Here is a 57671-nt window from a genome sequence, read left to right on the forward strand (position 1 = left end):
CTTTGCTGACGACAATAGCACGATGGAACCACCTGATCCCTTCCCGAACTCAGAAGTGAAACATCGTCGCGCCAATGGTAGTGTGGTTCGCCCATGTGAGAGTAGGTCATCGTCAGCTCTCTATTCTGAAATATCCCCCGACTAGTTATCTAGGCGGGGGATTTTCTTTTGGCTGACGTTTGGAATATGCTGGATTTATTTGTAGCTGAAAGGCTCAAATAAGCTTTTTCTGTTATGAAAATCGCTATACCTTATATTCAATATATTACTTGTTATTCATTTAAAATGATTTGACTTATATCGTTATAGCTGCTAATTTTAAAGAGTATTTCAACTTTAGTTAATTAAAAGCATTTATAGAGTCTATACGGAAATTGACCTTATAATTAACTTATTAGTAAATACTCATACCCTATCCATGGTTATCAAAAGGAATTGATAATGAAGTTAGCTCCTCTTTTTTCAATAGGTGCATTAGCAGCTATTAGCCTTCTAGGTTGTTCTAATCAAGCTTCTGATAGTACTGATGCTTCTGCAGCAACTTCTCAAGAAACAACCACATTGCGCTTTTCTCATTTTTGGCCAGCAACCTCATCTATTAGTACAGAGGTCTTTGAACCTTGGGCTAAGCAAATAGAAGCAGATTCTAATGGTCGTTTAAAAGTAGAGTTATATCCTTCAGCTGGTCTTGCTAAAGCAGACGTTACTTATGAATCTGCTGCCAAAGGCACGATAGATATTGGCTCACAAGCACACGGCTATACCAATGGTCGCTTTCCTTTAACTCAGATTACTGAGCTTCCTGGTTTATCAAACTCAGCGACTCAGATGGGTTGTATGCTCCAAACTCTATACGAAGATGGTACTTTAGCTGGTGAATATGAAGATACGCATATGTTGTTTATGTATGGTGCTGGACCGGGTGCGTTGCATACAACGAACAAATTAATTCGCACACCTGAAGATATGAAGGGTATGCGTATTCGCCGTCCTTCTGCCGTCGCTGGCGACATTATTGAAAGTGCGGGTGCCTCACCAGTAGGTTTGCCTGCCAATGACATGTATACCTCTTTACAACGTGGCGTCGTTGATGGTTTGAGTTTTCCATGGGAAGCTGTGACCGCCTTTAAAATTGACGAAATTACCAAATACCATACCAATATTCCTTTTTATAGTTCAGCGCTTATGGTGACTATGAATAAAGATAAATATGAGAGTTTACCGGATGATTTGAAAAAGGTACTGGATAAAAATTCAGGTATGGCGCTTGCCAATAAGGTTGGTGAAGTATTTGATAAACATGATGATATGGCAATAGAAGCAGCTAGGAAAAAAGGTGATGAAATCGTTGAAATCCCTGATCCATTGAATGATCCTAACTGGAAAGGACCGCTTGAGAAAGGTACCAATAAATATCTTGCTGATGTTAAAGCGCTAGGTCTAGATGCAGATGGCGTTTATGCTAAAGCAAAAGCCGCCAGTGCAGCCTGTAAGGTCTAACCTAAAGGAGTTTCGCATGGTATTTTTAGTTAAACTGAGCATCCTCATTTCAAGGTTATGTCAATTCATTGGTGGTATCAGTCTCATTATCATTGTACTGACCACCATGCTAGATGTTATTGCCCGCTATGTATTTAAGCTCACCGGTGGTGAGTTTGGATTTACGGTCAAAGGCAGTGTTGAGATTGTCTCTTACTTCATGCTCTTTGCTTTACTTGGTGCTTTTGCTGCTTTTGTTGAACGCTCACAAATTATTGTCGATGTATTCACACAAAAGATGTCAAAAGCTTTGAAAGGTTACATGATGGGCACCTTTATGATGGGGTTCTTTATCATTGGTATCGTGTTCGCATGGGGTCTCTATGAAAGCGCTTTTGATGCAATAGAGTACGGCAAAGTCACCCAAGACCTTCGAATATCTATGATGCCCATTTACGCTATTAGTGCCTTCTTAAGCATTTTACTTGCCATTCGCTCATTGATCGAATCAATCAACATCTTTAAAACAGGCGAGTTCTTTGACGCTGAGGAGACAGGCGCATGAGTCCAGAAATTATTGGTGCCATTGGTTTGTTATGTATGATTGCGATGGTCATGCTGCGTGTTCCTGTTGCACTTGCGATGCTTGGTGTTGGTTTGGTTGGCTTTGGTGCGGTGACAGCACCGATTGGTGCTGTGCAGATGCTCAAAGACTTACCTGTTGATGTTTTAGCGAAATATGATTTTAGTGCTATTCCATTGTTCATACTTATGGGTGTCTTTGCTTCTCATTCTGGTATGGCGGGGAAGTTATTTGATGCTACTCGAACTATCTTTGGTGGCGTTAGGGGTAGTCTAGGTATTGCTGGTATTGGTTCATCCGGTATCTTTGCATCCATTTCAGGGTCATCATTGGCGACTGCGTCTACCATGACCAAAGTAGCATTGCCACAAATGGAGAAGTACGGTTATCAGCCAGGCTTTGCCTGCGGTATTTTAGCCGCTGGTGGTACTTTGGGAATCATGATTCCGCCCAGTATTGCACTGCTGGTTTATGCCATCCTAACCCAGCAGTCAGTTGGTGATATGTTTATCGCTGGTTTCTTACCGGGTATGCTTGGCATGGTGATGTACTCAATCACTGTCATGATCATGGTGCGCTGGAAGCCACATTTAGCACAACGTGGGGAGCCTACTTCTTGGAAACAAAAGCTCATCTCTTTGACAGGTCTTATTCCCTTTAGCTTTATCTTCATCGTAATTATCGCGGGTATTTTCTTTGGGCTATTTACCCCAACAGAAGGCGCTGCAGTTGGGGCGTTTGTATCGTGGGCTTATGCTTTTGCCAAAGGCATGCGAATGACGGGGCTTAAGCAATCATTAATTGAGACGCTTGCCCTCTCTGCGGTGGTCTTCTTTATGTTACTTGGTGCTGAAGCACTCGGCTACTTTATCTCAGTATCGCGTTTGTCTTATAGTTTGGCGACGTGGATTGGTACATTGGCAGTTAGCCCAATGATAGTATTGATCTGCATTTTGATTATGTACTTTCTGTTAGGCTTGTTCATGGATGCCCTAGCGATGCTGGTGATTACGATTCCGGTGGTGTTCCCAATCATTGTCGCGTTAGGTTATGACCCAGTATGGTTTGGTATCATTGCAGTATTGACCGTAGAGCTTGGATTAATCACGCCGCCAATGGGTATGAATATCTTTGTGATTAAGGCAATGGCACCACATATTAAGCTGTCCGATATGTTCAAGGGGGTGATGCCCTTTATTGTCTCTGACTTGATTCGCTTAGTCATTTTGGTAGCGTTCCCAGCGATATCTTTGGTGCTACTAAGTTAATTCCTACATAAAATAACACTGGAGCATTGTTGCGTACTATGTATAACGCTAGAATAATTGAGAGACATCGCTTTGAAGTAGCATCTCTGCGATAAGCTTGTCTTAAAACACTCATTTTAGAATCACATGGATGCGAGAAATACTATGACTATTGCTAAGAATATCGAGATCAGTAGTACCTCTGAAAGCAGTTTTGAAGATGCTATTCAACAAGGTATTGCGCGGATTTCTAAGACCGTCAACAATGTTGAAGGCGCTTGGATAAAAGAGCAAAAAGTAGGGGTTACTGATGGAAAAATCAGTAAATATCATGTCATTATGATTGTAAGCTTTGTTATTAATGATGGTACTGATATTAGCTAAGTGTTGATTGAAACCTAAAAAAGACTGCGATTGCAGTCTTTTTTTTGTCATAAAAAAATATATTGAGGATTGTTGTGATTAGCAGGAGTAGCCACACGGCTTGCCTATATATGTAGTAAAATAAAACGCTACCATTTCGAATATTTAGAATAGAAGTAAACATTTATGGCTGTCGATTTTAGTAACACGCTCATAGTCGCGATTTCTGCAACCGCGCTGTTTGATTTAGCAGAATCAGAAAATTATCTATTACAGCTATTAGAAAACCGGCCTGAAAGCGCTATAAAAGAGTTTCGTGACTATATGGCAGCACGTGAAAACGAGCCGTTAAATATTGGCGCAGGTTATCCGCTGATTAAAGCACTATTGAATTTAAATCATTATTGTCATGATTGTGATAATAAGAATGACGGTGTCGATGCACCCTTGGTAGAAGTGGTCATTGTCTCAAAGAGTAGTCCTGATACAGGTATTCAAGTCCTTAATGCGATACGTGAACATGGGTTAACCATTTCGCGTTCAGCGTTTATATCTGGCAGCCCTATTGCACCTTATATCAAAGATTTTAATGTGGATTTGTTTTTAACGACCAATCTCGAAGATGCGCAGCAGGTTGCAGATGCTGATATCTGCGCCTGTGCGATATTAGATGCCACGCCAGTCAATACTTATGAGCTGGATACCAAGCAGTTGCGTATTGCTTTCGATGGGGATGCAGTACTATTTGATGATTCAGGCGAGCTGCTTTATAAGCAAAAAGGGTTACAAGCTTTTCATGACCGTGAAGCCAAAATGCACGATTTACCGATAGAAAAAGGTCCTTATGCAGAGTTATTAATTAAGCTATCCAAAATGCAAGAGCGTCTACCAGCAAGCCTGCATTCTTGTCCGATGAAAATAGCCTTGGTGACGGCTCGCAATGCCCCAGCTGACTTACGAGCGATAAAAACATTGCGTAATTGGGGCGTAGATATTGATATGGCGTTTTTTTTGGGAGGGCTTGAAAAGACTTCGGTACTTAAAACATTTGCGCCGCATATTTTCTTTGATGATTCAGTTAAGCATATCGATGCGGCTCGTAGCTTTGTACCAACGGCGCTAGTGCCTTATCATTCAACCTCACTATTACACGCCAGTAGTATATTAACTGCCAATAAAGATGCGTCATCGCTATCTTTTAAACCCGTAGAAACGACGATTTTATCTACCAGTCATTAACCTGCGTTTAACAAGATAAAAAGGATAAAACAGTAGATGAAGTGGCAGCAATTGGTAACGCTTGTAATCGTACGCATTAAGCAAGTATTTGGTCTATATGCTTTTGTACTGATACCAATGTGGGTGATGTTTTTTCTTAATGACACTGTATTTTTTGGTCTATGGAATATTTTTGGTATCGTACCAAGAACATTGGATATTGGCAGTATGATAGGGGTATTTGCCTCATGGACGATGCATGGTAATTTCTCACATCTAGTGGGAAATTCGCTGACACTGATGCAGATTTTGTTCTTATTTGGTTTATTTGAAAATAACGCTTATCGTACCGTTATTAAGCTGATAGTTGCTGCAGGACTTGTGACATGGGTAACTGGTTCACCATTATCGATACATATAGGTGCATCAGGGCTTTGTTTTGCGATGCTTGGGTTCATGATAGGTGGGGCAGTGTTCGCTAGGCGTTGGGGCTATTTACTGGCTTGTATTGTGATGGGTACAGGTTATTGGCTGACTATCAAACAAGGTTTGATACCGCAGCAAGGTATCTCATTTGCGGCGCATTTTGGTGGTCTATGCGCCGGATTGTTGTTGGGTGCCAATTCTAAACATGCTTATACGAAAGTGAATAATCGTTATTAGCCTCATTTTTCGGCAAATATATTTCGACAGACTTTTTAATAATTCATAAAGATAACGATAAGTCAGCTAACAGTGGCTTCAATGATTGAGTTATTTTTTACTAATACAAACATTGATATATAGCGGATCATTTTTTTCTAATGGACGCCAAGCAGTCGTTTGTTTCACATGCTCATCAATACTTAACTTACTGTTTTTTTCTTGTAGTACATAGTCTGCACGAGCAGGGGCGGCACAGTCGATCACTTGCGGTACTTGCTGTACACTTCTACGTCTCTCAAACAAATACAAATTGACCAAATACACCTCTGGGTTATCAGCGTTAGCACGAGCGTGTCCGCTATCAGCGGCTATAAAGCGTAACGTCTGTGGTTTAACGTACGACCACGGACGAAACCACGTACCTTCTTCAACTTTCTTGACGACATGAACGCCTTCAGGAAGCTGTGCAAGCTGTTGACCAAACCAGCTATATTCTTGGCTTATTTGGAAGCCAAAGATACCAATGGCACCAAATAATGGAATAAGCCATCTTGGCGCTTTCTTACCTGCAAGTTTGCTGAGGTGAGTGATGACCAGTGCTATCCCAGCTAGACCAAACCCAGCCGCTATGGTTGCGATAAACTCAAAAAGCATAAGACTTTTCCTTAACGCAATCAGCGCATTTCATATCAATTATTAAAAATAAAATCATGTGTACAGCCTTTTTAAGCACATTTATCATGACACTCATGCTTAACTTTCTCATTATTTTTACTTTTAAGAGGGGTGAGTAAAATTATCATGATTGGACGAATAGTATGTAAAAAATATCCCATGATCAGATTGGGATAAAAAAATCACTCACGAGCAGCTGCTGCCTGTGAGTGATATATTATCGTAAAAAACCATACGTCATTTGCTAGCTTATATCGAAGCTTAGTGGTCGATTGCGCCGCCAGCGCCACGTGGAGAACGTACACTTTCAACCAATTCTTGAATGTGTGCTGGTGGTGGCGCAGTCGCATAAGACACTGCGAATGCTACGATAAAGTTAAGCAAGGCACCAATCACACCAAATGATAATGGTGAGATACCAAACAACCAGTACTCTTCAGTATCAGGGAAGTTTGCTGTACCTGTAACGAAGAACCAGCCTTTAAAGATGAAGATATAAACTAAGATACTAATTAGACCTGTGAGCATACCAGCGATGGCGCCCAAGTTGTTAATACGTTTAGAGAAAATACCCATCATCAATGCAGGGAACAGTGAGGCACCAGCAATACCAAAGGCCAATGCAACGACCTGTGCAGCAAATCCTGGTGGATTAATACCTAAGTAGGTAGCAACCACAAGCGCAACAGCCATCGTGATACGTGCGACTTTTAGCTCGCCTGCATCAGTGATATTTGGATTAAGGTTACGTTTAATCAAATCATGACTGATCGCTGATGAGATGGCGAGAAGTAGACCAGCTGCTGTAGATAGCGCTGCTGCCAAACCACCTGCGGCGATAAGACCAATAACCCAACCTGGTAGCTGTGCGATTTCTGGGTTAGCCAATACTAAGATGTCAGCGTTGACATCAAGCTCGTTACCTGCCCAACCTCTATCAACAAATACACCATCACGCTCTAAAGCATGTTCAGCTTTTGCTTTTTCAACGGTAGTCGTTGCAGCAGCAACATCGCCGCCGTCAGTGGTTGCTGCAGCCAATGCTAGCTCTGCTGCACCAAGTCCACTATCACTATACAACTGGATACGACCGTCGTTATTTAAATCGTTATACTTAATAAGACCGGTTTCTTCCCATGTTCTCATCCAATCTGGACGTTGATCATATTCGATAGCAGGAGCGTCAACACCTTGTGGATAAACAGTATTAATTAGATTTAGACGCGCCATTGCACCTACTGCTGGGGCAGTGAAGTATAGGAGCGCGATAAATACCAACGTCCAACCAGCTGTCCAACGCGCATCTGCAACTTTAGGAACCGTGAAAAAGCGAATAATAACGTGAGGTAGACCCGCGGTACCAATCATCAGTGATAAAGTAAATAGCACCATATTCAGCTTGTTCGGTACGTCAGCGGTATAAGCGGTAAAGCCTAAGTCGACGACGATTTGGTCAAGCTTGGTTAGGATAGGAATGCCTGATTCAACATGGTTTGAGAACAAACCAAGACCTGGAATTGGGTTACCCGTCAACTCAAGTGAGATAAAGACGGCAGGAATCGTATAGGCAATCATAAGAACCACATACTGCGCAACCTGCGTGTAGGTAATCCCTTTCATACCACCAAGTACGGCGTAGAAGAATACAACAACAGCCGCAATAATCAGACCAGTGGTACTGTCAACTTCTAAGAAGCGTGAGAATGCCACACCAGCACCGGTCATCTGACCGATAACATAAGTGGTTGATGCAATAATCAAACAGACGACTGCGATCATAGCAGCGGTTTTAGAGTAAAAGCGGTCACCGATAAAATCAGGAACTGTGAATTTACCGAATTTACGTAGGTAAGGTGCTAAGAGCATGGCGAGTAGAACATAACCACCCGTCCAACCCATTAAATAAGTTGATGCTGCATAACCGCCAGTGGCGATAATACCAGCCATTGAGATAAATGACGCCGCACTCATCCAGTCAGCGGCGGTTGCCATACCGTTAACAACAGGATGTACACCGCCGCCAGCAACATAGAACTCACTGGTCGAACCTGCACGTGCCCACCAAGCGATACCGAAGTATAAAGCGAAGGACAGACCTACAAAAATGATATTAATCGTAAATTGACTCATAGGGCTATTCCTCGTCTACGCCATATTGTTTATCTAGTTTATTCATGCGCCATGCATAGAAAAAGATGAGGGCGATAAATACGATAAGAGCACCTTGTTGTGCAAACCAAAAGCTTATATCAGTACCACCTATTCTAATACCTGACAATAATGGACGTAGCAAGATGCCAAAACCATAAGAGACTAAAGCCCAAATGACGAGGCTGACTTTAATGAGACGGAGATTGGCGCGCCAATAACCTGATGAATCGTTGTGGTTCTCCATAGGACAACTCCTTTTGCCTAACATAAAAACAAGGTCACTGATCTGAGTCTGACAAGTCCCTGTGCTTTAGTGTTTATCTTATTGTGAAAACAGTGTCTTACAACCATAAAAACGGTAGATGAAAGACTAAAGCAGAGCGATCAATCAAGATAAGTAACCCAACATTATTAAAATATGAACCAACTTTTCCAGTGTAAACGATACAGACACCGAGGATAAATTACTCGATATGACTGTTATAAAAGTTAAAGGATAAGAGTCGAGGTTAGTTGCTCAAAATCTAATCATTCAACAATAGATATTGAGACAGTCGATTAAATTTATTATATGGAAATAATGATGTGTAAAGAGGGAGGGGTCGGTATTCGCTGACAATCCTCTGTCTTATTATTATCATCTTCCCGATGACATTATTTTAATAATTAGGAATACATTCATGCCGATAAGTATTGCAAGCAGCTTTTATAAACTTATTAGGAATATATACAATATTGACTTATTTAACAATAAATAAATTTTATTTACTTTATGTAACTAAATATGTGTCTTGTAGAAACTATAACTAACTTATGTTAGTAGAAGCCAATAGATATCATAACTCTGAGACAATAGTATACTAAGACCTTAGTTGTATTAAGGATTTGTTATATTCATTAGATTAATTGATAAAACCAAAAAATGGCATTTATTTTAAAAATAACGGTTATATAAATAACTGTTTTTATTATGAATAAGTATGACATCAATATAATTTCAATATCATAACTATTGATTAGGTATAAAATTTTTTCATAAACTATAAATAATAATTATTATTTTATTCCTATTAGCTTATTACTAAGCAAAAGTTTATAAATAATCAATAATTAAAAAAAAGCATAAAAACAGCTAAATTGTCTATAGTCAGTTAAAATACCTGCCATATGATATACGTGATTTCCTTGTCATTTTATTGCTCAAATAGGTAATGATGATCAATAAGCAAAGAGAGAACGAAACATCATAAAAAGCCATTAGTTACATCAATTTATAACATATGCTAAAAGTATAGAATGTTAGTGAAGGGGATATAGTATGAACGAAGGCGTAGCAGGTTGGTTTAATAGCATCGTAAACTATGGTGTGAGTATCATTTGGGGTAATAATGATTGGTTGATTGCCAGCAATCCATGGTATGGACTGCTGATGTTCGTCTTAATTGGTGCAGGTCTATATTTTACCGTGGCGACCCGCTTTATCCAGTTTCGTCATTTCGGTCATATGTGGCAGTTATTACGAGTATCAAATCAAGGGCGTAAAGATGGTGGTATTAGCTCATTTGAAGCACTGATGACATCACTTGCTGCGCGAGTAGGGACGGGGAATCTAGCAGGGGTGGCAATTGCCATCTATTTGGGTGGACCGGGTGCTGTATTTTGGATGTGGATGACAGCGATTGTGGGTATGTCGACCAGCTTTATCGAGTCAACCCTTGCGCAAGCATACAAAGTACCGCATAACGATAATGTTTATCGCGGTGGACCGGCTTACTATATCGAAAAGGGTTTGGGTAAACGCTGGCTTGCCGTATTTTTCTCGCTATGTTTGCTGGTCGCTTTTGGCTTGGCGTTCAATGGTGTGCAATCCAATACCATTGCACAAGCGACTAATGAGGCGTTTGGTATTCCAACTTGGATGACCGGCTTGATATTAGTAGTGCTAGTCGCACCAGTAGTATTTGGTGGATTACGCTCTGTTGCGCGTATTGCTGGCAAAGTTGTACCAGTGATGGCGATTCTTTATATTCTGTTGGCACTCTATGTCATCTTGACCAATTTTAGCGAATTTCCAGCGGCGATTGCTTTGATTGTAAAGTCAGCATTTGGCTTTGAACAAGCAGCAGGTGGTGTGATTGGTTATGGTATTGCGCAAGCGATGATTAATGGTATTAAGCGTGGTCTATTTTCGAACGAAGCAGGTATGGGTTCAGCACCTAATGCCGCAGCGACTGCAAAAAGCCATCCTGATCATCCGGCAGTGCAAGGTTTTATGCAAATGTTGGGTGTGTTTTTGGACACATTAGTTATCTGTACAGCGACAGCTTCAATTATTATTCTCTCTGGCGTGGTTGATCCTAATGTCGAGCAAGAAGGTATTCAATTAACACAGCTAGCATTGTCGCAATATGTAGGTGATATGGGTGTAATTTTTGTCGCGATTGCCATCTTCTTTTTCTCATTCACCTCTATCATTGCAAACTATAGCTATGGTGAATCGAATCTTGAATTTATCTCTGGCGAGAAAAATGCCAAAGTGATGATTATGATATTCCGCTTTATGGTCTTGGGCATGGTATTTATCGGTGCTGTCGCCAGCCTGCCAGCTATTTGGAACTTTGCCGATTTATCCATGGGTCTGATGGCATTGGTCAACTTAGTGGCTATTATCATCCTGTCGCCAGTAGCACTTAGAATATTACGTGACTATGAGCGTCAGATTAAAGAGGGCAAAACTGCTGATCAAATCAAGTTTAATCCTGATGATTTTGTGAAATTAAAAGATGAAGCCAATCGTGATGCGTGGACAGATTAAGCTGAAATCCTAGATATACAGCGATTAAATATACCTATAACAAAAAATCGCCCTTTTGAGGGCGATTTTTTTGCAGCTTATTTTAAATAATAACCATCTAAACAATATATAAATAACAATTTACATGTTTGGATAGTTAGGACCGCCGCCGCCTTCTGGCGTTACCCACGTGATGTTCTGTGAAGGGTCTTTGATATCACAAGTTTTGCAATGGACACAGTTTTGTGCATTGATGACAAATTTAGCACCTTCCGCGTCTTTTACAATCTCATAAACACCAGCTGGGCAGTATAAACGCGCTGGCTCAGCATAAAGTGGTAAGTTGATAGTGACAGGCACTGTTGGATCAGTTAATTTTAAATGTACTGGTTGATCTTCAGTATGGTTGGTATTTGAGATAAATACTGACGATAATTTATCAAATACCAATTTGCCGTCCGGTTTGGCATAGGTTGGCTGATAGGCATGAGCCGCACGCTCAAGTTGATCATAATCTTTTTTATTGTCATGAATGGTCAAAGGCATTTTGCCGCCCATCAGATTTTGCTCTAAAAAGGTAAACGCGCCGCCCATCCATTGACCCATACGGTGCATAGCAGGAGCAAAGTTACGTGCTTCATAGTTGTCTTTATACAACCAAGACTCTTCAAACATCGTAGTATAAGCCAGCACTTCATCATGTTGACGATCTTCTTGCAAGGCTGCGAAAATCGCCTCAGCCGCTAGCATTCCTGACTTCATTGAAGTATGGGTACCTTTGATTTTGGCAGGATTTAAGAAACCTGCGTCATCACCAGCTAATACACCACCTGGGAAGGTGAATTTTGGCAAGGAGTTTAAACCGCCTTTAGTTAACGAGCGTGCGCCGTAAGATATACGTTTACCGCCTTCTAGAACATTACGAATAAGCGGATGTAGTTTTAGACGCTGCATCTCATCAAATGGCGACATATATGGATTAGAATAGGAGAGGTCAATAACAAGACCAAAGCTTACTTGATTGTTTTCAGCGAAATACAACCACCAGCCTCCAGTTGAACCAGTGTCAGTCAAAGGCCAACCTGAACCATGCATGACCACACCTTCTTCATGCTTAGCAGGATCAATATCCCATAGCTCTTTTAGACCAATACCATAGTGTTGTGGGTCACAGTCTTTATCAAGATTAAAACGACTGATCAAGCGCTTGCCTAAGTGACCACGGCTACCTTCGGTAAATATAGTATATTTAGCAAGCAGCTCATAACCTGGCTCAAAGCTATGTTTCGCTTCTCCACTGGCAGCCACACCCATGTCGCCTGTCAATACGCCTTTAACTGAACCATCATCATTATATAAAATTTCATCAGCGGGGAAGCCTGGGAACATCATGACTTCTAGCTCTTCAGCTTGTTGAGCCAACCAACGAACGACGTTGCCTAATGAGACAATATAGTTGCCTTGGTTATGCATGCTGGCAGGAATGACCGAATCCATTAATTTGATGGATTTGGTCGCTGAACCCAGCATATAGACGCGATCTTCAATTGCAGGAACGTTTAGCGGTGCGCCTTTTTCTTTCCAATCTGGAATCAACTCATCCAAAGCGCGTGTTTCCATGACCGCACCAGAGAGAGTATGAGCGCCAAACTCTGAGCCTTTTTCGACCACACAAACCATGAACTCATCGTTACCTGCTGCGATGGCAAGCTGGCGTAGACGGATGGCAGCTGAAAGTCCGGCAGGTCCACCACCAACGATAATGACATCAAATTCCATTGACTCACGTTCTACTTCAGGCTCTGCTGCAACAGGTTCTGGCGTTTTATCGACAACGACCGTTTCAGCAACTGGCTCAACGGCTTTCGTATCTACAATAACGGGCGTTTCTTCAGCGAGCACTTCTGGTGTCACCACTGCTGGCTCTGAATTTGCTGTGTCTGTCACGATTGGCGTGTCGATATTTACAGTATCACCATCAATAACTGGCGATTGATTGTCTTGCTCTTGCATACCTACTCCTAAACTTGTAGTGGCTTATCTCAGGGCATCATTAGCTTAACAATTGAATAATAAGGCTTGTGGCGCTAACTTTACTCAGACATATGGCTGCCCGATAAAAAGGGTCTTTACGGTATCAGTTGACGACGTTACGATTAAAGTATTTTTAAAAACCTTCAAAACATAACGTGAAATGTGTCGTTAGTACAACGCCCACCAGACTATTTCAAATAAAAAATCGTTACTTATTATAAAAGAAAAGTCCCACAAACACGATACGCATTTAACAACATCAGTGTTAAAGTAAGATTAAGACGGTGGGGGGTACAATGACGATATTGTCTTATCATACCCGAAACTAAAATTTATAGTAATAACAGATTTGCCAAACTTTGATTACTACGTGAAGGATTGTACGATGACAGATAATAATAAAGATACCGATGCCACGACTTTAAAAGATGTTAAAACCTCTAATGACAAGCTGTCTGAGCTAAATACTATAGACAATTTGAGCCAATATTTAAAGTCTGCGGCAGGGACACGTGAAGGACGTGCCATACCGCCACTAGAAAATTGGCATCCTGAACAAATCGATGATATGGACTTGGTCATCAAAGCCAATGGCGAGTGGTGGCATGAAGGCGGACACATGACCCGAGAGTCATTAGTCAGTCTGTTTGCCACTATCTTATGGAAAGAAGAAAAAGAAGGCGTGATTGAGTATTTTCTAAAGACGCCCGTACAGAAATTGCGTATCCAAGTGGAAGATGCGCCACTATTAATCAATGATGTCGGTATCGTCAACGAAGACACTAATAGTTGGCTTGAATTTACCACGACAACGGGTGATGTCGTACGCTTAGATGATGAGCATCCTATTTTTTTACGTCCTTATGACTTTGTTAATGTAGAGGGTAATGAAAATAGAAATGATCACTCTAATGATATGGATGCTGTTCATAATAGCCACGGAGAGGAAAACCAACAATTAACATCTGAGGTGCAAATGCGTCCTTATATGCTGGTTCGAAATGGATTGACGGCACTTATTGGTCGCAACGTATTTTATCATTTAACCGAGATTGGCGAATTGACAGAGCAAGATGGTAAAACCACGCTAACCCTGCAAAGTGGCGGTCATGCTTATACATTGACGATGACATCTATTTAACGGTCAATAATGAGCTATAATTAGCCAGTGATTGCTATTTATCTTGAGCAAATCTTGTTATCTATCTTATAGCCCTTTTTATTTATGGGACTATTATTGAAAGTAATATTGGTTAAATTTACTAGTAGGGTCGGTATGACAGTATTTTTATCAAAATGGCGGTGAAATAATATGAAAGTTGCCGCAAGTGCTGTTACTAACACAGTTAATACTTACTCAATAATTTCTGATAATAACACTGCTGAAGAAGCGATGGTCGATAGTGTGATATACAATCATAATAAAGGGATAAAGGCAGATCCAGACCGTAGCGCGCCCATTGGCTTATTTGATTCCGGTATTGGTGGCTTGTCTATTTATTTACATTTAGCCCAGCAACTGCCCAATGAACGTTATATTTACTATGCTGATACCCTGAATGTGCCCTATGGCAATCGAGATAGTGATGATATTAAAACATTAACATTGACGGCAGTAGAGTGGCTATATCAGCAAGGCTGCAAGCTTATTGTCATTGCGTGTAATAGTGCTTCAGCCTATGCGTTGCAGACAGCAAGGTGCCATTATCCGCAGCTACCCATTGTGGGTTTGGTACCAGCGTTGAAACCTGCGGTATTGGCCAGCAAAAGTGGTCATGTGGCGGTACTAGCAACCAAAGCGACTCTAAACGGTAAACTCCTGAACGATGTCATTGCTACGATAGCCAGTCCAAGTGCAACCAGAGTGACCAAATATTTTGACCCGCAACTGGTGCCTTGGGTAGAATCAGGTATGCCGGAAAACAGTGAAACGGCGCAAAATCTTCGTGGACAGTTGCAAGTGTTTGCAAAGGATGGGGTAGACCAGCTGGTATTAGGCTGTACTCATTATCCATTCTTTAAAGATTTTGTGATGCAAGCAATTGAAGCGCAAAAACTATCAATGCAAGTGGTTGATTCAGGTCAAGCAATTGCGGAGCGCGTTAAGCAACTGTTGATCGCCAATAATTTGTCAGCATTGCCTATAGATGGATTAGATAGAAATGGTGTTTTAGATGCCAGTTTGAGTGACAATCAGATTAAGCCACCGTTGATATTTTATGCGACCAAATACGATAAACAGATGGATTTGCTGCTATCACGCTTACTTGGCGAGCAAACGCATTTACAATACCATCCTCATTTTGAGTATTAGGCTTAGGGGCTCCTAGGATTAATCTCGATACAGCTGTTATAATTCCGTAGTATATTAATGGAATTGGAAATAAAGTAAACGCATTCTAGCAATACTATGCTAGGCTTGTATTTACCAAACAGAATATTTTAATTGCTTATTATTATAATTTTTCTGAGAACTCTGAGAACGTATCTTTTTCGACCAGCTAATAGAGATTAGAGGTGATCGTGCCAAACCGTCGCTACCATATTCATATTGTATGCGCTGATAACGACCAGTTATTGGTATTGGATAGTATTGCGATATTTTTTCAAGGCCGTGCCTTTTTAACCTATGATGCTTCCAGTAGATTACCCAAAGCTTCGTTATATGGGCGTCAGTGTATTGATGCTTGTGATTATGCTTTGATGGTCATTGGCGATAGCTACGGTACGACGCAAAATAATGGTGTTAGTCAAATGCATTTGAGCTATCTCAATGCTAAAGCGAAGCTCAAACCTTTACTGATACTAATAAAGAAACATCATAACGGCGCCAATATCAGTAGACAGTTGCAAGAATTTACCAGTGCAGTAACGTCAAAAATGGATAAGATTTATTATTACGAGACAGAAAACGACATCGAGCAATTGCTTATCCAAGCCTATTACAAAATGGTTGCTAGCCATAATATAGCTGCGGGATGGATCAGGGTTGATGAAGAGGCGATGAAGACTAATAAACCTTCAGCATCTGAGACTCTAGCGGCTACTTTGACAAATAATAGAGTGACAGGGCAAGAAACTACTGTCGTCCCTAGTCAGAGTATGGACGATAATGTCAGTAAGCCAATCGTATTGACAGAGACCTTTGAGATTCACTATAAAGCCCAAGCTTATGAGGGTGGCAATTTAACCGATGTGACAAGACCAATGGTATTAGCATGGCAAGACGTATTAATCACTCTGATAAAAATGCCAGCTACTTTTTCAAGCTATGGTTTACAAAGTGGTATCAACCGCTTAATCGCTGTGCGAGCTGAGATCGATATCAAGCGCGAGATGCCAAATGTCCATGCTGTGGCACGTTGTCAAATCTCTCAAGACGATCTCAATCATCTACAGCGGCAATTGGTTGCTGCTAATTGGATACAGCTAACTACCTATGGAACACGGGTCACACAGGAGCTTTGGAAGCTGACTTTTTATGCAAAAAGTTTACTTGATGCAAAAAAGCCATCGATAGAAAATCCTGCTATATCAACTGCCACTAGCTAAATTATCGCCTTCGCTATTATCAGTCATTATCGTTGCTACCAATCTTAGAACCTCATACAAATCATGATTGACTAACACGTTTCTTGCTAATGGCTACGTTTTGTAATACAAAGTATACGTGGTACTCGTTGTGAATCCCTTTGATACTCGTAATAATGAGCAAGATGAACACATAATAATACTGAGCAATTAAGGAGAACAAATAATGAGTAATGCTAAAAATGACGCGTTAAAAAGTGAGTTGGATAGCTTAGAGCAAACCATGCATGAGGCAAGTCAGTTTCATACGTTAGAAGAGCAAGTAGCAGATATGAAGCGCCGCGGTATCGATCCGACCAAAGTCTATAAGGAATTGGATAGAAAGGAAGAGGATGCAGATTGGGGTGATGCCACGTGGAAAGAAAATGGCAAATGGGAGCCTAAGACGCCAGCAGATTTAGATGATAAAGCTCGTGAAAACTGGGATGGTGACAATGGTAAACCGAATCCACCACCTATCGTTTAATGTCTAAGAATTAGATATATCATGTAAACTGTGACAAATCATAAAGAGTGTCAGAACTGACATGATCAAAAAGCCACGCTAATTAGCGTGGCTTTTTATTTTTATTAATACTTAAAAGACATTACGTAATCAAGAGCCTTCATCAATACGTACCAGTTTTATAGTACCATCAGCACCCGTTACACGGCGATATCGCGTTGTGCTTGAGTTTGATGGGCTGATCGCTGTAGGCTGCGAGTAGCTATTAGGTGTGGTATTTTGCTGTTGAATCAATTGTCCCATACGATCAGCAGACGCGGGGTTTAAAGGACGACTGTTTGTTGGCTGGTTATATGGATTGCCGTATTGCGAAGTATTAGGCGCCGTATTACCAACGATGGCACGATAGAATTTCTGCCCTGCACGTCCATCAGCTGGAAAAATGCCACGACTAGACTGGTACTGCTGGATAGCAGTACGAGTATTATCACCGATAATGCCATCGACGGCGCCGATATCATATCCTGCATTTAATAATGCTTGCTGAATCGCTCTGGATTCTTGGCGACCTATACCAGGATCGTCAGTTGGCCATGCTGTGATAAAGTCAGTTTTACTACTACTCTCGCGAGTAATCAAATCTGATAAATGGGCAATCGCCAGTGCATAGCTTTCTGATGCGTTATAAGAATAAAAAGTATCGAAGTTTTTACCAACTAAGAATGCAGGGCCGTCAGGACCTGCTGGTAATAATAATCCAGCACTACTCAAGTCAGAAGGGAGTGGGCTACCATTAGCAAGGGTTAAGCCTTGATTGCGCCAGTGGCTCATCGATTTTTTATCTTTACGGTTGGACGCTGCCCAAAATCCACTTGGCAGTTTTACCTCATAACCCCATGCTTCGCCTGAACGGTAGCCACGTTTATCTAAGAAGTTTGCCGTAGAGGCAAGGGCATCGGGGACGCTATTGACCAAGTCGCGGCGACCATCGCCATCGAAGTCGACTGCCAACTCTAAAAATGTACTTGGCATAAACTGCGTCTGACCAAACGCGCCTGCCCATGAACCTGTCATATCGCTTGGCGCAATATCACCGTTTTGGACGATTTTTAGTGCATTGGCATATTCGCCTTGGAAATAGCTTTGGCGGCGATCAAAGCAAGATAGGGTCGCTAAAGATTCAAACAAAGGTTTTTTTCCCAATGTCTGCCCAAAGTTAGACTCCACACCCCAAACGCCTAATACGTGCTCGGCTTTAACGCCATAGCGCGATTCAATTTTACGTAACGTATCCGCCCATTGACGCTTGGCACGGATACCATCTTCTACGCGTTCGGTATCAACAAGTGATGACAAATAATCCCAAACGTCTTTTTGGAATTCAGGTTGATAGTTTAGCGATTGAATAACACTAGGGTCAGGCTCACCGGGACGATAGTTATTAAAAGTATAGCTATCAACATCACGAAATTTGCTAGAGTTTTTTAGACCATCTAGACACTGCTGAAATTGAGCATTAGACAAATTTGGTGCGTCTGGCTTGGCAGCTTGAGCGGGGCTGGCAAGACTTAAGCCAATCGCTGCCGTCAATAAAGATAAGGTGGATAAGTGATTCAAGCGCATAAAAATATCCTATAAGCGTCGAAGTAGCTGTTAAAAAAACAGTTACTAGAAATTAGTTATTAGAAAGTAAAACAAAGCGATTAAAAGTCGATTTTACTTAGAGTAACCAATCTCAATAGTAAAGAAAAGGTATCGTAGTACTCGGTTACTATAAGCTGACGTTGGCGTGAGGTTAGGATAGGGTTTTAGAAAAATATAGCATTACATAATTTTAGGAAAGTCTTTGGTTTTAATGTGGATGATTAATTCTACAGGTGTTTTACAAAGCTATTTCACTAAAATGATATCCAACTCCTCAATAAAATTATGAATACGTGCTGCATTTTTACCCAAATCGCTACCGCCAACCCGCGATTTACTACGGATATCAACCAGACGCTCGCTACCATTATCGTTGATACGTACAACGATATCATCTTTAAAACCAAACCACGCCGTAGTATCTGTTGCTTCAACAATACCTTTATTAGCATCGATATTGACTAGCTCCCAACCTAAATTTTTGGCAACTTGTTCGGCAGCGTTCACCAATTCAGCTTTTGATTGTGAATAGACTAGCGTTTTTAGTTCCGGATAGCCTTGACGTTGTTGCTCGGCAGTTGCTTCACCAGCATAAGCGACTGGATTGGGTGCGTCAGCGCGTAGCGGAGCAATAGCGACAAACTCAGGTGGGTTGATTAAGTCAGTTGAAATATCATGAATAGGCGCTACGCTTTTGCCCTTACTCCGCATACTAAGTGGTAATCCGAGAGCAACGGAGGATAACGCAATGGTGACTACCACATTGGCAAGCGTTAGTGTATTTCGCTTAAATATAACTTGTAATACGAGCAATACAAGCGCTGCAACAGCAGTCAATATGCCATATTTAAATCCTGTAAACACCGTACCTAATTCAATGATGTCATACTTATAAAGAGGGCCTGTCAATACGACTAATAAGAAAGCAATGAGACTTAGGAAACTCACTAAAATTTTCATTAGATTTCTCGCTTATGGTTTATTCAACAACCAAACATGCTCTGTCACCGCCATCTCAGGTGCGGCGTTCAAAGTCGATGATTCGCCCTCAAGCTCTTGAATTTGATAGCGAGCGCTATAATACTGCTGGATTTGCTCATGACTGATTGAAAAGGGCGGTCCTGCTCGCTCATTTTGGTCGTAATTGAGTGTCAGTAATAATTGAGGAGCGTTTTGACTGAGGTCGATAACTTGCTGACTATATTGCGGGCGCAACTCTTCTGGCATCGCAATTAATGCTGCTCGATCGTAGACCGCATTAACGCGACCAACATCATTAGTACTTAGCATAAATATATCTGCAACCCATAACGCTATTGTTTGTCCTGATAACTGCCCTTGATAGCATTTAATATTTGAATTTTCACCATGCGCTTTTATCGTGTAAGAGATATTATTTTCAGCAAAAAATTCCTGTACCGCTGACTCAACCAATTCCACGCCGACGATATCAAAACCTTGATTGGCTAGCCAAATCATATCAATAGATTTGCCACATAAAGGGATGAATATACGGCTTCCGGTGGCCATCTTTAAATCTGAAAAGTATTTAATCAATAAAGGATTCACCTTAGGCTGATTAAAGCCGATGCGTTTTTCCTTCCAGCGAGCCTGCCAAAATTCTGGATTCATTGCTTTAGCCTTCAGTTATAAGAATTTCTATTATCAGTTATTTTTTACAGTCGATGCATTATCATAACTTGTCGCATAATATTGTCAAAGTCATTAACTCCAATAAAATTATCAAGAATTAAAAAAGCCAAATACTTATATTATAAGCATTTGGCTTTTATTAAATAATAAATTAAGACATGTCTGAAACGAATAAATCGTTAGGCAATGTGATGCTTAGCTCACCATATATTGACTGAATTCTTTACGCAGTTTGGCAAGTTTTGGTGGTATGGCGAAGTTGCAATAAGCTTGTCCTGGGTTGCGATTAAAAAAGTCTTGATGTGTGTCTTCTGCTTGATAAAATTCGACCGCAGGATGTACTTCGGTCACCACATTTATACCCATGTCACGCAGCTTGTTAATGGTACGATTGATGGTCGGTTTTTGCGTTTCATCAGTGTAGAACACGACGCTACGATATTGGCTACCTACATCATTACCCTGACGATCCATCGTGGTAGGATCATGAGTGGCAAAGAAGACATCAAGTATCACTTCTAATGGGACAATCGATTCGTCAAATTCGACTTTAATCACTTCAACGTGACCAGTATTCCCACCGCAGACTGCTTCATAATTGGCTGATACCGCATCGCCGCCCATATAACCTGATATTACAGACTGTACGCCTTTTACGGATAAAAATACTGATTCGGTGCACCAAAAACAGCCACCGCCTAATATAATGGTTTGCATAATTTTTCCTATTCTTATCATTATAAGATATGAGCCAAGCATGTTTTACAAATCTATTTTGCTTGGCGATATACATTTAGCTTAACAGCGCAGTTGCCTGCGATAAGTAACAAATAGTAATGTTATAATGGGCTTTTGCTACGCTAAAAATCTCGTTATTATCAGCTGCTTATTATTGATAGCGTCAGTCAAGATGATTACACACGTTAAAGTTTAGTTTAATTACCAAAGAATGAGTCACACTATGAGCCAATCTCAGCCTACCACTGTTAAACATGACACCTTATTCACCACGCCACTAGATAAAGCAGCTCGCTTTTCATTTGATGAGCAAGTGGTGGCTTGTTTTCCGGATATGATTCGTCGCAGTGTTCCCGGTTATGGTCAGGTATTGGCGATGTTACCCATATTTGCTCGTCGTCATTGTAAATATCGCCAACAGAGTGATAGTGGGCAGCGTGTGAGCCGTATTTATGATTTGGGTTGTTCACTGGGTGCTGCAAGTATGACCTTGGCTGGCGAGTTTGAGCCGCAAGATTTGCAAATTAAAGCGATTGATATTTCACCTGCGATGACCACTGAAGCGACTACTTTATTGAATGATAATTATCCTGAGCATGACATAGAGGTCATCACTGTGGATATTCGCGATATTGAGCTTGAGCCATGTGATATGGTGATTTTGAATTTAACCTTACAGTTTTTACCGGCTGCCGATAGAGTGGCGGTGTTAGAAAAGATTTATGCGGTACTCAGCGAAGGCGGTATATTGGTATTGACCGAAAAGACTCATGCTTTTGATGAGCAGTATGATGCGTGGTTGGTTGAACGTTATTACGATTTTAAACGCGCCAATGGCTATACCGAGATGGAAATCAGCGGCAAACGAAATGCACTAGAAAACGTCCTTATTACGGATACTTTAGATGAGCATCACGCACGATTGAGTGATGTTGGCTTTCAGCGTCATCTCACGTGGTTTCAGTTTTTAAACTTCGTCTCTATTGTGGCGTTTAAATAACGGCTACATTGTTAGAACCCTTTTTATCCTATCTTTTGATCAACAGAGTAATCCGCTTTTATGCTTAACGACACTATCATCCACGCTGAACGCGAACTGTATTTAACCCTGCTAGAACTAGCGCAACAGCAGCCGAACGCTTATGAGTGGCTTAAGCAATTACCAACATGGTTAAGTGATATCAAAGACAAGGCCAACTATGCGCACGCGCCTGCCTACCAGGCATCAGTCGCTCGTTTGCCAGAATTAACCGTCAATAACGTCGATCTAAGCAGTGATACATTGACGATTGAGGCAAATCTTAGTGAGTCTCAGCGCAAACAAATAATAGCATTATTAAAGCAACTGATGCCGTGGCGCAAAGGGCCTTTTCAAATTGGTGGTCAGCTCGAAAATCAAATTGATAGTGGTCAGAATGAAGATGAACAAGCCACGCCAATATTGATTGATACCGAATGGCACAGTGATTGGAAATGGCAACGAGTCGCACCGCATTTGAGTCCTTTAAAAGGTCGTCGCATCTTAGATGTTGGTGGTGGTTCTGGTTATCATGGTTGGCGTATGTCAGGAGCAGGTGCCGATACGGTCATCATCATTGATCCGTCGTGCTTGTTTTATCATCAGTTTATGGCGATTAGGCATTTTGTAGGTAGCGCAGATGCTCATACTCATGGTACAGAGCGTTATCGAACTCATTATATTCCAGTGCCGCTTGAAGCATTGCCGGATAATAGCCAGCTGTTTGATACCGTGTTTAGCATGGGTGTGCTCTATCATCGCCAATCGCCGTTTGAGCACTTGCAACAGCTCAAAGGGCAGTTGGTCAAAGGCGGTGAGCTGGTACTTGAAACTTTGGTAATAGAAGGCGATTCCAATACGGTACTGGTACCGCATGACCGCTATGCCCAGATGAATAATGTGTATTTTTTACCTTCGGTTGCCGCATTGAAAGGCTGGTTAGAGAAAGTTGGTTTTACTGAGGTGCGCTGCGTCGATGTGGCAGTCACCTCGACGGAAGAACAGCGTAAAACGGAATGGATGACCTATCATTCGTTAGCAGATTTTTTAGATCCTAATGATTCTAGCAAAACTCTTGAAGGCTATCCTGCACCGATGCGTGCTACTCTAATTGCCAAAAAATAATTGGCAAAGCAGTAAATCTTCAATGCTTTTAGATAAACCACCGTGTAAATGCCATTTCTAACAATATTTTTAAGATAAAACCGATGAAACCGGCACCAAGTGCCAAAAACATCCAAAATGTACCAGCGCGACCAGCACCAGACTGTTTTGATAAGTCCCAAATGATAAAGAATAAAAAGGCAATAAAAATGGGCAATAAGATGTAAAGCCCCCAACTGGTAACGGTACTGGCAGCAATGGCAAACATAATTTTATCCTATATATAAAGTCATAAAGTACCACGTTCTCTGTTCGTTATTTTATTGCTTTTTAATGAAATACTTATAAATAGTTGAATAAGTATTTAAGCATCACGATATCAAGAGAAAGTAGCCAATAAATGGCGTTATTATAACGTGGAATAGGCTAGGTATGAATGTTTCATCAACCTTGGGAAACAGGAACGCTACAATAACTCTGACCTATAAGCTATCTGCCAATTATAATAACCCCTAAACGTCAAATAAACCCTAGCACCTTGCTATAAATAGCATTTTATCGCTATTTTTGGTTCAAATAGTGCAATAGCAGGTAAAGGTTGTTATATTTGCAGGTTATTTATCTTTTTATCGTATTTGATATACCACCACTTTTATTGTTTATTTATCCGAGTTTATAGTCCTATGTCACAAGCCCAAATCGATACGCTTACCTCACTGTTTGACAGTGCGATTGCAGTCCTAAAAAATGACGGCGAATTACCAGCTGATTGGCAAAATAATAGCCAAATTACGCGTACTAAAGATACCAGCCATGGTGATTTTGCCAGCAATATTGCCCTAACTGCGGCCAAAGCTGCCAAAGCCAATCCGCGCCAAGTGGCTGAAAAAATCGTCAATGCATTGCCTGAGAATCAAGATATCCGCCAAATAGAAATCGCGGGTCCAGGGTTTATCAATGTATTTTTGAATACTGAAGCTAAGTTTGCCGTGTTAGATGATATCTTTAATTTGCAAAATGGCTTTGGCTTAAGCAAGCAGTTTGACGGACAAAAAATACAGGTCGAATTTGTCTCTGCTAACCCAACTTCTAGCTTACACGTTGGTCACGGTCGCGGCGCTGCATTTGGTATGAGCGTATCAAACTTGCTTGAGGCGATTGGCTATGATGTCACGCGTGAGTACTATGTCAATGATGCCGGTCGCCAGATGGATATCTTAGCGACCAGTACTTATTTGCGCTATCTAGAAACCAATGGTGAGACGGTCACCTTCCCCGTCAACGGCTATCAAGGCGACTATGTCAGTGATATTGCTCAGACATTAAAGACGCAGCATGCTGATACTTACGTACATCGTTTCGCCGATATTGCCGAGAACGTGCCAGAAGATGCGCAGTTCGAAACAAATGCCGATGGTGAAAAAGTACTGCTATCAGGTGATAAAGAAGCCCATATCGATGGTCTAATTGCCAACAGTAAAGCTTTACTTGGTAATGGTTATGAGCTGTTTCTAAATGCAGCATTAAGCAGTATTTTGGCTGATATCAAAGACGATCTGAATGACTTCGGTGTAAGCTATGAATGCTGGTTTAGCGAAAGATCGATTGATAGTGAGATTGAGCCAGTCTTACAGATTTTAGAAGACAAAGGCTATCTCTACGAAAAAGACGGCAATATCTGGTTTAAGTCGACGGATTTTGGCGATGAAAAAGACCGTGTCGTACGCCGCGCTAATGGGCAAAGCACCTATTTTGCCTCTGATATCGCCTATCATAAAAATAAATTCGATCGCGGTTTTGACAAAGTAGTGAACGTTTGGGGTGCAGACCATCATGGTTATGTACCGCGCGTAAAAGCGGCTTTATTGGCGCTTGGTATCGATGCCGACCGTTTAGATGTAGTGTTGGTGCAGTTTGTCGCATTATGGCGCGGTAATGAAAAAGTACAAATGTCATCACGCTCTGGTAAATTTGTGACCTTACGTGAGCTACGTCACGAAGTTGGCAACGATGCAGCGCGTTTTTATTACGTCGCGCGTAAGCCTGAAGTACATGTTGATTTTGACTTGGAGCTTGCGAAATCGCAAAGTAAAGACAACTTGGTTTATTACATTCAATATGCACATGCCCGTGTTTGCCGTGTGTTAGAAAAACTACAAGCCAGCGGTTTAAGTGTGGATGATGCGATAGGTGCGGCGCAGCAAGAATTACTTGTTGCACCAAGTGAAGAGGAGTTGATTAAGCTGCTTGCTGCTTATCCTGCTACCTTGATGCGCTCAGCGACAGGTTATGAGCCGCACATCTTGACTAATTACCTTAAAGAGTTGGCAGCGTTATTCCATGGTTGGTACGACAGCAATCGTATCTTGCCTGTGAGCCTGACTTCAGGTGAGACACCAAGCGCCGATGAGATGGCGATGATGCAAGCTCGTTTACGTTTATCTAAAGCAGTACGCCAAGTTATCAGTAACGGGCTTGGTCTATTAGGGCTGTCTGCACCGTCTAGCATGTAATAAAGCTGGCAACTGATAGTAATAATTCAATAATGACAGATAGATTCAGTAGGGAGAATGCGATCCATGTTAGCCAAAAAACCAAGAGGTGCCACTGAAAAGCGCAAAACAAGTAGTGCGTCAGGCTTATTATGGATGTTTGTTGGTGCAGTGTTGACGCTGATGATCGGGGTATTCTTATATCTGTCACCATGGTTTAATTTTAGTCCCGCTGATACGGCTGGAGATCCTAATAAGCAAATACAGCAACGAGTGGATCCTGATGCTGACAATGGTGATTATGAATTCTATGATATTTTACCCAATCAAGAAATGGCAACCGTCCCTGATGAAGAATTTGACAAGACCGACAATGACCAGCTGGGTGAAATCATAGATTTTGAACCGGATGTGATAGTCAATCAAACTGACAGTAATGTGCCTAGTGCTAATGATGGTACGGGTAGTATTTCTGAAGGTACAACCAGTGCGCCAAATGCTGGCGCAGCTACTGGTAATGATGATATCGTTATTATTGAAGAAGATGCGACCTACGATGGTACGCCAGCGACAAGCAATCCGGGTACTAATGCAAACAAACCCAATGCTGGCAATGCAAGTATTCAAGCTGCTAAGCCTGCTGCTACGTATATCTTACAAATTAACAGTTTTGGTGATGCTGATGAAGCCGACCGTCGCCGTGCGCAAGTACTGATGGCAGGTGTTGATGCAAAAGTCGTCAAAAACACTACTGGTAATGGCTTGCCTATCTATCAGGTGATTTCACGCCCGATGAATAGTCGTCAAGCTGTTGCTACTGCTCAGCAGCGCCTGCAAAATAACGGAATTGATTCTATTATCGTTGAACAACGTCGTTAGTTTTAGATTGATTTGATTGTTTAGAAAAAAGCGTCACAGTGGCGCTTTTTTTATACGTTTTTTTTTGCTAATAGCGGCGCATTTTTTTAAACTTAACCCACTATATTGAAATTTTTTATTGCCACACTAACCGAGAGTATCGCTATGACGGTATCTAATTCAGCAGTAACCACGCACAGTCATTTTAAAGCATTTTTTCAAAAATACTTTATCGATGCATTTACTGGTATGGCATTGGGGCTTTTTGTCACCTTAATAGCGGGTCTTATCATCTCGCAAATCGGTGGTTGGCTAAATCTGCCAGCACTGATTGCTGTCGGAAAATTGGCATCTGTGTTAATGGGCGCGGGCATCGGTGTCGGCATTGCTTATTATCTAAAAGCGCCAACTTTGGTAATGCTTAGCTGTTTGGTCGCTGGTATGTTGGGCGCTCACTCTGAAGCATTAATGGCAGGGAATTTGTTTATCGCTCAAGAAGCAGGTCCGGCCACCTTTGCTGCGCTACCGGGTAATCCAATCGGTGCATATTTGGCGTCAGTTTTTGCCTATCGCGCTGGTACATGGGTTGCAGGCAAGACCAAGCTTGATATTCTACTGGTACCTTTACTGGTCTGCGCGGTGGCATTAGCCGTATGTGCGCTGCTCAATCCTCCTGTTGTTGCTGCGGTCAATGCCATTGGTCAAGGGATTCAAGCGGCAACTACTTTACAGCCATTATTAATGGGAATCGTAATCGCTGTCGTCGTCGGTATATTGCTAACGATGCCGACATCGAGTGCGGCCATTTGCATTGCAATTGGTCTTGGCGGGGTCGCAGGCGGGGCAGCGGTAGTCGGTTGTGCAGCGCATATGATTGGCTTTGCCGTCGCCAGCTTTAAGGACAACGGCATAAGTGGGGTGGTGTCTCAGGGTTTGGGCACTAGCATGCTACAAATCCCCAATGTGCTCAGAAAACCCATTATTTTATTACCGGCTGTTATAGCAAGTGCTATCGTCGGTCCGATAGCGACCGTCGGCTTTGAGCTAGCATGTACGGCTACAGGCGCAGGTATGGGAACTGCAGGACTGGTTGGCGTATTTGGCGTGATTGAAGCGTCAAAAGAGATTATGAGTACTGGTCAATTATGGACGGCGATTATTTTATTGATGTTTATATTGCCCGCTGTGATTGCTGGACTGGTGGCTTATATGATGCGCCGATTTGGTTGGTTGGTCGATGGCGATATGAAACTGCCTTAACATTCATTAAAAAATAAGCAGCATTCCTTAAAAAGTAAGATTTGAGGAAGAACTCAGGAAAATCGAAAAGCCCAGTTATCTAAGTTAGCTGGGCTTTTCATTCTTCTAGCATTTATAACGTTTTTAAATTAGCGACGTACATCTTTAGGGGCGTCGCCTTTTGGCCAATCTTTGTCTTTATTGGCTTTTACTGGACGTGGCAAGTGAGTAAAGTAAGCAGCAATATCGACGGCTTCTTGGTCAGTTAACGTATTGCCTTGACCAAAGGGCATTTTGCCTTTGATAAATGCCGCAGCCGTATAGGTACGTGCCATACCAGCACCATCATTGAAGGACTTTTCACCAGCGACAGCAGGATAAACGTAGGTGCCATCGTCGTTATACTGACCTTCACCAGTTGCACCATGACAAACACTACACTTCTCTGCAAATAGCTTTTTGCCATTGTCAGTGTTTGGCTCGAGGTTTTTATCCACTTTGACAAAACCGCGACCTTCAGGCGATACGCCAAATGGCATGTCTTGTGACAACCAGCTCATGTAAGCCACCATCGCGTTCATATCATCTGAACCAAGATCAAGTGCCTTACCGTTCATCGAACGCTCAAAACAGCCGTTAATACGTTCTTGTATCGTATTGACACGACCTGCGCGCGTACGATAGATAGGATAGACACTGGGCATATTGTTCCAAGGCGCGGCATAAGCCTCTGAACCATTGCCAAGGTGACAGCTGGTACAGTTCAGCTGATTACCAACGTTATTTGGCATCTCTTTATAAGTGTGATTGGCAATTTGTAAGCCGCGACGCACAGCGGCACCAAACTCATCATCTGGAATCGTAGATTCATCAGGCATCTTAATAGTAGGCTTGCCACTTGCCGTATCAGTGCCACCTGCAGTCGCAGTCATGTCATTGGCAGCTGGCATGTTACTTTTAATCACTTCAGCGCGTGCTTCGAGATCTTTTACTCGTGCCAATGCTGCCGCTTCTTCGACACGGTCAACGGCTTTGGTTTCAGTGTGATCGCTACAACCAGTAATACCGACAGCACTAATGGCAAACACAGTGGCTATCAAAACGGAGCGCTTAGGATATGGGAGCGTTTTCATAGGAATATCCTTATTTTAAAAAGTAATATAGAAATTTAAATTTATATGCTAGTTTAGGTGCCATAATGGTAAAACTAACTCGATATTTTGTGTCAGTAAAAGGCTAAGAGCAGTAAAAATAAGGATAATCTTTAGAACAGCATAAAAATAACACGTAATATCGAGTCTTTGATGCAATCTTAGTTGCTCAGCAGCCTAACTCTAGCGCTTGAAATATAACAGAGAATGAAGCGGTAGGTTGCTAGTAACATTAGTGTATCAAATACAAATACGTAAAGTGTTTTAAAATTGAAAACAGAAGCCATAACATTAGTATTTCGTTGCTTCTTTTAAACTGAAGTCCTTGTATTTAGCATAAAAAAGCGCTCAAACATAGATCATGTTTGAGCGCTTTTTTTAAATTTTAGCTAACTTTTCGCTAATTCAAACGAGTGATGTAGCAAGTTAACAGTTAAGCAATTTCAGGCGTCTTGCCTTCGTTAATCACTTGCTCATCAACGAGTACAGTCTTAGCATCCTTCATAGAAGGCAGCTCATACATCGTCTCTAACAGAGCATTTTCAACGATAGAGCGCAGTCCACGAGCACCGGTTTTGCGTGCCATCGCTTTTTTAGCAATCGCATCAAGCGCTTCTTTGGTAAACGTAATGTCAGCGCCTTCCATATCAAACAGATACTTATACTGCTTAACCAAGGCGTTCTTAGGTTCCGTCAAAATCTGAACCAATGCATCTTCGTCTAGCTCTGTAAGCGCAGCAAGTACTGGAAGACGACCGATAAGCTCCGGAATAAGTCCAAACTTGATCAAATCTTCAGGCTCTACTTGTTGCAGTAGTTCTGAGCTACGACGACTATCATCTTTTGAGCTGACATCAGCATTGAAGCCAATGCCTGTTTTTTCAGTACGCTGCTGAATGACTTTATCAAGACCGGCAAACGCACCGCCAACGATAATCAAAATATTGCTGGTATCGACTTGGATCAACTCTTGCTGCGGATGCTTACGACCACCATGTGGCGGAATAGCCGCGACCGTACCTTCGATAAGTTTTAGCAATGCTTGCTGTACGCCTTCACCCGACACATCACGCGTGATAGAAGGGTTATCACCTTTTTTGCTGATTTTATCAATCTCATCAATATAGATGATGCCTTGCTCCGCTTTACTAACATCATAATCTGATGCTTGTAATAGCTTTTGTACGATGTTTTCAACGTCTTCACCGACATAACCGGCTTCGGTCAAAGTCGTGGCATCCGCCATCGCAAAAGGAACATCAAGTAGACGTGCTAGCGTTTGCGCAAGTAAAGTCTTACCAGAACCTGTTGGACCAATCAGTAAAATATTACTCTTTGCCAATTCTACCATTGCATCATCAGCCCCAATTTTAGCTTTTTTGCTATCATTGGCTAAAGTTTGGCTAACTTTTAGACGCTTATAATGGTTATAAACGGCCACAGCCAAAGCTTTCTTAGCAGCATCCTGACCGATGACGTATTCATCAAGCTTGGCGCGCAATTCTTTTGGTGTTGGCAGTTTTTTATTGACCCAAGAGGTATCAATATCGCTATCGTCATCACCATGTTCGTCACTGTCGGCGATAAGGTCTGTACATAGCTCAATACATTCATTACAAATATTGGCATCGTCAGCGGCAATCAGCTGCTTCACTTCACTTTTTTCTTTGCCGCAAAACGAGCACTGCGGGGTGTTATCTTCTGCCATATACAGGCACTCCTAAAATTTTATACTTATAAATATTCTGATGTGTGTATCAACGCTTAAGTGCCTAATATAGAGCACTTAAGCATAAGCAGCGCTACTAGCTACATCGATACAGCTGCTCATAGACTGGCTATTATAAAGAAGCAGGGCGATGCTCTAATACTTCATCGATCAGACCATATTCTTTGGCTTCTTTAGCATCTAACCAATAATCACGCTCGACGTCTTTTTCAATTTTGTCTACTGGCTGACCCGTACGCTCAGCCAAAATCTCGTTTAAGCGCGCACGAGTTTTTAGGATTTCACGTGCATTGATTTCGATATCTGTTGCTTGACCTTGCGCGCCGCCTGAAGGTTGATGAATCATGACGCGAGCATTGGCTAAGGCATAGCGTTTGCCTTTTTCACCAGCAGCCAGTAGGAATGAGCCCATGCTATACGCACCGCCCATACAGATAGTTGATACTTCAGGTTTGATAAAGTTCATCGTATCAAAAATGGCCAAACCAGCACTGACCGAGCCGCCTGGTGAGTTGATATATAAATGAATGTCTTTATCAGGGTTTTCGGCTTCCAAAAATAGCAGCTGCGCCACAATAAGATTGGCCATATGGTCTTCAACTTGACCGGTCAAAAAGATAACGCGCTCACGTAGTAGACGTGAGAAAATATCAAACGAGCGTTCGCCGCGAGCTGATTGCTCAACTACCATAGGGACTAATGCTGCTTGGGTTGCGCTTTGATTATACTGTGCGCTCTGGGCAGTAGTGTGTGCGCTCATCAGCATATCAAAATGCGGGTTGGCAGTGATGCGATCATAATCTGTCATAAAAATATCCTGTTTATAAAGATAGAAGATAAAAAGTAGAAAATCGTTAAATTTTTATTGGTGTTTATCATTGTAAACATTGTCGGTTTATAATAAAACCTATTACGCTAAATGAGACGGGTATCGCATCAATAGTTGATAAATAGCGGTAATAAAGGCTATTAGCTTAAAATAATTGAGCTAATGGTAACTTTTTTATCAGAGTAATAGTAACTTTTTAATGTGACAAATGATAAATGACTTCCTATTAATAGGGCGTTTGTGCGTACTTATCAAGGGTGCTGTCTATAATCTAGCCATAAAGATAGCATATAAGCCACCAATAAAAATGCCCTAACAAATTTGTTAGGGCATTTTTAGAGCAATCTTAGCAGTCAGTACCAGTTAATGGCAAAGATTTAGCTAGATTACATTGCTTGCTGTTGTTGTTGCTGAGCAGCTAATAGGTCTTGGTAGCTAACTTCTTTGTCAGTTACTTTACCTTGCTCGATTAGATAATCAACCACTTGGTCTTCTAATACAACAGACTCAATGTTCGCGCGCTGTTGCTTATCAGTGGTGTAGTACTCGATTACCTCACTTGGATCTTCGTAGTTTTCAGCCGCTTCTTTGATGAACGTCTCAACGCGAGCTTGGTCAACTTCTAAGCCTTTGGTATCGATAACGCGAGCAACGATGATGCCAAGGCGTGCCGCACGTAGTGCTTGCTCTTCGAATAACTCATTTGGTAGCATGTCTTTATCGAAGCTATCAGCATTCGCACCGAACTGCTGAGAAAAACGTTGCATCATCATGTTGCGTTGACGCTCGATTTCTTGCTCTAGCATAGCATTAGGTACGTCAAACTCGTTCTTTTCTAACAAAGCATCAAACGTTGCTTGCTTTACTTGGCTACGAGCAGCATTTTTGATTTCGCGTTCCATGTTTTTGCGAACGTCATCTTTTAACTTCTCAACGCCGCCTTCTTTAACACCAAATAGCTCAAGGAATGCATCGTCAATTTCTGGTAGCTTAGATTTTTCAACCAATTTTACATTGATTTTGAACTGAGCTTCTTTACCCGCTAAGTTTTCAGCTTGATAATCTTCTGGGAAAGTCACGTCGATGGTTTTTTCTTCGCCAGCTTTCATACCTTTGATGCCTGCTTCAAAGCCAGGAATCATCTGATTGCTACCGATAACCAATTTGAAGTCTTCAGCAGATCCGCCTTCGAACTTCTCGCCATCGATAGAGCCTTCAAAGTCAAAAGTGACTTGATTGCCTTTGTCCGCTTTACCTTTTTTCTCAACGAATTCTTCACGTTGTTTTTGTAGGTTTTCGATCATAGTGTCAACATCAGCTTCATCAACCTTGGCGGTATGACGCTCAACTTCGATCTCATTGATACCTTGTACATCAACTTCTGGGAAGATTTCAACAGTGGCTTGATAAACCAAGAAATCATCTTCAAGTTTTACGTCGTCGATATTCGGCATGCCAACGGCGCGGATGTCTTCAGACTTGATCGCTTCAAAAACGGTATCACGAATAACGTCGTTGATCACTTCTTGTTGAATGCCAGCACCGTACTGTGAACGGATATGTGACATAGGCACGTTACCTTTACGGAAACCGTCAATCTTGGCAGTTTTCGCTACTTGGCGAATACGGCCTTCAACTTTGTTTTGAATCTTTTCAACGGGTACTTTAACCGTTAACTGAGTTTCTTTGTTAGATAGCTTGTTGGTTGTGACTTGTAAATCTGTAGCCATGATCATTACACCTTTAGGATTGAATAATAGACAACCATGCCTCAAAATACGGGCGTTTATGACTGGTTGCCGTTGGAATAAATAGGGGATAGTGATAGCAAGTCATTCTCAAATCAATGCCTTTAGCAATCGCTGCTGGCTCTGAAAAACGACATGTTTAATCTTAGTCGATACTATCAAATATCAATAATAAACCGTCAATAGGTCGCATAATAACGCTTTTTGGCGAATAATACAGACAATTAACGGCTTTCAACAAAATTTTAAAAGTAGAACAGTATAATCTATCTGTTTATTAAAGTAAAAATTATCTGTTTTGTCGTTTACGCGGTATCAATTTACTATATCAGTCATCTCATTTAAAGTACGTCTTGTATGTCTACGCCTGATTTACTGATGTGAGGATTAAATGGCATCAAATTGGATAACTACAAGAGATAAGCGTCTTATAAAGGCAATTGCGCCAATAACTGCTTGATCGCCTGACCGCGATGGCTGATGCTATTTTTATCCGCAGCGCTGAGGGTTGCAGCCGTCGCCTGCAGCTCTGGTAACCAGAACAGTGGATCATAACCAAAGCCACCTTCACCATGTGGCAACTCTAAAATCTCACCGTGCCATAAACCTTGCGCGATAATTGGTAGCGGATCATCAGCATGGCGCACCATCGCTAGTACGCAAACGAACATGCTCTTAATAGCAGTATCAGGCTGTGCTGCGCGGATAGGCTGCAAGTCAGCGATAAGCTTTTCATTATTCTTACTATCGTTACCATGCTCACCGGCATAGCGCGCCGAATAAATACCGGGTGCATTACCCAATACTGGCACACAAAGTCCAGAATCGTCGGCAATCGCAGGCAATCCACTAATACGGCTAGCATGACGGGCTTTTATAATGGCATTTTCGATAAAACTCAAGCCATCTTCAATCGCATCGTCGATATCGAGCTGTCCTTGTGGTATTACTGTCACATCCAAATCTGCTTCCGAAAATAGTCTTGTGAACTCAGCAAGCTTGCCTTTATTATTGCTGGCGAGTACCCATTGCTTGTGAGATGTAGATTGGGTCAAGGGTCGCGATGTGTGTAGTGTATTGATAGCACTCATAGAGAATATTCCGTCGTGTCGTTAGATCTAAACAAAAAATAGTGATTTATATTAAGGTACTATTTTTATAATTTTTTTGTTTGCTGTTCACAAGCAATACTGATTGCGCTGTGCATAACATTTGGTAACTGGTATTTGTCGCCACTATTGCTATAATAGATGCCAAGCTACAGTGAATTATATCTTATAGCTTGTGAATATTTGGTTAATAAAGGCTGACAAAGTCAAGTGTTTGGCTTTTGAGCCAAGAGCAAGAAAAGAATAATAGTTAATTTTGGATTCATAATAATACGTGATACTGTGTTCAGCAATACAATGTATTAATCGATAAAATTCATTTCAAACAATAAACTCAGCCAATTTAGCCAGCTATTTTATAGGGTTTTTTGCGTGTTAAAAATAGCGTAAAATTCAGTTTCCATAAAATAACAGCTAAAACAGCAAGGATAAAATAACTATGTCAAAGATTACTTTACCAGACTTACCATATGCAAAAGATGCTTTAGAACCGCACATCAGTGCTGAAACTTTAGAGTTCCATCATGATAAGCATCACAATGCATACGTGACTAAGCTTAACGAGTTGCTACCAGGTTCTGGTCTAGAAGACAAAACGTTGTCAGAAATCATCATAGCAACGGCTAAAGATGACAGCAAGCAAGGTATGTTTAACCAAGCAGCCCAAGTGTGGAACCACACGTTCTACTGGAATTGCATGACGCCAACTAACGGCGGTGGCGAACCTACTGGTGACTTGAAAGCGAAAATCGAAGAAGACTTCGGTAGCTATGACAAGTTCCGTGAAGAGTTCAAAAACGCAGCATTGACTCAGTTTGGTTCAGGTTGGGCATGGTTAGTGGCTGATAAAGTCGGTGGCAAATTGTCTATCGCCAAAACTGCTAACGCTGACACGCCACTTGCACATGACCAAATCGCGGTATTGACTTGCGACGTATGGGAACATGCTTACTACATCGATTATCGTAACCGTCGTCCTGACTATGTTGACACGTTCCTAGACAAGCTAGTGAACTGGGACTACGCAAACGCAAAATATAAAGGTCAAGACGCTGGTGTTGAAGAGTAATCTTTAACGAGGAAGTATTTGATTTGAAAAAAGGACGCTGAGAGGCGTCCTTTTTTGTTGTATTTTCTAAAAATATAACTGTTTATTCAGAGTTAAGAGTCTGTATAGACGTAGTCAATGTTTTAACGTTTTTTGGTCTAGTCAATTCCAAAACCAAACCCAGTCAAATGAAACCCAATACAGTACTACAGCTAAAGTGCCTATAACCAATATGTAAGAGAAGAAATCTAAGAATAGAGTCCAATATATATGAAGTTTAGAGTACCACCATTCCATACCTTTAATAGTGTAGTTTTCGGGCATTACAAGCCGTGCTCTAATGTGGTCACTACTAGAATAGTTATTCGAATGAGTCTCAAATAGTTTTAATATGTTGTAGTATGAATCTCTAAAACCATCATAAGATATTTGACTATATGGTTGATTTAGAAATGGATGTATCTTTTGTTTAAGTTCACCAAGCTGTGTTGCGCATGAATACATTTTTTCAGATAAATTTGAGTAATCATTTTTATCAATTAAAAGTGAGTAAACTAATACTGCGATGGTCGAAAAAATCTGAATCAATGTTACTAAGTCATTGTTTATATTTTTTCCAAGGCTATAAGCTTGCATCAATGATATAAGAATTAATCCTAAAGAAATTATTACAACTGTATAAGTTGAATATTTGCTATGAAGTCTCAGACGGTCAGATGCATTGAATCTTGTTTTTGAAGTTGCATCTATTTTCTTATATAGATTATTAAAACTTTCCTCTTTTTTTAATGTTTTTTCCGTACTCAAGCTTGATTCCTCGCTAAAAAATATGAGATTTCCGTAATATACTTACTAATTTGTTAGCTATTGTAGGGTGTGGTTTTAATTAGCCGTTGAATGGTGAGTTGCACTTCGCAAACTATACTCTACAGCACCTCAAACCCAAACTTACTCAACGCTTCTCTCAACATCGCAATATTATAATAAGCATGCGCATTGACCGTATTTTGAAAGAAGATATACAGCGTATCAAAATGCTGACGCTGATTGGCAATCGCCTGTGCCCAGTCCTGCATCTCCGCCTCGCTATAACGATAATCATGACGGTCAGCCGCACTCATCGCATCCCACCAGTTTAGATTATTACCATGCATACGCAGATAGCCGGTGCGCTCGGTAAATATTAGCCGTGACGGTGGTAGACCACTGACTTTTGGATAATCGACGCTACACCAAATCAGACCTTGTTTGACAAAACTATCGACCACTTGCGGGTTATGCCAGCCGTTATGACGAAACTCAACAGCGAGTGGGTAGTCCTGAAACCAACTGACCAGATTTGCTAAATAAAGACGATGCTCACGAGTACGATCAAAGCCATGTGGGAATTGTAATAATAATGGCGCTAGAGCATTGGTTTCGATAAGCGGGGATAGGGCATTTAAAAACGCTTGCGCGTGATCGCTAGTGCCCTTACGCGCATGAGTAAAGTCTTGATGCAGTTTGACGGCAAATTTCAATTCACTGTCTGCCTGCACATAGGCTTTATCGACCATACCAGCAAAGGCTTTTTGTCCAATGGGTGCATAAAAAGTACTATTAATCTCAACTGCGCCATATTGCTTGGCGTATTCACGTAAGAAGTCCGTTTTTTTGGTACCCGTTGGATAAAGCGTACCGAGCAAATCGGTATCGCTATAACCGCCAGTACCGAGGTAAATACGCGGAGTAGGGGCACTATCCATGTTGATCACCCTTTGCTGTTTTCAATGATTAAAAGATTGGGCTTGTTGTTTCTAAGCTTATTCCTTATTTAGCTATTTCTTACGTGCCCAAAGCCATTCGATAAGTGCCATCAGCGCATCAGTGTCTGAGCTGTCATCAAGTTCACGAGAAATGGCTGCACGCCCGTCATCAAATAGTGATTGCGCATAGCTTGTCGCATTATTGACACCCATCAATTTTACATAGGTAGATTTGTCCAGTTTTTCGTCGCTACCCGCAGGCTTGCCAAGCGTATCCGTGCTAGTAGTGACATCTAAGATATCGTCTTGAACTTGAAAGGCCAGACCAATGTGTTGGGCGCACTCTTGTAATGCCATACGCTGCGGAGCCGTCGCGCCAGCGCAAATGCCGCCCATCAACATCGCCGCTTCAATTAATGCGCCGGTTTTATCACGGTGAATGGCTTCTAAATCATCTCGTGTGATGTCGTTACTGGCTTCAGCATTCAGATCGAGCATTTGACCCGATACCATGCGCCGTGCACGCGGGGCAAAGATAGCAAATAACTGACTTGCGATAGCGGAATCAAAAGGCGCAAAGGTTGGCAGCTCCGCAGTCAATACTTCAAAGGCTAGCGTCTGTAGTACGTCACCAGCGAGCAGGGCGGTTGATTCTTCAAAGACGATATGAGCAGTTGGCTGACCACGGCGCAGCTCGTCATCGTCCATACATGGCAAGTCATCATGCACCAGCGAATAAGTATGCAGCAGCTCCACCGCCAACGCTGCACGGCGGCACATATCATAATCTGAGTCGTTTTCTAACAAAGATGCCAAGGCATTGTCTTTATCGGTGATTGTGTCATTATGGCTATAAGTGCTGGAAAAAGCGCTGGCAACCAGTAGTGGACGTACCAATTTACCTGTACCTGTCATTACGTAGCGGCAAGCGTCAAGCAGCGGGCTTGGCAGCTCAGCATAATCAAATAACACTTCGATATCTTTGGCTAATTGCGCGCGCACCTCATGGTGAAACTGCTCTGTGCTATTAAAAGGGATAAAGCTAATGGGAACAACGCTCGACGTAGAAGAAACAGACATAACCCAACCTTCTATCAGGTGAATAATAAAAATATCGTTAGTGTAACATGATAGATTATATTCCTTATGCCACATGCATAATCCCTAATGTATTTTTTAAAGTTGTATATTAAAAATAGAAGGTTTGATATCAAAAGCAGAAAGCTTAATATGAAAAACGGCATGAAATAATGCAACAAGCCCTCGTTACGCATTGGCGATTTAACTTAGTGGTTAAATATGTTTTGATAAGAGGCTGCATTTAAAGGTTAATCACCACGGTCTGATTCCAGTATACAAACAATCACTTAAGGCAGATTGCTAGTCAGGTAAAGGGCTGCTGTGGATTTAAGAGTGACTTGCGAGTATGGTATTAGCTTGTGACAGTCGGGGGCATAATCCCCTACACTAATTGGCGTGAAATTGGTCTAGCGATTGATAACTGAGGTTTTACACCATTTATCAATCGAAAAACGACTATAAAACCAAATCTCAGTCAATAGCTACAATAGTAGTAATATAATATAAGTACATAGAACACCAGTACATAGCTATAAAGGTACAGGCATAAGCGCTAGATAATAAAGATATCTTCACCGTTTAATTTGGCTTACTTTTATCACCATTATCACAATGACGTCATTATTGTTGATTAGGATGAAAGGGCAGATTAGCGGTGCTATTACCCATTTTTCTAACAATAACTGGCTATTTATTTTAATTTTAAAACGTAGCTTTCGTTATATAGCAAGGAGTTCCAAATGGTATACCAAGGAAATCGCATCACGGTGACAATGCTAGAGGATGGCATCGCCAACATGCAATACAACGCCGAAAATGAGAGCGTGAACAAGTTTGACACTGAGACCAATAAGCAGTTTGCTGAAGTCGTTAATGCGTTAGAAAAAGCGGATGACATTAAAGGCTTAATCGTCACGTCAAGCAAAGGCGTCTTTATCGCTGGGGCGGACATCACAGAGTTTGTGGCTTCTTTTAAGCAATCAGAAGAAGAAATCAAAGATTGGGTTATTAATATCAATGACGCCTTCAATCGCTTTGAAGATTTGCCTTTCCCGAAAGTAGCTGCTATCAATGGCGCAGCGCTTGGCGGTGGTTGTGAGATGACTTTGGTTTGTGAATACCGCGTCATGAGCGACAAAGCCATCATCGGTTTACCAGAAACTCAATTGGGTATCTTCCCAGGCTTTGGTGGTACGGTTCGTAGTACGCGTGTCATTGGTATTGATAATGCGCTTGAGCTGATTGCGACTGGCACACCAAAGAAAGCACTCGATGCACTAAAACTAGGCTTGGTTGATGCGACTGTTGCTGCTGATGACTTGCAAGATGCTGCCATTGATTTGGTCAAAAAATGTATCTCAGGTGAGCTTGATTGGCAAGCGAAGCGTGAAGAAAAGCTCGTTCCTGTTAAGCTAAATCAGCTTGAACAAGCGATGGCATTTAACAGCGCAAAAGGTATGATTTTTGCCAAAGCCAATCCTAAGCAATATCCTGCGCCAGCACTAGCTATCGCTGCTATCGAAAAACACGTTAACTTACCACGTGATAAAGCGATTGAAGTAGAAGCGGCAGGTTTTGCAAAAGCGGCGAAAACCCCACAAGCAGAAAGCTTGGTTGGTTTATTCTTAAGCGACCAATTGGTTAAAAAGTTAGCCAAACAGCACAGCAAAAAAGCACATGAAATCAATGAAGCGGCAGTACTAGGCGCTGGTATCATGGGCGGCGGTATCGCTTATCAAGCAGCCAGCAAAGGCTTGCCAATCATCATGAAAGACATCAAGTCTGAGCAATTAGACCTTGGTATGGGTGAAGCCAGCAAGTTACTTGGCAAAATGGTCGATCGCGGCAAAATGACCCCAGCAAAAATGGGTGAAACGTTAAGCCGTATCCGTCCAACGCTAAACTATGGCGATTTTGCTGAAACTGATATCGTCATCGAAGCAGTCGTAGAAAATCCAAACGTGAAGCGTGCGGTTCTTAAAGAAGTAGAAGGTCTAGTAAAAGACGATTGTATCCTAGCGTCAAACACTTCAACGATTTCTATTACTTTCTTAGCTGAAGCGCTTGAGCGTCCAGAAAACTTCGTTGGTATGCATTTTTTCAACCCAGTAAACCGTATGCCACTAGTAGAAGTTATTCGCGGTGAAAAATCTTCTGAGGAAGCTATTTCAACGACCGTTGCTTTGGCCACAAAAATGGGTAAAGTACCTGTCGTCGTGAATGACTGCCCAGGTTTCTTGGTAAACCGTGTATTGTTCCCATATTTTGGTGCCTTTGATTTGCTGCTTAAGCAAGGCGCTGATTTCGTCCATGTTGATAAAGTCATGGAAAAATTCGGCTGGCCGATGGGTCCTGCCTATCTAATTGACGTCGTTGGTTTGGATACTGGCGTACACGGTGCTGAAGTGATGGCAGAAGGTTTCCCTGACCGCATGAAGCCTGACTATAAAGGCGCTATCGAGCTTTTATATGAAAACAAACGCTTAGGTCAGAAAAACGGCGTTGGTTTCTACAAGTATGAAATGGACAAACGCGGCAAGCCAAAGAAAGTTGCTGATGAAGCCACTTATGAATTATTAAAAACCACGACTGATAGCGACAAGCAAACGTTTGAAGATCAAGCGATCATCGACCGCACCATGCTAGCTTTCTGTAATGAAACTGTACGTTGCCTAGAAGACAATATCGTCAGCACGCCGTCAGAAGCCGATATGGCGATGATTATGGGCGTTGGTTTCCCGCCATTCCGCGGTGGACCTTGCCGTTATATAGACCAAATGGGTCTAGATAACTACTTGGCATTGTGTGAAAAATACGCATACCTTGGCAAAGCCTATGAAGCCCCGCAAAAAATTCGCGATATGGCAGCAGCAGGCGAGACCTTTTACGCTACCGCGTAATAGGCAGTCATTACTAGGATGAAGTGCAGTACACATGCTCGATAAGATGATTGGTAATTTATTTATTATCAATAACCTTCTAAGTTAGATAGGCGAGCATTACAGTACTGCCACTGACAATAAAAATTGAAAAGGAAGATAGTATGACAATTTTAAGTCCAAAAGACGTGGTCATCGTAGATGGCGTACGCTCAGCGATGGGTAAAACCAAAAACGGTATGTTCCGTCATGTTCGCGCTGATAGCATGTCTGCTGAATTGGTACGTGCATTGGTTGAACGTAACGATTTCGATCCACGCGACGTTGAAGACATCATCTGGGGTTGTGTCAACCAAACGCTAGAGCAAGGTCTAAACATCGGTCGTAACATCGGTCTGCTGGCTGGTATTCCAAAGACTGCTGGTGGTCAAACCGTTAACCGTCTATGTGGTTCTTCTATGCAGGCGCTACACACTGCCGCTGCCCAAATCATGACCAACCAAGGTGATGTGTTCATCATCGGTGGTGTAGAGCACATGGGTCACGTCGGCATGATGCATGGCGTTGATCTTAACCCTGAAGCATCAAAGCACTATGCAAAAGCTTCAAACATGATGGGCTTGACCGCTGAAATGCTGGGTCGTATGAATGGCATCACCCGTGAAGAGCAAGATGCCTTCGGTCTTGAGTCACATCGCCGTGCATGGGCTGCGACCACTGAAGGTCGTTTTGACAATGAAATCATCGGTATCGAAGGTCATGATGCTGCTGGTCGCTTGCAACTATGTACCGTCGATGAAGTGATTCGCCCAGACGCGACGATGGAGCAAATGCAAAATCTACGTCCAGCCTTTGATCCAGTAGGCGGTACGGTGACTGCTGCTACCTCATCTGCATTATCTGACGGTGCGTCAGCGATGCTAATTATGAGCGCGCAAAAAGCCAAAGAACTAGGTCTAAAGCCACGTGCTCGCATTCGTAGCATGGCAATTGCTGGTTGTGATGCCGCTATCATGGGCTACGGTCCAGTACCTGCGACGCAAAAAGCACTTAAACGTGCTGGCATGAGCATCGATGATATGCAAACCATCGAGCTAAACGAAGCGTTCGCAGCGCAAGGTCTATCAGTACTAAAAGCATTGAACTTGACGGATAAGCAAGACATCGTCAACATCAACGGTGGCGCGATTGCATTAGGACATCCACTAGGTTGTTCAGGTGCTCGTATCACGGTTACTTTGCTAAATGCCATGGAGCAATCAGATACTGAAATCGGTCTAGCAACGATGTGTATCGGTCTTGGTCAAGGTATCGCGACTATTATTGAGCGTGTTTAAGCTTATAGTATTGCAATAATTTTAAAATAGTTAAGCGCTCTAATATGAACCCCTAGTTATCATAACTGGGGGTTTTTGTATTTATGAATCATAGTGGTTTACTTAGAATAAAAAGGTCATAAGTTGTTACTATCGCTTATCTCCATTGACGCATTCGCTAAACTGTGACTAAATAAGAGAGTAATTAATCATTATAATTTTAAGTCTGATATTCATTCTAAATCAGTTTAGAGCCGTCAGCTTCAGCCGTACAAGGAGTGTACTATGTCCACCATGATTACTGATCGTACCTACCGTATTGACCGTGAAAATACCCAAGCGATGATAATCGACGTCCAAGAACGTCTGACTCCGCATATCTATGATCATGAAAATATTCTCAAAAAAATAACGACTTTGATTAAAGGTCTGCAAGCGCTTGACGTTCCCATTATGCTTAATGAGCAATATAAAAAGGGCTTAGGCGAGACATTGCCTGAAATTTGTGAGTTACTAGAAGGCGATAATGCCAAAGGTTTTGAAAAAGTCACCTTTAGTGCCTGCGACAATGACGATTCATGGAATCATCTTGCGCAGCAGAATCGAAGCATCATTTTATTATTCGGTGTAGAAGCACATGTCTGCGTGCTACAAACCGCGCTTGATTTGCTTGATAACGGTATGCAGCCGGTTATTATTGGTGATGCCGTCGGTTCGCGTTTTCCGTATGATAAAAAGCAAGCAATTCGCCGTATTCGCCGTGCTGGCGGGGTGATTACCACGGTTGAAACCATTCTGTTTGAGCTTTGCCGTAGTAGCAAAGACCCTGCGTTCAAAACCATTAGTAACTTGATTAAATAGTCTTTTTACTCAATTTAGAGCAGATAGCGCTTACTAACATAAGCGCTATTTTATTTTTATGGTAACGCTAATTAACGATAGGTTAGCGTCTTCTTTTATAGCGTTTATAAAATGTATAATAATTGCTTATGCGTAAAGGTAGAATGAAGCACTATACCTTAGTAGAAAATTTAAGAGAAAACTTATGTCATCAGCTAATTCCATGTCATTCACTAACCCAACGCTTGCCTCAAAAATTGACATAGATCATGTCACTCATTTCTTGCTAGAGCTTGATGCGCTTAAACGGGTAAATCGCCGCAGTTACGTGACGGGTACGACTCGTCTAGAAAACTCAGCCGAGCATTCTTGGCATCTCGCTATGGCATGTTGGTCAATCGCTGAATTGTTTGAGTTGGACGTCAATCATGAAAAATTGCTTAAGATGGCACTGGTGCATGATTTGGGTGAGATTGATGCGGGCGATACTTTTTTATATGCTGATACCCGTCGTGATGCGCACGTTGAAGAGCGAGCTGGCATTGCGCGCTTACAAGCTGAGTCTGGTAATGGCATTAAAGATTTAAATGAGATTTGGGAAGAACAGGAGACCGGCAACAGCAAAGAAACCCAGCTGCTGAAAGTGGTTGATCGCTTGTTGCCATTTTTGCTTAATTTAAATACCAACGGAAAAACGTGGATAGAGTCTAACGTTACGCGCTCGCAAGTAGCTGGCGCGCATACCTTTATTAAAGACAGCTTTCCGAGTATTTATGAGTGGCAGGCACGGCAGATTGAATTTGCCACCGCGCAGGGCTGGTTGATTGATGGTTAAATTTATAGCAGTATCGCATTACTAAAAGCGTGTCTTTTTTATTTTGAACGGACTATGTTTTAAACGGACCATCATGTGCGATAAAGAAAATGCTATTTAAAATGTTATTTATTACTACCAGCATCCGTGGTTTGCTGGATGATTTTTTCCACTTGCATAAAATTTGTATGCCGCACATCTTTGCCGCTGGTGCAAAAAATAACCAGCTCAGCAATGTTTTTAGCATGATCGCCCACACGTTCTAGGGCGCGCAATACCCAAAGTATATTCATCACTCTGGACACGTGGCGGCTGTCTTCCATAATATAGGTCAGCAAGGCTCGAGTGGCAGATTGATACTCTTCATTGACCGCCACATCACTTTGCAATACCGAAAATGCCTGCTGAGGATTCATATGCGAGAAGGCGTCAATCGCATCAAGTAGCATCACGTGCACCTTATTGGATAAATGCTGAACCTCTGAATATCCTCTTGGAGAAGCGCCGTCTTTAATTAATTTGCAGGCCATACGAGCGATTTTTTCGGCTTCATCACCCACACGTTCAAAGTCAACGATACCTTTGCTAACCGCCATCACTAAACGCAAGTCATTTGCTGCGGGTTGGCGCTTGGTGACTAACAAAATGATTTGCTCATCGATTTTAATATCTAGCTGATTAATCAGCTGGTCGTCTGCAATCACTTTTTTCGCGGTCGCTTCATCTGCAGCTATCAAAGCGCGGGTTGCAACCATGACTTGCTCTGCTGCCATGTAACCCATTTGCATAAACAGCTCAATCACATCATGTAAGTCATTATCAAAACCCTTTGATAAATGTTTTTGCGTTATAAGCATGGCGGCTTCCTTATTCTTGTAGATTTAAATAGGATATAAGCATAAAAAATATATCTATAGTCAATCCACTACAAATCAAACACAGTGCTACTGGGATAAGTTTTGCGCCGCCTCTGTCTGCGTAGGCACAGCAAGCAAGAAAAATTTATCCTAGTAGCGCGTTATAATATTTGTACTTATTGTATTTAGGACTGACTATATTTATACAAACTGTTTTAACCATAGCGACCAGTAATATAGTCTTCAGTCGCCTTTTGAGCGGGGTTGGTAAATATCTGATCCGTCTCACCCATCTCTACCATATCGCCTAAATACATATAGGCGGTATAGTCAGAGACGCGTGCCGCTTGCTGCATATTGTGGGTCACGATAGCAATCGTATAGTCGTTTTTTAAATCGGTAATGAGCTCTTCAATCGCGCCTGTCGAGATAGGGTCGAGCGCTGAGGTTGGCTCATCTAGGAGCAGTACTTCAGGTTTTGTCGCTACACCGCGAGCGATACAAAGACGTTGTTGTTGGCCACCGGATAACGACAATCCTGATGCACGAAGTTTGTCTTTTACCTCAAGCCATAAAGCTGCCTTTTTGAGTGCCCATTCGACACGATTATCCATCTCAGCTTTGCTTAGCTTCTCGTAGAGGCGTACGCCAAATGCCACGTTGTCATAGATGGACATTGGAAATGGCGTCGGTTTTTGAAAGACCATGCCGACTTGTGCGCGTAGCAAGTTCACATCGATGTCTTTGCCCAAGATATTTTTGCCATCGAGGTTGATATTACCTTCTGCACGCATACCGGGATATAGATCATACATACGATTAAACGTACGTAATAGTGTGGATTTACCGCAACCTGAAGGCCCGATAAAGGCAGTCACTTTTTTGTCTGGAATATCAATATTGATATTTTTTAGCGCTTGAAAGTCACCATAATAGAAATTGAGATCTCGAATACTCATCTTGGCAGGCGGCATATGCTGAGGGATATCTGCTAATGTTTGCTGAGTCAAAAAGGCACTGTCAGGCTGCTGCCCTTGATGCTTCTGACTTCCTTGATCTATATTGGAAAATGATTGACCAAATAAACCACGTTGGCTGACGTTTTGCTTATTCTCTTGCTTAACCGCTTTTCTTTCTAGTAAGTCTGTCATCATCATATCCAATTATTTTAGAATGTTGTCAATATAGGTGCTGAACATAAGTGCTAAACGTGCGCTATAAATTGGCTGCTTAGTCAATTCTTAAATCAGCTATCTTGTATGATCTTTACCGCCAATAAAGCGTGCGAGAATATTGACTATCAGTACTGTCATGGTAATCAGTAATGCTGCCGCCCATGCCAATGCATGCCAGTTGTCATAAGGGCTCATGGCAAACTGATAAATAGTGTTCGGTAAGTTTGCCATCGGTTGGCTCATATCAGTGCTGAAATACTGATTGTTTAACGCAGTAAATAGTAACGGCGCGGTCTCGCCAGTGATACGGGCAAATGCCAATAGCACCCCTGTAGTCAGACCTGCTTTAGCCGCTTTAAGCGTGACCGTGCTGATCAGCTTCCACTTTGGCGTACCGAGTGCATAGGCCGCTTCACGTAAAGTATTTGGTACCAGATTGAGCATATTCTCAGTGGTGCGCACGACAATTGGAATCACAATCAAAGCAAGCGCAACTGCACCAGCCCAGCCGGAGAAGCTTTGACCTTTCACCATCAATGCATAAACAAAAAGACCAATCACGATAGAGGGCGCTGACAGCAAGATATCGTTTAAAAAGCGAGTAACTTTACCCAACAAGCTGCCTTGTGAGAACTCCGCTAAATAGATGCCCGCCATCATTCCAATCGGCGTACCAATCGCGAGACCTAACAAGGCGATCATCAATGAACCAATAATAGCATTACGTAAACCGCCGTCGCCCATAGGCGGTGGTGTATCTGCCATAAATACCGGCATCTCGATTAACCCTTGAAAACCCTCAACAAAAAGCGTCAGCAAAATCCATGTCAGCCAGAATAAACCAAAAGCGATGGCTGAGATGGCAAAACCAAGCCCCAATCTATTGATCAGGCGACGCTTATGATATAAACGCTTGTTGTAGCGGTCTTCAAAGCGTGAAGTCGGCTGGCTGGTTTGGTCGTTATCAGTCGTGACAGTCGCTAAAGTCATTAGGCGTTTGTCCTTTGTTGGTCGAAGGATTGGGTTAAGTGGTTTATTAACATACTTGCTTTAGAACAAGATATTGGCGCTACTTAGTGACCGGCTTTTTGGTCGATACGCATCAGCATTAGCTTAGAGATGGACAAGACAATAAAGGTAATAACAAATAGGATTAAACCCAAATGTAGTAGTGATGCCAAATGCAATTCACTTGATGCTTCGGCAAATTCATTAGCGAGCGCAGAGGTAATCGTTACTCCAGAGGTAAACAGACTTGGGCTGATATTAAAGGCATTACCGATTAAGAAAGTCACAGCCATCGTCTCGCCCAATGCGCGTCCAAGCCCTAAAATCACACCACCGACCACGCCAGCTTTAGTATAAGGTAAGATGATTTTGAACATCACTTCCCACGTCGTCGCACCCATGCCATACGCAGATTCTTTTAATAAATCAGGTACCACAGAAAAAACATCCCGCATGGTGGCGGCAATAAAAGGAATAATCATAATTGCTAGTACCAAGGAGGCGGTAAACATACCAAGCCCCATCGGTGCACCAGTGAATACTTGCCCGATAATAGGCAGAGGACCGATGTTTTCAATCAACCATGGCTGAATGTGTTCGCTAAAATACGGCGCAAAGACAAACAAACCCCACATGCCATAGATAATAGAAGGAATACCTGCCAACAGCTCAATGGCGATGCCCAATGGCTTTTTTAAGAAGTTAGGGCACAGTTCGGTCAAAAAGATAGCAATACCAAAGCTCACTGGCACAGCAATAGCGATTGCAATAAGGGAGGTGACAATCGTACCGTAAATAGGTGCAAGTGCCCCATATTGATCGTTCACTGTATCCCAGTTATTGCTGGTATAAAATCCCAGTCCAAATTCAGTGATACTGGGCCAAGCGCCCACGATTAATGAGAGCAGGATGCCACCAAGTGACAATAGCACCAAGATTGCAAATGCTTTAGTCGCATTGACAAAGATAGCATCGTAACGTTTTTGTTTAGCCAGTTGGGACCTTAAATCATTCATAAGTGTCTCAGCGTTGAATAGAATCAAGTCAAAATAGTAAAAGAGGTTTTATCACAACAAACTTAAAAAAATCTTTAAATTTTCTGTGATAAAACCTCTCAAACCCCTACCGGAGAATAGTGGTTTGAGAGGTTGGCTCGACAGTGATTATGCAATCACTAGCATAAACAGGTTACTGTGCAGGCTTATAGACAGGTTGACCGTCGCTGCCTTTGACCTCACTCCATTTTGCTTTGAATAAGGCAACTGCAGTATCAGAGAACGGTACGTAATCAAGCGCCATAGCGTCGTCATCACCTTGCGCATAAGCCCAGTCAAAGAACTTCAATACACCAGCGACTTGTTTGGCATCTTGTGGCTGCTTATGTACTAAGATAAAAGTGGCCGCGGCGATTGGCCAAGCTTGTGCTGTTTCAGAGTTGGTAATGACTTTATAAAAGCCTTCTTGCTGTGACCAATCGATGTCACCTGCTGCTGCAAAGGTTTTGGCAGAAGGTTGTACGACATTGCCCGCAGCATTTTTCAGGGCGACGTGTGCCATACCGTTTTGCTTAGCGTAAGCATATTCAACATAGCCGATAGAGTTTTTCATACGCGTGACATAGCTCGACACACCTTCATTACCTTTACCACCCGCACCGGTAGCCGACGTTGGCCATTTGACGGTCTTATCGACGCCTACACTGTCATTCCAATCGCTTGACACTTTGGCTAAATAATCAGTGAAGTTAAAGGTTGTACCAGAACCATCTGAGCGAAACACCGTGGTAATGGCAGCGTCTGGTAATTTAAGTTCAGGATTCATAGCCGCGATTGCAGGGTCGTTCCATTTACTGATTTTACCCAGATAAATATCAGCAAGCATTTTGCCATCGAGCTTTAACTGACCGGGCTCAATACCATCGATATTAACAATAGGTACCACGCCACCGATGACGCTTGGGAACTGTATCAGACCGGCTTCGTTCAACTCTTCTGGTGTCATCGGCGCATCAGATGCCCCAAAATCTACGGTCTTAGCAACGATTTGTTTGATACCACCTGATGAGCCAATAGACTGATAGTTCACTTGACCACCTGTGGCTTTATTGTAGGCATCTGACCACTTAGCATAGATAGGCTGTGGAAAAGAAGCACCAGCACCGGTAATACTCATCGATGCACTTTCAGCTGAGCTAGCACTAGCGTCGCTACTCACAGCAGTGTTTGATGGTGCTGTTGTGGCTGCTTCGTCGGTTTTATCGCTCTCGTTGTTGCTAGTCGTTTGGTTACAAGCGGCTAATGTCAAAGTGCTAGCGATTGCTACTGCCATGAATGAATAACGCATTATTTCTCCTAAAATTAATCAATTTTGAGTATCAAGCATTTATAAATAACAATGACAATGGTTTTCTGGGGTTTGCTGAAATGATGCTCTGCGGTTAATAAGGAGATTGTGCCAAATAAATATGACAGTTTGATGACATAAAGCCTTGCTATCACAAAAAACGACTGAAAAAAGAAAGTGTTAAAAAAACGATGTTAAAAAAACGAGGATAAAGGAGCAGGCACAAAAAAAGCATAGGCAGTATTCTAGTTACTGTCTATGCTCATTTTTTTCAATATTACTTATTACACATGTTTTTTACTTAGATAAATGGTGTTAGATTTTAGCGCTACCCAACAGTTGCCCCATTTGAACGATTGAGCCATGCTGCATGGTATCTTGCCAATCCGTTTTTGCTGCTTTTGGCAGTACTACAATTGCGGTTGAACCTAAATAAAAACGACCAAGCTCGTCACCTTTTTTAAAGCTCATATCATGGTCTGCTTCTTGAATATCATCGGTACGGCTAATTTTACCCGTCGCCACTGTCTCAATCCCAGCGACAATCATCGCACCGACCATCACTACTGCCGCTTTACCATAGGCGGTATCAAATAGACAGACGAGGCGCTCGTTACGAGCAAACAAATCCGGTACATTAGCAGCCGTGGTATTATTGACCGAAAATAGTGTACCAGGTACATAGCGGGTCTTGGTTAATATACCGTCAAATGGCATATGCACACGGTGATAGTTGCTTGGAGCAAGATAGACAGTAGCAAAACTACCATCCGCAAAATAATCGCCATCTGCGCTATCAGCCAAGAGCTGACCGATATCATAGTCACGACCTTTGGCTTGCAGTAGCTTATGGTCATGAATCTGCCCAAGCTGCGAAATCATGCCATCTGCAGGACTAACAATACCATTGATACTGGCATCGATAATACGGGCATTGTCTTGGAGCTCACGAGTAAAGAAATCATTAAAGCTCTCATAAGCGTTTAGGCTTTGACGCTCATATTCATCTAAGCTAACATCATACGCTTTGGCAAAACTGCGGATAAACGTACGCTTAACCCAAGGATGGCGACTGGCAGCTAAACGCCCAGCGACTTTACTGATTTTTTGCTGCGGGACAAATTGCTGTAAGGTAGTAAATACATTCATAATAGATGACCAAAGTAGGGATTAAAAATAGTTATTAAAATAAAAAGTTGTATTAAAAAATCATAGATAGGCAGTTTTATAGCTAGATTTATTTATAAACATAATCATAAGTACCTGCACAGATAATTGTATTTTATCATGGTCCGCAGCAGACTGTATGACCATAATCGTTAAAGGAAGTAAGCAATGAGAGCTCTTATTCAGCGAGTCAAACATGCCAGTGTCAGCGTTGATGGGCAGGAAGTCGGTGCAATCGATGAAGGAATACTGGCATATATTGGCTTGGGACACGATGATAACCTACAAAGTGCGCAGCGCATGGTCGATAAAATCCTCACCTATCGTATTTTTGACAATGATGACGATCCAGCCAAATACGGTAAACTCGATAAAAATATCCAGCAAGTCGGTGGTGGGCTATTATTGGTCTCACAATTTACTCTGATGGCAAAGACGGATAAAGGTCGCCGCCCTGACTTTGGTAGCGCAATGGCACCTGATATGGCTAAAGCTTTATTTGCACAATTGGTTGATTACGCAAAGACGCAGTATTTAACGGTTGCAACGGGTCAGTTTGGTGCTGATATGCAAGTGTTGAGTGTCAATGATGGACCATTAAACTTTTTATTAGAAGTGCATTAAGTCATTAGCATGGCTACTAAGTATTATAAATTTAAGAGTAAATGTCATTAAGCTGTCATAATTAAACCCTTTAATAAAGAAACGCTTATTTGCGTTTGTTACTGCTTTTATAAACTCTATTTTGTCCTCTAACATTAAGAATATATTAAGAATACATTATGTCTAAAGAGCAAATTTTGATTGTTGAAGATGAAGACGCCATTCGTGAGATGGTCGTCATGACCCTAGAGATGGCAGGCTTTGATAGTTTGCAGGCAGCGGATGTGTCAGAGGCGCACCAACAAGTGGTCGATCATCGTCCAGCGCTGATTTTATTGGACTGGATGTTGCCCGGTGATAAAAGTGGTATTGATTTTTGCCGTATGCTAAAAAGCGATACGCTGCTCGCCGAGATACCGGTTATTATGTTGACCGCCAAAAGTGAAGAAGACAGTAAAGTGCATGGTCTTGACGCAGGCGCTGATGATTATATGACCAAGCCTTTCTCGACCCGTGAGCTTATCTCAAGAATCAAAGCGGTATTGCGACGTAGTAACGCGCTAAGCGGCGACAAACCTATCAATATAGGCAGGCTAACTTTAGATGCCAAAAGCCAACGCTTTATGGTGGGTGATGACATTATCGATATGGGTCCGACAGAATATCGCTTATTGGCGTTTTTTATGAGCCATCCTGAGCGCGCTTATACCCGTGCTCAGCTGCTCGATCAAGTATGGGGCGGTAACGTCTACATCGAAGATAGAACCATTGATGTTCACGTAAAGCGTTTGCGCACATTACTACGTCCACATGATTGTGATACATTGATACAAACGGTACGCGGTACAGGTTATCGGTTTTCTAGCCGTATCGAAAAAGGTTAATCGCTAGCAATATGAATATTGTATAGTGTCACCTTTTAATAGTGTCGCCTTTTATCGGGAGCGGCCAATAGTAGAAAAATTATAAAAAATAATGGATAAATAAAAATGCCTATCCAAGATAATGAGCAAGGTGCCACAAATCAACTTAAAAAAATCAGAAGTGCTTTACGAGCATTACGTGATGCTGTAATTTTGCTCAATGACGATGATGGACTTGAATGGTGGAACCAAGCGGCGCAGGATTTATTATTGTTGCAATCCTCAGATAAAGGCAGGCGTATTTTTGACTTCATTCAAGTGCCTGAATTTATTAAGTATTATCAGGAGGCAACGACGCTTAATACTGATGCCGATGCCGATGCCGATGAGAGTGTGCATATCGTCTCTTGGCAAGACCCAAACCGCTATCTAAAGTGTGAGCTGACGCCATTTGGCGATGAAAAACTACTGATCATTTATGATGTGACCCGCTTGCAGCATTTAGAAGCGATGCGCCGCGACTTTGTGGCCAATGTCTCGCATGAGCTACGTACACCATTGACGGTCTTGATGGGATATCTGGAGAATTTCTCTGATCAGCCAGATATGCCTGCGAATTGGCGTCGCGGTTTTGAGCTGATGACTCAGCAAACGGCACGCATGAATAGGGTGGTCAATGACTTATTGCTACTGTCTCGTATCGAAATCGAAGAAACCCATGCGTTTAATGAAATCGATATGACTAAGCTGCTCACTCATGTCTATGATGATGCACAGGCGTATAATCAAGAATATAAGCATACGATTCACTTGCATATTGATACCTATGACGGACTATATGGCTCAGAGATGTACCTAAATAGCGCACTGTCCAATCTAGTGATTAACGCGATTAAATACACACCAAAAGGTGGCAATATCTCTATTAGTTGGACTAAGACTGCTGAGGGCTGCCGATTTGCTGTTGAAGATAATGGTATCGGTATCGCGCCGCAGCATCTTGCCCGTTTAACTGAGCGTTTTTATCGCGTTGACAGCGGGCGCAGCCGAGCAACAGGTGGGACGGGGCTTGGACTGGCGATTGTAAAACATGTCTTATATCAGCACGAAGCGAGCTTGCAAATTGAGTCAGTAGAAGGCATTGGCTCGACATTTAGTGCCGTGTTTCCAAATAACCATGTACGATCTGCCGCAATGAATTAATGCTTGATACACTTTAATCCTTTTGCAAAAGTGGATAAGGATTTACCGCGCTACCATTAATATAAATTCCATAATGAACATGCGGCGGTGTGCCTTTAGCATTGCCGCTATCACCCACGTAACCAATGGTATCACCGGCATTTATCCAGTCATTGGGAGAAATGTCAGCATAGTCTTCCAAATGCGCATAATAGTGTCCTGCGCCGCCTGGTCCCACTATCATAACGACGCGACCGCCTAACGCATTTTCGCCTACCTTACTGATGATACCTTGGGTCGTCGCTTGTATCGGCGTGCCGCGCGCCGCAAAAATATCAATCCCTTCATGTGAGCGACCTTGACTACGAGCAGCGCCCCATGTATCAGTCAGATGCTGCTTGGGTAGCGGATTTGGCAGGCTATTCTCTGTTGGTAGCGGGTGTTGCAATAGGCTAAGCTGCTGCCATTTTGCTATGAAAAATGATTGAGTTTGTTGGCTGATACTTGGTAATAATCTGTCAAATACGAATAATAGCATCAGCAATACTGCGGCCTTGATAAGTACGCTAATTGCACGGCTGATAAACGTAGGATTTGGTTGTTCGTGACTGCCATCTGGTCGCATCGACATCTCTTTGTCTTATTATTGCTTTCACTAATATTATATAGATAATACCTTTGGCTCTTCGTATAGCATTGTTATATCTGACTTTTATCCCCATAAATGAAAAGCTACTGAATCTAATTGCATCTATTATGTAGTTGGTCCTGAATAAAAGAAGTACAAATGATTATCAATCACTACTGGGGTTAATTTTTCTTGCTTGCTGTGCCTACGCAGACAGAGGCTGCGAATAATTAACCCCAGTAGTGTTTTGCTCCTTTTAAACGAGCAAAACTATCTGTCATTTATGTCCAACTTGCTATGGTTAAATTTTTATGGCTGCTGCTTTTAATATGGTCGATACTGCGCTGATTATCGATACCGAAACCGATCAAGGTCGTGATCCACGTCCTATCCAAGTGGCGACGATTAATGTAGCTACAGGCTTTGAGTGGATGAAATACTTTAATAGTGGGCGCTCAATATCGCCAGTTGTGATTAGAGTCCATGGCATTACCGATGACGATGTAGCGGGGCTTGAGCGGTTTGAGCTTGAGCAGTTTGAGTTACCTGAGTATCTTATCGGTCATAATGTACGCTTTGATTGGCGGGTGATTGGCAGTCCTTCCGCTAAGCTAATTTGCACCGTTAGGCTGGCGCGCGTCGCGTTTCCTGAATGGAGCGCCTATGGTCAGTCCAAATGTATTGAGCAGTTATTGGGCAAGGGTGAAGCTAGTAGGATGACGATTGCCGCTCATGATGCGCTCGGTGACGCTCGTATGTGTTATCTGCTGTATCAGGCTTGCTGCGAGCGCTTAGAGATTGCACCAACTGATTTTGCAGCAGCGCATGCTATTGCCAATAAAGCCAATCCAGTTAGTAAAATGCCCTTTGGGAAATATAAAGGGAAATTGATTAAAGAGGTGCCTATCGATTATGTAAAATGGATGCTGGGTAATATACATAATATGCAGCCGTCGCTTTATTCTGCATTGACCAAACGCGTCAAGGCAGAAGCGGCAGCAAACGCAAAAGAATCAATAGACGAATCCGTAATTAAATAGGCTCTGAAGTCTATTGATTATGTAACCAATCAACTGCCATCTGCCACAACTTAGGTGCTTTAGCATTGGTTCTGCTGCTGAAATAACGCATGTGACCGATGCTACTAACACCAAAATCTTTGGGATCTAAAAAGCGTTTTTCTACTGGCATTTTGGTAAAAACGCGAATCATATCATCCATATTTTTGCTATTGGCAATCTCATCATCACTAAACCCTAGCCATAATGCTGGCATATCGATCTCATCATAAAAATGCGTGTGTATACTTTTCCCAAAAGCGGTCTTGATATAACCTGCGCCATTACACCACTCACGCCATTGACGAGCGACGCCGCGCGGCAGCGGCTCGCCCATGCCGATTTTATCCGATGGCGTATAGCCTAACGTCAAATTAGTGAGAGGAATAAATGCCTCCATAAAACCTATGGCCTTAAGCTTATAAGGCATGTCCATGTTTTTGATGCGACCCGATGAGCAGGCGACATTAAATACTGAAGCAATAGACTGGGAATTTGGCATCAAACCAATGAGCTGACCGCCAGCGCTATGACCAATCAAATGATAAGTGGCATCGGTAAATTCATCTTGCAAGGCATCAAGGACGGCTGGCATGTCATGGCGACCCCAACTGATTAGAGACGCATCACATTTTGCCAAATCGGTGGACAATGACTCACCGATACCTTCATTGTCAAAAGTTAGTACGCCAAAGCCATGCTCGGCTAAGTGAGTGGCAAAATTGTGATAAAACTGACGTTTGATACCTGTTGCTGGTGCTATCATGACGGCTTTTTTTACAGGCGTTTTGGGACGATAGACAGTCGCGGCCAATGCCTGATTGCGATCGGTCATAATGCTTAATGAATAAGCCTCTGTTTGAGTAATAGTAGGGCTGTTTGCCATGGTTAAACCTTAATATATTATAGTCATTTTTATGAATGAGCTTTGTTAGCAAAGAGAGGGCATTAATTTGCAATAAGATGCCAATGTGTAGCCTTAAAAATGTAGTAATTGCGTAGTGATAAATGGTTGCGACCGCGTGATAGCATTGCTTATGTTAAAATAAATCTCAGTAGGGAAGGCGCTCAAATATGACTTCTAAGTTCTATCCCAATTTATCTTGCATGATATGATCCATTAAGACTGGACTGAATAACTATCTTCACTATTCAACATGCACGGATAAAAAACGCTTTAACAAACAAGTTCTTAATAAAAACAATTGATATAAAAGTTAAGGAAGCTATATGCAAATGAAAATCAACAATGACACGTATGAAGTGATTACCAGTCAAGATATTACTAATATCGAAAAAGCCGTGGATAAATCAGCGTTAACTATGCCGCTAGTTGCGGTCTATTGTGGGTCGCGTTTGGGTAATGATGTCATATATGAGCAAGCCGCACGAGAGCTTGGTGTGGCATTAGCAGACAATGGCATGGGTTTAGTATACGGCGGCGCGAGTATCGGGCTGATGGGCGCAGTCGCTGATGAAGTGATTCGAGGTGGTGCAGAAGCAGTCGGTGTGATTCCAACCTTTATGCTCAAACACGAAATTGCGCATGAGCAGCTGACCCGTTTACATCTTACAGATACTATGCACACGCGTAAAACAGTGATGGCAGAATATGCTGATGCCTTTATTACTTTACCGGGTGGACTTGGTACTTTAGAGGAAATCATGGAAATCGCCACATGGCGCCAGCTATATCAACACGAAAAGCCAATGATTATTTTGAATATTAATGGTTTTTATGATCGTATGATTGAGCATTTAAAATATACCACTGAGCAAGGCTTCATGAAGCAAGAAGATCTTGAGCGCTTGGTAGTATGTAACACGATTGGTGATGCCATTGATTTACTGCAGACGATGGTCAAAATAGATGCTGCTGTCAATACAGAAAAGATGGCTGGTAACTAAAAGCAGATATAAGCAAATATGAAAAAAGGGAGAGAATGGCTAAGAAAAGCAATTCTTTCCCTTTTTTTGTCCGTTAACTAAAAATATCTTTCTTAAGTCCTATAATTATCTGAACTATTATCAATATTTAAATCCTCTAACGCTTTTTCGCGAATACCACGATTGACGCCTGCCATTGCCAGCGGAAAGCCACGCTCTTTTGCCAAATCACGGGCGACTGTCTCAATAGCCAGACTGTCGTTGTGCGCCAGATACGCCCACTCATGAGCATAGCGATTACGGTTCACGGGCGTATCAAGTTCAATCAAACCAAGCCCACTCAATTCGTCAACGATTTGATCTGCTGCAATTAGAGTTGAAGATGCTTTGACGTTTTCAGCACGGGCATAGCGAATATTAGAGTATAAGCTCACATCAGCGACCCGGAGTGTATCATCCTCACCAGGAATTTGCTGCCCACCGTATAAAGCATTGCCAACAGTACGGGCACTATGGAAGGTCGGTACAAATTCTGCCACATAATCAATCGCTTGTTGGCTACGCGCTTGTAGTGGTGCTTTGTCCCAACCATCTTCGATATAGTGCACATATTGCGGCGGCAATTTTGGTTGGGCGCTGTC

52 protein-coding genes and 1 rRNA gene (1 of these 53 running past the window's edge) are annotated in these 57671 nt (G+C 42.1%); 27 read left to right on the top strand and 26 right to left on the bottom strand.

The annotated features are described in order from the left end of the window. Positions 1 to 4: 4 nt before the first annotated feature. The 7 genes from rrf to FQ083_RS11660 all read left to right on the top strand — a co-directional run bounded on the left by rrf (position 5) and on the right by FQ083_RS11660 (position 5553). A 5S ribosomal RNA gene (gene rrf / locus FQ083_RS11630) occupies positions 5 to 118 on the top strand. Between the two features lie 323 nt (positions 119 to 441). Further along, a complete protein-coding gene (locus FQ083_RS11635; RefSeq protein WP_020444375.1) occupies positions 442 to 1500 on the top strand; it encodes a TRAP transporter substrate-binding protein in 1059 nt (352 codons plus the stop codon). Between the two features lie 16 nt (positions 1501 to 1516). Then, positions 1517 to 2044, top strand: coding sequence for a TRAP transporter small permease (locus tag FQ083_RS11640; RefSeq protein WP_149409958.1), 528 nt, complete (start codon positions 1517 to 1519; stop codon positions 2042 to 2044). Continuing rightward, on the top strand, positions 2041 to 3330 hold the full coding sequence (locus tag FQ083_RS11645) for a TRAP transporter large permease (protein ID WP_133104870.1): 1290 nt from the start codon (positions 2041 to 2043) through the stop codon (positions 3328 to 3330). The genes FQ083_RS11640 and FQ083_RS11645 overlap by 4 nt, the downstream gene beginning before the upstream one ends. Before the next feature lie 144 nt (positions 3331 to 3474). Beyond that, entirely contained in the window at positions 3475 to 3693 is a 219-nt protein-coding gene (locus FQ083_RS11650; protein WP_149409959.1) for a dodecin family protein, read from the top strand. Between the two features lie 165 nt (positions 3694 to 3858). Then, the gene (locus FQ083_RS11655) at positions 3859 to 4911 is read left to right on the top strand and encodes a 5'-nucleotidase (protein ID WP_149409960.1); all 1053 of its coding nucleotides are present in this window, start codon (positions 3859 to 3861) and stop codon (positions 4909 to 4911) included. 36 nt (positions 4912 to 4947) lie between these two features. Beyond that, positions 4948 to 5553, top strand: coding sequence for a rhomboid family intramembrane serine protease (locus FQ083_RS11660; protein WP_149409961.1), 606 nt, complete (start codon positions 4948 to 4950; stop codon positions 5551 to 5553). A gap of 90 nt (positions 5554 to 5643) precedes the next feature. Here the strand turns inward: FQ083_RS11660 and FQ083_RS11665 are convergent, their stop codons facing one another. From FQ083_RS11665 to FQ083_RS11675, 3 genes are all read right to left on the bottom strand, one after another. Continuing rightward, the gene (locus FQ083_RS11665; RefSeq protein ID WP_133104867.1) at positions 5644 to 6189 is read right to left on the bottom strand and encodes a hypothetical protein; all 546 of its coding nucleotides are present in this window, start codon (positions 6187 to 6189) and stop codon (positions 5644 to 5646) included. 282 nt (positions 6190 to 6471) lie between these two features. Next, positions 6472 to 8340 carry a sodium:solute symporter family protein gene (locus tag FQ083_RS11670; RefSeq protein ID WP_133104866.1) on the bottom strand — a complete coding sequence of 623 codons (1869 nt, stop codon included), beginning with the start codon at positions 8338 to 8340 and terminating at the stop codon, positions 6472 to 6474. 4 nt (positions 8341 to 8344) lie between these two features. After that, positions 8345 to 8605: a DUF4212 domain-containing protein gene (locus FQ083_RS11675; RefSeq protein ID WP_011514563.1), complete on the bottom strand. Its 261-nt coding sequence runs from the start codon at positions 8603 to 8605 to the stop codon at positions 8345 to 8347. Between the two features lie 1074 nt (positions 8606 to 9679). Here FQ083_RS11675 and FQ083_RS11680 point away from each other — a divergent pair. Further along, entirely contained in the window at positions 9680 to 11176 is a 1497-nt protein-coding gene (locus tag FQ083_RS11680) for an alanine/glycine:cation symporter family protein (protein ID WP_149409962.1), read from the top strand. Between the two features lie 120 nt (positions 11177 to 11296). Here the strand turns inward: FQ083_RS11680 and FQ083_RS11685 are convergent, their stop codons facing one another. Continuing rightward, positions 11297 to 12934: an electron transfer flavoprotein-ubiquinone oxidoreductase gene (locus FQ083_RS11685; RefSeq protein WP_149410006.1), complete on the bottom strand. Its 1638-nt coding sequence runs from the start codon at positions 12932 to 12934 to the stop codon at positions 11297 to 11299. Positions 12935 to 13574: 640 nt separating this feature from the next. Between FQ083_RS11685 and FQ083_RS11690 the strand changes: the two genes are divergently transcribed. The 4 genes from FQ083_RS11690 to FQ083_RS11705 all read left to right on the top strand — a co-directional run bounded on the left by FQ083_RS11690 (position 13575) and on the right by FQ083_RS11705 (position 17246). Beyond that, a complete protein-coding gene (locus FQ083_RS11690) occupies positions 13575 to 14330 on the top strand; it encodes a DUF1285 domain-containing protein (RefSeq protein WP_149409963.1) in 756 nt (251 codons plus the stop codon). A gap of 171 nt (positions 14331 to 14501) precedes the next feature. After that, positions 14502 to 15503 carry a glutamate racemase gene (gene murI, locus FQ083_RS11695; protein WP_149409964.1) on the top strand — a complete coding sequence of 334 codons (1002 nt, stop codon included), beginning with the start codon at positions 14502 to 14504 and terminating at the stop codon, positions 15501 to 15503. 209 nt (positions 15504 to 15712) lie between these two features. Continuing rightward, the gene (locus FQ083_RS11700; RefSeq protein WP_262881116.1) at positions 15713 to 16741 is read left to right on the top strand and encodes a DUF4062 domain-containing protein; all 1029 of its coding nucleotides are present in this window, start codon (positions 15713 to 15715) and stop codon (positions 16739 to 16741) included. Between the two features lie 205 nt (positions 16742 to 16946). Beyond that, complete coding sequence (locus FQ083_RS11705) at positions 16947 to 17246, top strand: hypothetical protein (protein ID WP_011514557.1); 300 nt, start codon at positions 16947 to 16949, stop codon at positions 17244 to 17246. Positions 17247 to 17375: 129 nt separating this feature from the next. On the opposite strand, the gene FQ083_RS11710 is transcribed toward FQ083_RS11705, so the two are convergent. The 4 genes from FQ083_RS11710 to msrA all read right to left on the bottom strand — a co-directional run bounded on the left by FQ083_RS11710 (position 17376) and on the right by msrA (position 21239). Further along, entirely contained in the window at positions 17376 to 18848 is a 1473-nt protein-coding gene (locus FQ083_RS11710) for a lytic murein transglycosylase (RefSeq protein ID WP_149409966.1), read from the bottom strand. 267 nt (positions 18849 to 19115) lie between these two features. After that, positions 19116 to 19829, bottom strand: a complete 714-nt coding sequence (locus tag FQ083_RS11715; protein ID WP_149409967.1) for a DUF1499 domain-containing protein — start codon at positions 19827 to 19829, stop codon at positions 19116 to 19118. A 12-nt stretch (positions 19830 to 19841) separates the two neighbouring features. Beyond that, the gene (gene tmpT, locus FQ083_RS11720) at positions 19842 to 20501 is read right to left on the bottom strand and encodes a thiopurine S-methyltransferase (RefSeq protein WP_149409968.1); all 660 of its coding nucleotides are present in this window, start codon (positions 20499 to 20501) and stop codon (positions 19842 to 19844) included. A gap of 216 nt (positions 20502 to 20717) precedes the next feature. After that, positions 20718 to 21239 carry a peptide-methionine (S)-S-oxide reductase MsrA gene (gene msrA / locus FQ083_RS11725; protein WP_149409969.1) on the bottom strand — a complete coding sequence of 174 codons (522 nt, stop codon included), beginning with the start codon at positions 21237 to 21239 and terminating at the stop codon, positions 20718 to 20720. Between the two features lie 232 nt (positions 21240 to 21471). On the opposite strand from msrA, the gene cmoA reads away from it, so the two are divergent. Together cmoA and cmoB are read left to right on the top strand one after the other, a co-directional pair. Then, positions 21472 to 22260: a carboxy-S-adenosyl-L-methionine synthase CmoA gene (gene cmoA, locus FQ083_RS11730; protein ID WP_149409970.1), complete on the top strand. Its 789-nt coding sequence runs from the start codon at positions 21472 to 21474 to the stop codon at positions 22258 to 22260. Between the two features lie 60 nt (positions 22261 to 22320). After that, entirely contained in the window at positions 22321 to 23403 is a 1083-nt protein-coding gene (cmoB, locus tag FQ083_RS11735; protein WP_149409971.1) for a tRNA 5-methoxyuridine(34)/uridine 5-oxyacetic acid(34) synthase CmoB, read from the top strand. Positions 23404 to 23431: 28 nt separating this feature from the next. On the opposite strand, the gene FQ083_RS11740 is transcribed toward cmoB, so the two are convergent. Further along, on the bottom strand, positions 23432 to 23650 hold the full coding sequence (locus tag FQ083_RS11740; protein ID WP_020444359.1) for a DUF2788 domain-containing protein: 219 nt from the start codon (positions 23648 to 23650) through the stop codon (positions 23432 to 23434). A gap of 415 nt (positions 23651 to 24065) precedes the next feature. Between FQ083_RS11740 and argS the strand changes: the two genes are divergently transcribed. The 3 genes from argS (at position 24066) to FQ083_RS11755 (ending at position 27992) form a co-directional block, all read left to right on the top strand. Further along, complete coding sequence (gene argS, locus FQ083_RS11745; RefSeq protein WP_149409972.1) at positions 24066 to 25895, top strand: arginine--tRNA ligase; 1830 nt, start codon at positions 24066 to 24068, stop codon at positions 25893 to 25895. A 66-nt stretch (positions 25896 to 25961) separates the two neighbouring features. Further along, entirely contained in the window at positions 25962 to 26753 is a 792-nt protein-coding gene (locus FQ083_RS11750) for an SPOR domain-containing protein (RefSeq protein WP_020444357.1), read from the top strand. A 144-nt stretch (positions 26754 to 26897) separates the two neighbouring features. Next, positions 26898 to 27992 carry a PTS transporter subunit IIC gene (locus FQ083_RS11755; RefSeq protein WP_149409973.1) on the top strand — a complete coding sequence of 365 codons (1095 nt, stop codon included), beginning with the start codon at positions 26898 to 26900 and terminating at the stop codon, positions 27990 to 27992. A 128-nt stretch (positions 27993 to 28120) separates the two neighbouring features. Here the strand turns inward: FQ083_RS11755 and FQ083_RS11760 are convergent, their stop codons facing one another. From FQ083_RS11760 to rdgB, 5 genes are all read right to left on the bottom strand, one after another. Beyond that, entirely contained in the window at positions 28121 to 29104 is a 984-nt protein-coding gene (locus FQ083_RS11760; protein WP_149409974.1) for a c-type cytochrome, read from the bottom strand. 451 nt (positions 29105 to 29555) lie between these two features. After that, positions 29556 to 30830 (bottom strand): ATP-dependent protease ATP-binding subunit ClpX, encoded by a 1275-nt coding sequence (clpX, locus tag FQ083_RS11765; RefSeq protein ID WP_020444354.1) that lies wholly within the window; start codon positions 30828 to 30830, stop codon positions 29556 to 29558. 133 nt (positions 30831 to 30963) lie between these two features. Beyond that, on the bottom strand, positions 30964 to 31659 hold the full coding sequence (gene clpP / locus FQ083_RS11770) for an ATP-dependent Clp endopeptidase proteolytic subunit ClpP (protein WP_149409975.1): 696 nt from the start codon (positions 31657 to 31659) through the stop codon (positions 30964 to 30966). Positions 31660 to 32066: 407 nt separating this feature from the next. Further along, entirely contained in the window at positions 32067 to 33410 is a 1344-nt protein-coding gene (tig, locus tag FQ083_RS11775) for a trigger factor (RefSeq protein WP_011514543.1), read from the bottom strand. A 446-nt stretch (positions 33411 to 33856) separates the two neighbouring features. After that, positions 33857 to 34519 (bottom strand): RdgB/HAM1 family non-canonical purine NTP pyrophosphatase, encoded by a 663-nt coding sequence (gene rdgB, locus FQ083_RS11780; protein ID WP_227673072.1) that lies wholly within the window; start codon positions 34517 to 34519, stop codon positions 33857 to 33859. Between the two features lie 457 nt (positions 34520 to 34976). On the opposite strand from rdgB, the gene FQ083_RS11785 reads away from it, so the two are divergent. Then, positions 34977 to 35606, top strand: a complete 630-nt coding sequence (locus FQ083_RS11785; protein ID WP_011514541.1) for a superoxide dismutase — start codon at positions 34977 to 34979, stop codon at positions 35604 to 35606. 141 nt (positions 35607 to 35747) lie between these two features. Here FQ083_RS11785 and FQ083_RS11790 read toward each other — a convergent pair whose 3' ends face one another. The 3 genes from FQ083_RS11790 to FQ083_RS11800 all read right to left on the bottom strand — a co-directional run bounded on the left by FQ083_RS11790 (position 35748) and on the right by FQ083_RS11800 (position 38410). Continuing rightward, a complete protein-coding gene (locus FQ083_RS11790; RefSeq protein ID WP_149409976.1) occupies positions 35748 to 36392 on the bottom strand; it encodes an SLATT domain-containing protein in 645 nt (214 codons plus the stop codon). Positions 36393 to 36511: 119 nt separating this feature from the next. Then, positions 36512 to 37330, bottom strand: a complete 819-nt coding sequence (locus tag FQ083_RS11795; protein ID WP_020444351.1) for a DUF72 domain-containing protein — start codon at positions 37328 to 37330, stop codon at positions 36512 to 36514. A gap of 72 nt (positions 37331 to 37402) precedes the next feature. Further along, positions 37403 to 38410, bottom strand: a complete 1008-nt coding sequence (locus tag FQ083_RS11800) for a polyprenyl synthetase family protein (RefSeq protein WP_149409977.1) — start codon at positions 38408 to 38410, stop codon at positions 37403 to 37405. A 740-nt stretch (positions 38411 to 39150) separates the two neighbouring features. Between FQ083_RS11800 and fadB the strand changes: the two genes are divergently transcribed. From fadB to FQ083_RS11820, 4 genes are all read left to right on the top strand, one after another. Next, a complete protein-coding gene (fadB, locus tag FQ083_RS11805) occupies positions 39151 to 41310 on the top strand; it encodes a fatty acid oxidation complex subunit alpha FadB (protein WP_149409978.1) in 2160 nt (719 codons plus the stop codon). A 143-nt stretch (positions 41311 to 41453) separates the two neighbouring features. Then, positions 41454 to 42626 carry an acetyl-CoA C-acyltransferase FadA gene (gene fadA / locus FQ083_RS11810; protein WP_149409979.1) on the top strand — a complete coding sequence of 391 codons (1173 nt, stop codon included), beginning with the start codon at positions 41454 to 41456 and terminating at the stop codon, positions 42624 to 42626. 264 nt (positions 42627 to 42890) lie between these two features. After that, entirely contained in the window at positions 42891 to 43466 is a 576-nt protein-coding gene (locus tag FQ083_RS11815) for an isochorismatase family protein (protein ID WP_011514535.1), read from the top strand. Positions 43467 to 43650: 184 nt separating this feature from the next. Then, positions 43651 to 44280: an HD domain-containing protein gene (locus FQ083_RS11820; protein ID WP_149409980.1), complete on the top strand. Its 630-nt coding sequence runs from the start codon at positions 43651 to 43653 to the stop codon at positions 44278 to 44280. A 104-nt stretch (positions 44281 to 44384) separates the two neighbouring features. Here FQ083_RS11820 and phoU read toward each other — a convergent pair whose 3' ends face one another. The 6 genes from phoU to asd form a co-directional block, all read right to left on the bottom strand. After that, positions 44385 to 45116: a phosphate signaling complex protein PhoU gene (gene phoU / locus FQ083_RS11825; RefSeq protein WP_149409981.1), complete on the bottom strand. Its 732-nt coding sequence runs from the start codon at positions 45114 to 45116 to the stop codon at positions 44385 to 44387. Between the two features lie 215 nt (positions 45117 to 45331). Further along, positions 45332 to 46267 (bottom strand): phosphate ABC transporter ATP-binding protein PstB, encoded by a 936-nt coding sequence (gene pstB, locus FQ083_RS11830; protein WP_149409982.1) that lies wholly within the window; start codon positions 46265 to 46267, stop codon positions 45332 to 45334. 99 nt (positions 46268 to 46366) lie between these two features. Continuing rightward, the gene (gene pstA, locus FQ083_RS11835) at positions 46367 to 47281 is read right to left on the bottom strand and encodes a phosphate ABC transporter permease PstA (protein WP_149409983.1); all 915 of its coding nucleotides are present in this window, start codon (positions 47279 to 47281) and stop codon (positions 46367 to 46369) included. An 83-nt stretch (positions 47282 to 47364) separates the two neighbouring features. Further along, positions 47365 to 48315: a phosphate ABC transporter permease subunit PstC gene (pstC, locus tag FQ083_RS11840; RefSeq protein ID WP_011514530.1), complete on the bottom strand. Its 951-nt coding sequence runs from the start codon at positions 48313 to 48315 to the stop codon at positions 47365 to 47367. A gap of 172 nt (positions 48316 to 48487) precedes the next feature. Further along, positions 48488 to 49642 carry a phosphate ABC transporter substrate-binding protein PstS gene (pstS, locus tag FQ083_RS11845; protein ID WP_149409984.1) on the bottom strand — a complete coding sequence of 385 codons (1155 nt, stop codon included), beginning with the start codon at positions 49640 to 49642 and terminating at the stop codon, positions 48488 to 48490. A gap of 315 nt (positions 49643 to 49957) precedes the next feature. Beyond that, positions 49958 to 50791, bottom strand: coding sequence for an archaetidylserine decarboxylase (gene asd, locus FQ083_RS11850; protein ID WP_149409985.1), 834 nt, complete (start codon positions 50789 to 50791; stop codon positions 49958 to 49960). A gap of 186 nt (positions 50792 to 50977) precedes the next feature. On the opposite strand from asd, the gene dtd reads away from it, so the two are divergent. The 3 genes from dtd to phoR all read left to right on the top strand — a co-directional run bounded on the left by dtd (position 50978) and on the right by phoR (position 53478). Then, positions 50978 to 51433, top strand: coding sequence for a D-aminoacyl-tRNA deacylase (gene dtd, locus FQ083_RS11855; RefSeq protein WP_149409986.1), 456 nt, complete (start codon positions 50978 to 50980; stop codon positions 51431 to 51433). Positions 51434 to 51591: 158 nt separating this feature from the next. Further along, on the top strand, positions 51592 to 52296 hold the full coding sequence (gene phoB, locus FQ083_RS11860) for a phosphate regulon transcriptional regulator PhoB (protein ID WP_011514526.1): 705 nt from the start codon (positions 51592 to 51594) through the stop codon (positions 52294 to 52296). 105 nt (positions 52297 to 52401) lie between these two features. Continuing rightward, positions 52402 to 53478, top strand: coding sequence for a phosphate regulon sensor histidine kinase PhoR (phoR, locus tag FQ083_RS11865; protein WP_149409987.1), 1077 nt, complete (start codon positions 52402 to 52404; stop codon positions 53476 to 53478). A gap of 13 nt (positions 53479 to 53491) precedes the next feature. Here the strand turns inward: phoR and FQ083_RS11870 are convergent, their stop codons facing one another. Beyond that, positions 53492 to 54082, bottom strand: a complete 591-nt coding sequence (locus FQ083_RS11870; RefSeq protein ID WP_149410008.1) for a M23 family metallopeptidase — start codon at positions 54080 to 54082, stop codon at positions 53492 to 53494. 314 nt (positions 54083 to 54396) lie between these two features. Between FQ083_RS11870 and FQ083_RS11875 the strand changes: the two genes are divergently transcribed. After that, entirely contained in the window at positions 54397 to 55125 is a 729-nt protein-coding gene (locus tag FQ083_RS11875) for a putative quorum-sensing-regulated virulence factor (RefSeq protein ID WP_149409988.1), read from the top strand. Between the two features lie 10 nt (positions 55126 to 55135). Here the strand turns inward: FQ083_RS11875 and FQ083_RS11880 are convergent, their stop codons facing one another. After that, positions 55136 to 56029, bottom strand: coding sequence for an alpha/beta fold hydrolase (locus FQ083_RS11880; RefSeq protein WP_149409989.1), 894 nt, complete (start codon positions 56027 to 56029; stop codon positions 55136 to 55138). A gap of 344 nt (positions 56030 to 56373) precedes the next feature. On the opposite strand from FQ083_RS11880, the gene FQ083_RS11885 reads away from it, so the two are divergent. Then, entirely contained in the window at positions 56374 to 57051 is a 678-nt protein-coding gene (locus FQ083_RS11885; protein WP_133104836.1) for a TIGR00730 family Rossman fold protein, read from the top strand. Positions 57052 to 57143: 92 nt separating this feature from the next. Here the strand turns inward: FQ083_RS11885 and FQ083_RS11890 are convergent, their stop codons facing one another. Then, on the bottom strand, positions 57144 to 57671 hold the end of the coding sequence (locus FQ083_RS11890) for an FAD-dependent oxidoreductase (protein WP_149409990.1). The gene runs 1065 nt beyond the window's last position; the window shows 528 of its 1593 coding nt (coding positions 1066–1593); the start codon falls outside the window, past its right edge; the stop codon is at positions 57144 to 57146.

It is taken from the genome of Psychrobacter sp. ANT_H59 (assembly GCF_008369225.1).
Taxonomy (GTDB): domain Bacteria; phylum Pseudomonadota; class Gammaproteobacteria; order Pseudomonadales; family Moraxellaceae; genus Psychrobacter; species Psychrobacter cryohalolentis.

Coding starts and splice junctions, on each gene's coding strand:
- FQ083_RS11750 (WP_020444357.1), top strand. CDS start 25,962: ATGTTAGCCAAAAAACCAAGAGGTGCCACTGAAAAGCGCAAAACAAGT.
- FQ083_RS11740 (WP_020444359.1), bottom strand. CDS start 23,650: ATGTTTGCCATTGCTGCCAGTACCGTTACCAGTTGGGGGCTTTACATC.
- FQ083_RS11640 (WP_149409958.1), top strand. CDS start 1,517: ATGGTATTTTTAGTTAAACTGAGCATCCTCATTTCAAGGTTATGTCAA.
- FQ083_RS11635 (WP_020444375.1), top strand. CDS start 442: ATGAAGTTAGCTCCTCTTTTTTCAATAGGTGCATTAGCAGCTATTAGC.
- pstS (WP_149409984.1), bottom strand. CDS start 49,642: ATGCGTTATTCATTCATGGCAGTAGCAATCGCTAGCACTTTGACATTA.
- FQ083_RS11670 (WP_133104866.1), bottom strand. CDS start 8,340: ATGAGTCAATTTACGATTAATATCATTTTTGTAGGTCTGTCCTTCGCT.
- FQ083_RS11675 (WP_011514563.1), bottom strand. CDS start 8,605: ATGGAGAACCACAACGATTCATCAGGTTATTGGCGCGCCAATCTCCGT.
- pstC (WP_011514530.1), bottom strand. CDS start 48,315: ATGAATGATTTAAGGTCCCAACTGGCTAAACAAAAACGTTACGATGCT.
- dtd (WP_149409986.1), top strand. CDS start 50,978: ATGAGAGCTCTTATTCAGCGAGTCAAACATGCCAGTGTCAGCGTTGAT.
- fadA (WP_149409979.1), top strand. CDS start 41,454: ATGACAATTTTAAGTCCAAAAGACGTGGTCATCGTAGATGGCGTACGC.
- fadB (WP_149409978.1), top strand. CDS start 39,151: ATGGTATACCAAGGAAATCGCATCACGGTGACAATGCTAGAGGATGGC.
- FQ083_RS11880 (WP_149409989.1), bottom strand. CDS start 56,029: ATGGCAAACAGCCCTACTATTACTCAAACAGAGGCTTATTCATTAAGC.
- murI (WP_149409964.1), top strand. CDS start 14,502: ATGAAAGTTGCCGCAAGTGCTGTTACTAACACAGTTAATACTTACTCA.
- asd (WP_149409985.1), bottom strand. CDS start 50,791: ATGAATGTATTTACTACCTTACAGCAATTTGTCCCGCAGCAAAAAATC.
- FQ083_RS11785 (WP_011514541.1), top strand. CDS start 34,977: ATGTCAAAGATTACTTTACCAGACTTACCATATGCAAAAGATGCTTTA.
- rdgB (WP_227673072.1), bottom strand. CDS start 34,519: ATGAGTGCTATCAATACACTACACACATCGCGACCCTTGACCCAATCT.
- FQ083_RS11870 (WP_149410008.1), bottom strand. CDS start 54,082: ATGCGACCAGATGGCAGTCACGAACAACCAAATCCTACGTTTATCAGC.
- FQ083_RS11690 (WP_149409963.1), top strand. CDS start 13,575: ATGACAGATAATAATAAAGATACCGATGCCACGACTTTAAAAGATGTT.
- phoB (WP_011514526.1), top strand. CDS start 51,592: ATGTCTAAAGAGCAAATTTTGATTGTTGAAGATGAAGACGCCATTCGT.
- FQ083_RS11760 (WP_149409974.1), bottom strand. CDS start 29,104: ATGAAAACGCTCCCATATCCTAAGCGCTCCGTTTTGATAGCCACTGTG.
- argS (WP_149409972.1), top strand. CDS start 24,066: ATGTCACAAGCCCAAATCGATACGCTTACCTCACTGTTTGACAGTGCG.
- FQ083_RS11680 (WP_149409962.1), top strand. CDS start 9,680: ATGAACGAAGGCGTAGCAGGTTGGTTTAATAGCATCGTAAACTATGGT.
- FQ083_RS11715 (WP_149409967.1), bottom strand. CDS start 19,829: ATGAAAATTTTAGTGAGTTTCCTAAGTCTCATTGCTTTCTTATTAGTC.
- FQ083_RS11820 (WP_149409980.1), top strand. CDS start 43,651: ATGTCATCAGCTAATTCCATGTCATTCACTAACCCAACGCTTGCCTCA.
- phoU (WP_149409981.1), bottom strand. CDS start 45,116: ATGCTTATAACGCAAAAACATTTATCAAAGGGTTTTGATAATGACTTA.
- FQ083_RS11800 (WP_149409977.1), bottom strand. CDS start 38,410: ATGTCTGTTTCTTCTACGTCGAGCGTTGTTCCCATTAGCTTTATCCCT.
- msrA (WP_149409969.1), bottom strand. CDS start 21,239: ATGCAAACCATTATATTAGGCGGTGGCTGTTTTTGGTGCACCGAATCA.
- phoR (WP_149409987.1), top strand. CDS start 52,402: ATGCCTATCCAAGATAATGAGCAAGGTGCCACAAATCAACTTAAAAAA.
- FQ083_RS11705 (WP_011514557.1), top strand. CDS start 16,947: ATGAGTAATGCTAAAAATGACGCGTTAAAAAGTGAGTTGGATAGCTTA.
- clpP (WP_149409975.1), bottom strand. CDS start 31,659: ATGACAGATTATGATCGCATCACTGCCAACCCGCATTTTGATATGCTG.
- pstA (WP_149409983.1), bottom strand. CDS start 47,281: ATGACTTTAGCGACTGTCACGACTGATAACGACCAAACCAGCCAGCCG.
- FQ083_RS11795 (WP_020444351.1), bottom strand. CDS start 37,330: ATGGATAGTGCCCCTACTCCGCGTATTTACCTCGGTACTGGCGGTTAT.
- FQ083_RS11815 (WP_011514535.1), top strand. CDS start 42,891: ATGTCCACCATGATTACTGATCGTACCTACCGTATTGACCGTGAAAAT.
- FQ083_RS11650 (WP_149409959.1), top strand. CDS start 3,475: ATGACTATTGCTAAGAATATCGAGATCAGTAGTACCTCTGAAAGCAGT.
- FQ083_RS11660 (WP_149409961.1), top strand. CDS start 4,948: ATGAAGTGGCAGCAATTGGTAACGCTTGTAATCGTACGCATTAAGCAA.
- FQ083_RS11645 (WP_133104870.1), top strand. CDS start 2,041: ATGAGTCCAGAAATTATTGGTGCCATTGGTTTGTTATGTATGATTGCG.
- FQ083_RS11755 (WP_149409973.1), top strand. CDS start 26,898: ATGACGGTATCTAATTCAGCAGTAACCACGCACAGTCATTTTAAAGCA.
- cmoB (WP_149409971.1), top strand. CDS start 22,321: ATGCTTAACGACACTATCATCCACGCTGAACGCGAACTGTATTTAACC.
- tig (WP_011514543.1), bottom strand. CDS start 33,410: ATGGCTACAGATTTACAAGTCACAACCAACAAGCTATCTAACAAAGAA.
- FQ083_RS11710 (WP_149409966.1), bottom strand. CDS start 18,848: ATGCGCTTGAATCACTTATCCACCTTATCTTTATTGACGGCAGCGATT.
- clpX (WP_020444354.1), bottom strand. CDS start 30,830: ATGGCAGAAGATAACACCCCGCAGTGCTCGTTTTGCGGCAAAGAAAAA.
- FQ083_RS11885 (WP_133104836.1), top strand. CDS start 56,374: ATGCAAATGAAAATCAACAATGACACGTATGAAGTGATTACCAGTCAA.
- FQ083_RS11875 (WP_149409988.1), top strand. CDS start 54,397: ATGGCTGCTGCTTTTAATATGGTCGATACTGCGCTGATTATCGATACC.
- FQ083_RS11655 (WP_149409960.1), top strand. CDS start 3,859: ATGGCTGTCGATTTTAGTAACACGCTCATAGTCGCGATTTCTGCAACC.
- FQ083_RS11685 (WP_149410006.1), bottom strand. CDS start 12,934: ATGGAATTTGATGTCATTATCGTTGGTGGTGGACCTGCCGGACTTTCA.
- pstB (WP_149409982.1), bottom strand. CDS start 46,267: ATGACAGACTTACTAGAAAGAAAAGCGGTTAAGCAAGAGAATAAGCAA.
- tmpT (WP_149409968.1), bottom strand. CDS start 20,501: ATGAATCCAGAATTTTGGCAGGCTCGCTGGAAGGAAAAACGCATCGGC.
- FQ083_RS11665 (WP_133104867.1), bottom strand. CDS start 6,189: ATGCTTTTTGAGTTTATCGCAACCATAGCGGCTGGGTTTGGTCTAGCT.
- cmoA (WP_149409970.1), top strand. CDS start 21,472: ATGAGTCACACTATGAGCCAATCTCAGCCTACCACTGTTAAACATGAC.